Source organism: Marinobacter sp. Arc7-DN-1 (assembly GCF_003441595.1).
GTDB lineage: Bacteria > Pseudomonadota > Gammaproteobacteria > Pseudomonadales > Oleiphilaceae > Marinobacter > Marinobacter metalliresistant.
Window position 1 is genome coordinate 1,035,999 of record NZ_CP031848.1, and the last position, 57,671, is coordinate 1,093,669.

51 protein-coding genes and 4 tRNA genes (2 of these 55 cut by a window edge) are annotated in these 57,671 nt (G+C 59.5%); 13 read left to right on the forward strand and 42 right to left on the reverse strand.

Features of this window, described 5'->3' with window-relative positions; translation table 11 throughout:
- From flhB to D0851_RS04915, 23 genes are all read right to left on the reverse strand, one after another.
- Positions 1-266, reverse strand: the start of a protein-coding gene (gene flhB / locus D0851_RS04805; RefSeq protein WP_117617603.1) for a flagellar biosynthesis protein FlhB. 871 nt of this gene lie to the left of the window's left edge; only the first 266 of its 1,137 coding nucleotides appear in the window; the start codon lies at positions 264-266; its stop codon lies beyond the left edge, outside the window.
- 65 nt (positions 267-331) lie between these two features.
- Positions 332-1,117, reverse strand: a complete 786-nt coding sequence (gene fliR / locus D0851_RS04810; protein WP_117617604.1) for a flagellar biosynthetic protein FliR — start codon at positions 1,115-1,117, stop codon at positions 332-334.
- Between the two features lie 3 nt (positions 1,118-1,120).
- Positions 1,121-1,390 (reverse strand): flagellar biosynthesis protein FliQ, encoded by a 270-nt coding sequence (gene fliQ, locus D0851_RS04815; protein ID WP_053112477.1) that lies wholly within the window; start codon positions 1,388-1,390, stop codon positions 1,121-1,123.
- Between the two features lie 8 nt (positions 1,391-1,398).
- Positions 1,399-2,175, reverse strand: a complete 777-nt coding sequence (fliP, locus tag D0851_RS04820; protein ID WP_117617605.1) for a flagellar type III secretion system pore protein FliP — start codon at positions 2,173-2,175, stop codon at positions 1,399-1,401.
- 4 nt (positions 2,176-2,179) lie between these two features.
- Positions 2,180-2,629 (reverse strand): flagellar biosynthetic protein FliO, encoded by a 450-nt coding sequence (gene fliO, locus D0851_RS04825; RefSeq protein WP_117617606.1) that lies wholly within the window; start codon positions 2,627-2,629, stop codon positions 2,180-2,182.
- Between the two features lies 1 nt (position 2,630).
- On the reverse strand, positions 2,631-3,122 hold the full coding sequence (fliN, locus tag D0851_RS04830; protein WP_117617607.1) for a flagellar motor switch protein FliN: 492 nt from the start codon (positions 3,120-3,122) through the stop codon (positions 2,631-2,633).
- Positions 3,115-4,113 (reverse strand): flagellar motor switch protein FliM, encoded by a 999-nt coding sequence (gene fliM, locus D0851_RS04835; RefSeq protein ID WP_117617608.1) that lies wholly within the window; start codon positions 4,111-4,113, stop codon positions 3,115-3,117. The genes fliN and fliM overlap by 8 nt, the downstream gene beginning before the upstream one ends.
- Before the next feature lie 35 nt (positions 4,114-4,148).
- Entirely contained in the window at positions 4,149-4,658 is a 510-nt protein-coding gene (gene fliL / locus D0851_RS04840) for a flagellar basal body-associated protein FliL (protein ID WP_117617609.1), read from the reverse strand.
- Between the two features lie 165 nt (positions 4,659-4,823).
- Entirely contained in the window at positions 4,824-5,879 is a 1,056-nt protein-coding gene (locus tag D0851_RS04845) for a flagellar hook-length control protein FliK (RefSeq protein WP_227539445.1), read from the reverse strand.
- Positions 5,880-6,155: 276 nt separating this feature from the next.
- Positions 6,156-6,503 carry an Hpt domain-containing protein gene (locus D0851_RS04850; protein WP_117617611.1) on the reverse strand — a complete coding sequence of 116 codons (348 nt, stop codon included), beginning with the start codon at positions 6,501-6,503 and terminating at the stop codon, positions 6,156-6,158.
- Between the two features lie 29 nt (positions 6,504-6,532).
- Positions 6,533-8,296 (reverse strand): PP2C family protein-serine/threonine phosphatase, encoded by a 1,764-nt coding sequence (locus D0851_RS04855; RefSeq protein WP_117617612.1) that lies wholly within the window; start codon positions 8,294-8,296, stop codon positions 6,533-6,535.
- A 24-nt stretch (positions 8,297-8,320) separates the two neighbouring features.
- The gene (locus D0851_RS04860) at positions 8,321-8,626 is read right to left on the reverse strand and encodes an STAS domain-containing protein (RefSeq protein ID WP_117617613.1); all 306 of its coding nucleotides are present in this window, start codon (positions 8,624-8,626) and stop codon (positions 8,321-8,323) included.
- Between the two features lie 122 nt (positions 8,627-8,748).
- The gene (gene fliJ, locus D0851_RS04865; protein ID WP_117617614.1) at positions 8,749-9,192 is read right to left on the reverse strand and encodes a flagellar export protein FliJ; all 444 of its coding nucleotides are present in this window, start codon (positions 9,190-9,192) and stop codon (positions 8,749-8,751) included.
- A complete protein-coding gene (gene fliI, locus D0851_RS04870; RefSeq protein WP_117617615.1) occupies positions 9,192-10,583 on the reverse strand; it encodes a flagellar protein export ATPase FliI in 1,392 nt (463 codons plus the stop codon). The genes fliJ and fliI overlap by 1 nt, the downstream gene beginning before the upstream one ends.
- Positions 10,564-11,457, reverse strand: coding sequence for a flagellar assembly protein FliH (locus D0851_RS04875; protein WP_117617616.1), 894 nt, complete (start codon positions 11,455-11,457; stop codon positions 10,564-10,566). The genes fliI and D0851_RS04875 overlap by 20 nt, the downstream gene beginning before the upstream one ends.
- The gene (gene fliG, locus D0851_RS04880; protein WP_117617617.1) at positions 11,457-12,500 is read right to left on the reverse strand and encodes a flagellar motor switch protein FliG; all 1,044 of its coding nucleotides are present in this window, start codon (positions 12,498-12,500) and stop codon (positions 11,457-11,459) included. The genes D0851_RS04875 and fliG overlap by 1 nt, the downstream gene beginning before the upstream one ends.
- Positions 12,493-14,193 carry a flagellar basal-body MS-ring/collar protein FliF gene (gene fliF / locus D0851_RS04885; RefSeq protein ID WP_117617618.1) on the reverse strand — a complete coding sequence of 567 codons (1,701 nt, stop codon included), beginning with the start codon at positions 14,191-14,193 and terminating at the stop codon, positions 12,493-12,495. Before fliF ends, fliG begins: the two co-directional genes overlap by 8 nt.
- A gap of 15 nt (positions 14,194-14,208) precedes the next feature.
- The gene (gene fliE / locus D0851_RS04890; RefSeq protein WP_117617619.1) at positions 14,209-14,577 is read right to left on the reverse strand and encodes a flagellar hook-basal body complex protein FliE; all 369 of its coding nucleotides are present in this window, start codon (positions 14,575-14,577) and stop codon (positions 14,209-14,211) included.
- 268 nt (positions 14,578-14,845) lie between these two features.
- A complete protein-coding gene (gene ltrA / locus D0851_RS04895) occupies positions 14,846-16,234 on the reverse strand; it encodes a group II intron reverse transcriptase/maturase (protein ID WP_117620284.1) in 1,389 nt (462 codons plus the stop codon).
- A 520-nt stretch (positions 16,235-16,754) separates the two neighbouring features.
- Positions 16,755-18,206: a sigma-54-dependent transcriptional regulator gene (locus D0851_RS04900; RefSeq protein WP_117617620.1), complete on the reverse strand. Its 1,452-nt coding sequence runs from the start codon at positions 18,204-18,206 to the stop codon at positions 16,755-16,757.
- 12 nt (positions 18,207-18,218) lie between these two features.
- Entirely contained in the window at positions 18,219-19,457 is a 1,239-nt protein-coding gene (locus D0851_RS04905) for a sensor histidine kinase (protein WP_117617621.1), read from the reverse strand.
- 231 nt (positions 19,458-19,688) lie between these two features.
- Entirely contained in the window at positions 19,689-21,140 is a 1,452-nt protein-coding gene (locus D0851_RS04910) for a sigma-54 dependent transcriptional regulator (RefSeq protein ID WP_117617622.1), read from the reverse strand.
- A gap of 70 nt (positions 21,141-21,210) precedes the next feature.
- Positions 21,211-21,540 (reverse strand): SOS cell division inhibitor, encoded by a 330-nt coding sequence (locus tag D0851_RS04915; RefSeq protein WP_117617623.1) that lies wholly within the window; start codon positions 21,538-21,540, stop codon positions 21,211-21,213.
- 243 nt (positions 21,541-21,783) lie between these two features.
- Between D0851_RS04915 and D0851_RS04920 the strand changes: the two genes are divergently transcribed.
- Both D0851_RS04920 and D0851_RS04925 read left to right on the forward strand, forming a co-directional pair.
- Positions 21,784-22,302 carry a DUF6586 family protein gene (locus D0851_RS04920; protein ID WP_117617624.1) on the forward strand — a complete coding sequence of 173 codons (519 nt, stop codon included), beginning with the start codon at positions 21,784-21,786 and terminating at the stop codon, positions 22,300-22,302.
- A 51-nt stretch (positions 22,303-22,353) separates the two neighbouring features.
- Positions 22,354-22,614, forward strand: coding sequence for a hypothetical protein (locus D0851_RS04925; protein ID WP_117617625.1), 261 nt, complete (start codon positions 22,354-22,356; stop codon positions 22,612-22,614).
- A gap of 4 nt (positions 22,615-22,618) precedes the next feature.
- Here the strand turns inward: D0851_RS04925 and D0851_RS04930 are convergent, their stop codons facing one another.
- Positions 22,619-23,110, reverse strand: a complete 492-nt coding sequence (locus D0851_RS04930; RefSeq protein ID WP_117617626.1) for a cell division inhibitor SulA — start codon at positions 23,108-23,110, stop codon at positions 22,619-22,621.
- A gap of 42 nt (positions 23,111-23,152) precedes the next feature.
- Positions 23,153-23,761, reverse strand: a complete 609-nt coding sequence (gene lexA / locus D0851_RS04935) for a transcriptional repressor LexA (protein WP_117617627.1) — start codon at positions 23,759-23,761, stop codon at positions 23,153-23,155.
- Positions 23,762-23,980: 219 nt separating this feature from the next.
- Here lexA and D0851_RS04940 point away from each other — a divergent pair, with 219 nt between their 5' ends.
- The 3 genes from D0851_RS04940 to D0851_RS04950 are packed head-to-tail and all read left to right on the forward strand — an operon-like array spanning position 23,981 to position 26,433.
- Positions 23,981-24,982 carry an amidoligase family protein gene (locus tag D0851_RS04940; protein WP_117617628.1) on the forward strand — a complete coding sequence of 334 codons (1,002 nt, stop codon included), beginning with the start codon at positions 23,981-23,983 and terminating at the stop codon, positions 24,980-24,982.
- On the forward strand, positions 24,975-25,715 hold the full coding sequence (locus tag D0851_RS04945) for a gamma-glutamyl-gamma-aminobutyrate hydrolase family protein (protein ID WP_117617629.1): 741 nt from the start codon (positions 24,975-24,977) through the stop codon (positions 25,713-25,715). The genes D0851_RS04940 and D0851_RS04945 overlap by 8 nt, the downstream gene beginning before the upstream one ends.
- A gap of 31 nt (positions 25,716-25,746) precedes the next feature.
- Positions 25,747-26,433 (forward strand): SIMPL domain-containing protein, encoded by a 687-nt coding sequence (locus D0851_RS04950; RefSeq protein ID WP_117617630.1) that lies wholly within the window; start codon positions 25,747-25,749, stop codon positions 26,431-26,433.
- A 2-nt stretch (positions 26,434-26,435) separates the two neighbouring features.
- On the opposite strand, the gene D0851_RS04955 is transcribed toward D0851_RS04950, so the two are convergent.
- Positions 26,436-30,197, reverse strand: a complete 3,762-nt coding sequence (locus tag D0851_RS04955) for a translocation/assembly module TamB domain-containing protein (protein ID WP_227539447.1) — start codon at positions 30,195-30,197, stop codon at positions 26,436-26,438.
- The gene (locus D0851_RS04960) at positions 30,194-31,843 is read right to left on the reverse strand and encodes an autotransporter assembly complex protein TamA (protein ID WP_117617631.1); all 1,650 of its coding nucleotides are present in this window, start codon (positions 31,841-31,843) and stop codon (positions 30,194-30,196) included. Before D0851_RS04960 ends, D0851_RS04955 begins: the two co-directional genes overlap by 4 nt.
- A 291-nt stretch (positions 31,844-32,134) precedes the next feature.
- Between D0851_RS04960 and D0851_RS04965 the strand changes: the two genes are divergently transcribed.
- From D0851_RS04965 to D0851_RS04975, 3 genes are all read left to right on the forward strand, one after another.
- Positions 32,135-33,142: a hypothetical protein gene (locus D0851_RS04965; protein ID WP_117617632.1), complete on the forward strand. Its 1,008-nt coding sequence runs from the start codon at positions 32,135-32,137 to the stop codon at positions 33,140-33,142.
- 44 nt (positions 33,143-33,186) lie between these two features.
- Positions 33,187-34,674 carry an amidase family protein gene (locus tag D0851_RS04970; RefSeq protein ID WP_117617633.1) on the forward strand — a complete coding sequence of 496 codons (1,488 nt, stop codon included), beginning with the start codon at positions 33,187-33,189 and terminating at the stop codon, positions 34,672-34,674.
- A gap of 232 nt (positions 34,675-34,906) precedes the next feature.
- Positions 34,907-36,145, forward strand: a complete 1,239-nt coding sequence (locus D0851_RS04975; RefSeq protein ID WP_117617634.1) for an SAM-dependent methyltransferase — start codon at positions 34,907-34,909, stop codon at positions 36,143-36,145.
- 66 nt (positions 36,146-36,211) lie between these two features.
- Here D0851_RS04975 and D0851_RS04980 read toward each other — a convergent pair whose 3' ends face one another.
- From D0851_RS04980 to D0851_RS05025, 9 genes are all read right to left on the reverse strand, one after another.
- On the reverse strand, positions 36,212-38,638 hold the full coding sequence (locus tag D0851_RS04980; protein WP_117620286.1) for a phosphoketolase: 2,427 nt from the start codon (positions 38,636-38,638) through the stop codon (positions 36,212-36,214).
- 42 nt (positions 38,639-38,680) lie between these two features.
- Positions 38,681-39,346 (reverse strand): DUF998 domain-containing protein, encoded by a 666-nt coding sequence (locus tag D0851_RS04985; protein ID WP_117617635.1) that lies wholly within the window; start codon positions 39,344-39,346, stop codon positions 38,681-38,683.
- Between the two features lie 73 nt (positions 39,347-39,419).
- Positions 39,420-41,966: an alpha-glucan family phosphorylase gene (gene glgP / locus D0851_RS04990; protein WP_117617636.1), complete on the reverse strand. Its 2,547-nt coding sequence runs from the start codon at positions 41,964-41,966 to the stop codon at positions 39,420-39,422.
- Between the two features lie 106 nt (positions 41,967-42,072).
- The gene (gene nhaA / locus D0851_RS04995) at positions 42,073-43,254 is read right to left on the reverse strand and encodes a Na+/H+ antiporter NhaA (protein WP_227539449.1); all 1,182 of its coding nucleotides are present in this window, start codon (positions 43,252-43,254) and stop codon (positions 42,073-42,075) included.
- A gap of 42 nt (positions 43,255-43,296) precedes the next feature.
- Positions 43,297-43,569, reverse strand: a complete 273-nt coding sequence (locus D0851_RS05000) for a DUF5676 family membrane protein (protein ID WP_117617637.1) — start codon at positions 43,567-43,569, stop codon at positions 43,297-43,299.
- Between the two features lie 12 nt (positions 43,570-43,581).
- The gene (locus D0851_RS05005; RefSeq protein ID WP_117617638.1) at positions 43,582-43,788 is read right to left on the reverse strand and encodes a DUF2933 domain-containing protein; all 207 of its coding nucleotides are present in this window, start codon (positions 43,786-43,788) and stop codon (positions 43,582-43,584) included.
- Positions 43,789-44,034: 246 nt separating this feature from the next.
- Positions 44,035-45,423 carry a group II intron reverse transcriptase/maturase gene (gene ltrA / locus D0851_RS05010; protein ID WP_117620288.1) on the reverse strand — a complete coding sequence of 463 codons (1,389 nt, stop codon included), beginning with the start codon at positions 45,421-45,423 and terminating at the stop codon, positions 44,035-44,037.
- Positions 45,424-45,935: 512 nt separating this feature from the next.
- A tRNA-Met gene (locus tag D0851_RS05015) sits at positions 45,936-46,012 on the reverse strand.
- 357 nt (positions 46,013-46,369) lie between these two features.
- Positions 46,370-47,707: an acetyl-CoA C-acetyltransferase gene (locus D0851_RS05025; protein ID WP_227539450.1), complete on the reverse strand. Its 1,338-nt coding sequence runs from the start codon at positions 47,705-47,707 to the stop codon at positions 46,370-46,372.
- Between the two features lie 310 nt (positions 47,708-48,017).
- Here D0851_RS05025 and D0851_RS05030 point away from each other — a divergent pair, with 310 nt between their 5' ends.
- The gene (locus tag D0851_RS05030) at positions 48,018-49,424 is read left to right on the forward strand and encodes a 3-oxoacyl-ACP reductase (RefSeq protein WP_117617640.1); all 1,407 of its coding nucleotides are present in this window, start codon (positions 48,018-48,020) and stop codon (positions 49,422-49,424) included.
- 157 nt (positions 49,425-49,581) lie between these two features.
- Here D0851_RS05030 and D0851_RS05035 read toward each other — a convergent pair.
- The 6 genes from D0851_RS05035 to D0851_RS05060 form a co-directional block, all read right to left on the reverse strand.
- Positions 49,582-49,657, reverse strand: a tRNA-Val gene (locus tag D0851_RS05035).
- A 7-nt stretch (positions 49,658-49,664) separates the two neighbouring features.
- Positions 49,665-49,741, reverse strand: a tRNA-Asp gene (locus D0851_RS05040).
- A 67-nt stretch (positions 49,742-49,808) separates the two neighbouring features.
- Positions 49,809-49,884: transfer RNA gene (locus tag D0851_RS05045), tRNA-Val, on the reverse strand.
- Positions 49,885-50,099: 215 nt separating this feature from the next.
- Positions 50,100-50,357 (reverse strand): hypothetical protein, encoded by a 258-nt coding sequence (locus D0851_RS05050; RefSeq protein ID WP_117617641.1) that lies wholly within the window; start codon positions 50,355-50,357, stop codon positions 50,100-50,102.
- Between the two features lie 47 nt (positions 50,358-50,404).
- A complete protein-coding gene (locus D0851_RS05055) occupies positions 50,405-51,277 on the reverse strand; it encodes a DUF2846 domain-containing protein (protein ID WP_117617642.1) in 873 nt (290 codons plus the stop codon).
- 141 nt (positions 51,278-51,418) lie between these two features.
- Positions 51,419-52,399, reverse strand: a complete 981-nt coding sequence (locus tag D0851_RS05060) for a hypothetical protein (protein WP_117617643.1) — start codon at positions 52,397-52,399, stop codon at positions 51,419-51,421.
- Positions 52,400-52,711: 312 nt separating this feature from the next.
- Here D0851_RS05060 and purE point away from each other — a divergent pair, with 312 nt between their 5' ends.
- From purE to D0851_RS05080, 4 genes are all read left to right on the forward strand, one after another.
- Complete coding sequence (purE, locus tag D0851_RS05065) at positions 52,712-53,203, forward strand: 5-(carboxyamino)imidazole ribonucleotide mutase (RefSeq protein ID WP_117617644.1); 492 nt, start codon at positions 52,712-52,714, stop codon at positions 53,201-53,203.
- Positions 53,204-53,598: 395 nt separating this feature from the next.
- Complete coding sequence (locus tag D0851_RS05070; protein ID WP_117617645.1) at positions 53,599-54,717, forward strand: 5-(carboxyamino)imidazole ribonucleotide synthase; 1,119 nt, start codon at positions 53,599-53,601, stop codon at positions 54,715-54,717.
- A gap of 71 nt (positions 54,718-54,788) precedes the next feature.
- On the forward strand, positions 54,789-55,367 hold the full coding sequence (gene sodB, locus D0851_RS05075; RefSeq protein WP_117617646.1) for a superoxide dismutase [Fe]: 579 nt from the start codon (positions 54,789-54,791) through the stop codon (positions 55,365-55,367).
- 265 nt (positions 55,368-55,632) lie between these two features.
- On the forward strand, positions 55,633-57,671 hold the 5' portion of the coding sequence (locus D0851_RS05080) for a putative bifunctional diguanylate cyclase/phosphodiesterase (RefSeq protein WP_117617647.1). Its footprint extends 22 nt past the window's final position; only the first 2,039 of its 2,061 coding nucleotides appear in the window; its start codon is at positions 55,633-55,635; its stop codon lies off the right edge, out of view.

Here is a 57,671-nt window from a genome sequence, read left to right on the forward strand (position 1 = left end):
TTGACGGAAGCCAGCAGCTGGACGCTCATGTGCCGGGTGTCGAAAATGGCGGAGCGTTCAATAACGAAGCTGTCGTGCATGATGGCTTCCAGTGAGGCGCCGAGGCTGGTGCCGAACATGAGCAGGCCGCCGGCGCCGGCCAGGAGAACGGCCATGGTGGCCAGTTCCTTGGAGCGGGGGGTCTGGCCCTCCTCCTTGGCTTTTTCCAGCCTTCGGGGGGTGGCCTCTTCCGTTTTTTCCTGACTGTTGTCGTTTTCTTCGGCCATTCTCTGGATCCAACTTTCTGAGTTGCGGTCGGGGGTGATAAATTCCCGTAACAAGTTGAACTTGGTCAGGGCTGCCCTTGCAACCCCCGCATGAAGTCAAAGGTCTCCCTCGTGTACTGATCAAAGTGTGGCAGAAAATTGGCGTGCAGCACCCATATGGCAAACAACCCAAAAATCAGGCCAATCGGAAAACCGAGGGCGAAGATGTTCATCTGGGGCGCGGCACGGGTCATGACGCCGAAGGAGATGTTGACAATGAGCACGGCGGTCACGGCTGGCAGCGCCAGGAGCAAGGCGGAGGCGAACATCCAGCTGATCCGGTGGGCAAGTTCCCATACGCCGGTCTGACCCAGGCCCTCCATGCCAACGGGCAGGGTCCGGAAGCTTTCGATGAAGACTTCGAAGGCCACCAGGTGTCCGTTCATGGCCAGGAACAGCAGGGTGATTGTGATGGTGTAGATCTGGGACAGTACCGGCACGTTGACGCCGTTGGCCGGGTCGACCATGGAGGCGAAGCCGAGGCCCATTTGCATGGCGATCATCTGGCCGGCAACGACAAAGAGCTGCCACAGGGCGGTCAGCGCGAAGCCCATGCCGACGCCAATCAGGATCTGTTGCAGGGTGATTACCACGGCGTCGGCACTGAGGGCTTCAACCCGGGGTGCGGCCGGGATCATGGGCACGATAAGCACGGTCATCAGCAGGGCGAGACCCAGGCGCACCCGGGCCGGCACCAGTTGGCTGCCGAAGATGGGAATGACCATAAGAAAGCTGGCCATGCGGAACAGGGGCCAGAGGTGTTGGCCTACCCACTGGCCTATGATGTCCGCGCTGATGTCTGCCGGTATCATCCGTCAGCCGATCAGGTAAGGGATGCTGGAGATCAGGCGGTTGGCATGGTCCAGCAGTTGGGTCAGCATCCAGGGTCCCCAGACGATGATAACGACAAGCGTGACCAGCAGGCGTGGCAGGAAGCTCAGGGTCTGCTCGTTTATCTGGGTCGCCGCCTGGAAGGTACTGACAACCAGACCGATAATCAGACCCGGTCCGATGATTACGGACGCCAGCAGGACTATCAACCAGAGTGCTTCGCGCAGGATGTCGATAACCGTTTCCGGAGTCATAAGGCCTCCTATATTCCGTAACTGGCAGCCAGGGTGCCCATGACTAGGGCCCAGCCGTCCACCAGCACAAACAGCATGATCTTGAAAGGCAGGGAGATGATGATGGGCGACAGCATCAGCATACCCATCGCCATGAGAACACTGGCCACTACCATGTCGATAATCAGGAACGGGATGAACAGGATAAATCCGATCTGGAAGGCGGTCTTGAGCTCACTGGTGACAAACGCCGGCATCAGGATCCAGAAGGAAACGTCCTGCGGGGTGTCGTACTGCACGTCGGAAATTCGCATGAACAGGGCCAGATCGCTTTCCCGGGTCTGTTCCAGCATGAACTTTTTGAATGGCTGGCTGGCCTGCTCAACCGCCTCAAGAGACGTGACTTCTTCCTGCAGATAGGGCTGCAAACCTACCCGGTTGGCCTCTTCCAGTACCGGTTTCATGATGAAGATACTGAGAAACAGGGCCAGCCCCAGCAAAATCTGGTTTGACGGTGTGGACTGCAGGCCGATGGCCTGGCGGAGGATCGCAAACACCACGATGATACGGGTAAATGAGGTCATCATCATGAGCATCGCCGGCAGGAAGGTGAGCGCGGTCATCAGCGCCAGTATCTGCAGGGTCACCGAATATTCCTGTACGCCCTCGCCTTCCCCCGGCGTGACCGTAAACGCGGGAATACCGGGAATACCGGTAGATTCCTGAGCCAGAGCCAGTGGCGCCCAGGCCAGGCCGGCGAGCACAACCAGGGTCGGAATCAGTCGCTTGAGAGTCGCGGCAAGCATGGGCCTAGTCGTTCCTCGTCGGGGCGGTCCAGGATTTGCCGATCATGGTTTGCAGACGGCGGGCAAAATCACCGGAATTGGCATTGCCGGCGTCGACGACAGGCTCGTCAAACACGTGCAGGGTTCTTATGGCCGAGGGCGTAATCCCCAACAGGATCTGCTGACTACCCACCTCAATCAGGGCGATGCGTTCCCGTGTTCCGATGGCCATGACCGAAACCACCTTGATGGCGTTGTTGTTCATGCCGGTCATGCCGTTCATGCGGCGGATGATCCAGGCGCAGCCATAGATCACCGCAATCACGGCGACAAGGCCCAGACCAAGGCTGACAATGGTGCCAAGGGTATCCGGCGACCGGATCGGGGAAGCCGGAGCCGCAGTGCTGGCCGTTTCCTGAGCCAGGGCCGGAGTCACCAGCACCAACAATGAGATGCCCGGGAACTTTGACCACATATTATTTCTGCAACCGTTTGATTCGTTCGCCCGGGCTGATCACATCGGTCAGGCGAATGCCGAACTTTTCGTTCACCATAACAACCTCCCCGTGAGCAATCAGCGTACCGTTTACCAGGACATCCAGCGGTTCACCCGCCAGCCGGTCCAGCTCGATCACCGAGCCCTGGTTCAGCTGAAGCAGGTTGCGTATCGGAATCTGGGTGTTGCCTACTTCCATTGATATGGTGACCGGAATATCCAGGATAACGTCGATATCCGGTGACAGGCCATTGCCCTGGGCGGGCTCGGTTCCCGTATCGAATTCCTCCATGGGGGCCGTCTGAACGCCATTGTCGGCCTCCCCGGATTCACCGGCCTCGGCCATGGCGGCAGACCACTCGTCCTCACGGCTGCCCTCATCGCCGGATTCTTCCATGGCTGCTTCCCACTCGGCAGCCAGCTTTTCGTCTTCGCTGAGTTCCTGCTCGTCGTTCTTGTTGTCGTCAGCCATTGCGTCCCACCTTCAGTTGTTTCTTTACTTTGGGCAGCGTTGCCCGTTCGTGAATTCTCAGTGCCAGTTTTCCGTCACGGGTCCCCATCGTGGCTTTGTAGATGGGAATGCCGTTAGCGGTAACGGTCAGGTGATCCGGCATCTCCACGGGGATGATGTCTCCGGCCTTCATTCTTGCGATGTCCCGCAAGGAAATCCGCCGGCGACAGACCGTGGTGTTGATCGGCACGTTCACCTCCTTGATGTCTTCCTGCAGCGCGTTAACCCAACGCTCATCAACATCATCGATATCACTCTGTACCCCGGCGTCCAGTACGTCGCGGATAGGTTCTATCATGGAATAGGGCAAGGCGAAGTGGAGTTCTCCGCCGCCACCGTCCAGTTCGATATGGAAGGTGCTGACCACCACCACTTCGCTGGGGCTGACGATGTTGGCCATAGCCGGATTTACTTCCGAACTGAGGTACTCGAAATCGACCTTGAGCACCGCATGCCAGGCTTCTTTCATATCCTGAAATACCTGGTTCAGAACCATCTGGACGATGCGGGTCTCGGTCGGGGTGAATTCCCGGCCTTCGATCTTGGCATGGCGCCCTTCCCCGCCGAAGAAATTGTCCACCAGCTTGAACACCAGCTTGGCGTCCAGCACGAACAGGGAGGTGCCCCGCAACGGGCGTACCTTGCACAGGTTAAGGCTGGTGGGCACATACAGCGTGTGAATGTACTCACCAAATTTCATGATCTTGACGCCGCCGGTGGAAACGTCGGCGTTGCGGCGCATGAGGTTGAACAGACTGATTCGGGTATAGCGGGCAAACCGCTCATTGATCATTTCCAGGGTCGGCATGCGACCACGGACGATGCGGTCCTGGCTGGAGAGGTCGTAGGGCTTGATGCCGGAATCATCGGCCTCTTCGTAGGTATCTATGTCACCATCATCCACCCCGTGGAGGAGGGCATCGATTTCATCCTGTGACAACAAGTCCTGCATACTTAATCCTGCCCCTGATAGGCTTCGCCCATGCCCTATTGCACAACAAAATTTCTGAATAGCACCCGTTTGACCGCGGGCTCACCTTCCTGTTCCAGCACCTGGTTCACGGTCGTCAGCATTCGCTCGGCCAGGCCCCGGCGCCCCTCGGGTGTCTGCAACTCATTGAACTCACTGTTACCAAGAACCATGACCAACTGGCTGCGAATCAGTGGCAAGTGCAGTTGCGCCGCTGCCAGAGCCTGCGGATCAGTCGCTTCCAGCGCCAGGTAGACCTGGGCATAACGCTGGCGCCCCTGGGCTTGCACCGTCGTAACCAGAGCCTTGTCAATCAGTACGTAGGTGCTGGGAACAAAGCTTTCTTCTGCTGCCTCGCCCGCTTCCCCATCGTCTTCGCCCATTCCTGGCAAACCACCACCGAGAAACCACAGGGTGCCCACAACAGACAGTACAATCGCCAGAATCACGACCACCACCAGCATGATGATCAGCTTCAGTTTGCCTTTTTTGGCGGGAGCCGTTTCAGACGCGTTATTTTCAGCCATAGTGTTCGCTTTGCCAGAAATCCGTCAGAGGGAGCGTTTTTCCGTGACTTTTTCAGATTGGATGCAAAGGATGGGCCAGAAACCCCAACCTTCCCGTTCAGGACAGCAGTTTAGCGTTGCCGGGAAGGATGGGCAAAAGAGATTGGAAGAGCATGTCGGGAGCCGTCAGGCGAAGATGTCCACTTCGCCTTTCCAGCTGAGATCAAGGTTAACCGAGTTCAGGCTGTCGTCATCCTGCCCGGTATCGGCAAGTGGCGATGCCGTGGCTGTACCGGAGGCATGGCTGTCGCCGGCTCCCTGGTCACCGGTCTGCTGCCGGGGCGAATCAGAAACATCAAATCCTGCCAGCGACAGGCCCTGCTCTCCCAGCATGTCCCGCAACCGGTGGGAATGCAGTTCCAGCTGGTCCCGCACCACAGGGTTGGCAGAGTAAACGGTGATGTTCGCCTGTTCATTCTGAACCCGGACCTTAACCTCCATCGGCCCCATGTCGGGCGGAGTCAGGTGAATTTCCGCCACCGACATATTCCGGGCGGTCAGCCAACTGAGCTTACCGACCAGTTTGTCACCCCACTCGGCGTGGCCAACCGGTACATCAATGGAGGTGGCGTAACTCCTCAGCGGGCCCGCCGTCTCGGCAGTCAGCTTTGCAGCGGCATTGGTGCCGCTTGCCCCTTGCTGCGACACCAGGTCAAGGGCCGACTGGAAACGACCGGAGGTAAGCACTGTGCCCGAATCCGCGTTCCGGCCAAGGTCCGTGAGCGCCGCAGCTTTCACGGCTTCCGTCACCGTTGCATCCGATGTGACACCGGCAGGGGTTTTGGCGTTCTGGCCAGGAACGTTCGACAGGAGCCCGTTGAACAGTCCATTGCCCGGGGTCAACTGACCGGCTACTCCGGCCGGCATCCCGGACCCGGTTTTGGGTGCGGCTGCAAACAGGCTGGCCTCGCCCGGGCTAGCGGATTGCGGACTTAGCCAGGCCTGCAATTCGGCAAAGGTAAGCGGGAGCACAGTAGCGTCCGGGTCTGTTCCATCCTCGGCGACCTCAGTCTCAGCGGAGGTTGAGCTCGCCGCGTCAAAGGACCCGACGGCTTCTTCATCACCTTTCGTGACGGTGCCTGTGGCGCCGGAAGCCTCACTCTGGCCGGTGTCAGATTGGGCAGGCTGTTGCTCATCGGTGGAACTTGCCTTGTCGTTTCGCTCCGCCTTCTGGCGATCCATACGTTTTTGCTCCGCCTCTGAGACCGACTCAAAATCGCGTTTTCTTTCAGCCGTATCGCCACTGCTGGCGGATCTGGAAGGGCCGGATTCCTTCTGAATCCCGGGCGCAGGAGTTTGGGGAAGAACCATTTGGGCCATGGCAACCTCTTGCCGCTTTTGTCACGTTGGCGCCCTTACCTTGCCGGACTCTGGCCGATGCACGGGCGATTGTTCCACTATTGCAAAAGGCTAAGCAAATGCGGTGCCAGGCACTCTGGTTTGATAAAGCGGCGCCAATTAACGCACCAGCAGACCCTCCAGCCTTTGGGTTACCTGATGAAATTCCGCCTCAATGGCATCCAGCAATGCCGGAGCCTCTTCCAGACGAGATTCTTTTCCGGCCATTTCGGCATTCAGGCTCAGTTCACCGAGCCGGGGAGCGCCGATATTGATACAGCTGCCCTTGAAACTATGGGCTGTTTTGATGAAGGCATCGCTGTCATTTGCCTCCAGCGCTTCCCGCAAACTCCGGATCCTGTCCCGGGAATCCGCAAGATAGGTCTGTATCAAAACGTCGAATTCGTCTTCCATGACGTCCTGAAGCTCAGCCAGCGCTTCCTCGTCAAGGTGTGGTTTATCACTCATGACCGACCCCCTGGTACGTTTGATGACATTTAACGGGCCATATCGCCCTGGTTTGCCGCGGCGCCACTGAAGTGCCAATCATAGACAATTTCAACATGATTACCCTGCTCATGAAACCTGACGGATTCAGAAAGGCGTTTCAACAGCAGCAGGCCCCGCCCGGCATATCGCTTACTACCTTCGGGGTAAGCGCTGGATGTGACACCCGGATGGCTTTGGAAATCAAACCCCCGTCCGCTGTCCTCACACACCACACGCAGCCGGCCGCCATCCGGTTTCAGGGAATGATGAAGGGTAAAGCGAATATAATGGCCCTCGACATTGCCCAGACGCCGCTTACGCTCCAGATAGTAACGGCCAAACCCTTCCGGGGAATGTTTCCACTCCGACGGCAGTTCCAGCACGCCGTGTTCGAGGGCATTGTTGTAGAGCTCCGCCAGCAGCGTATAGATCTCGCCGCTTCGCCGGCGAAGGCCCGGGACCTCCATGCAGATATGCAGAAGCAGCGGCAGCGGACTGAACTCCCCGAGGGTCTGCTCCCGGATCTCATAGCTGCAACGCCACTCCGCAGGGCCGGCAAGCGAGGAAGGCACCGTCCGGTCCGGCAAAGCGGAAAAACTTGCCTGGTCGCTCATTTCCAGACAACAGAGCGTCAGATCGTCGCCATCTTTGAGGTCCCCGGTAAACCGGTGTACCGCCGACATCATGGTATCAAACGGGTGCTCGCTGTTATCGGAATGTGCCAGGGCATCAGCCACACCCCGCTCGCCAAACACGTTTCCGGCGCTGTCCGCGGCTTCCAGAAACCCGTCGGTCATCATCATCAGACGGTCGCCGGGGCCGGTGCCAAGCCTTTCGAACTCCGCACTGAACTGGTCCGGCGCGAGGATACCGAGGGGCAGGTGCCGCGAAGGCAGCGCCTGCCGGTCATCCGAAGAGCGAATCAGCCAGCCGTCCGGCAAACCACCATTCCAGACCTGAACCTGATTGAGCTTGAAATCCGCCTCAATCATGGCGCCGCAACAGAACATGTCGGTGGGAAGAATGCGCTTGAGTTTCTGGTTGATCTCCCGCAACACATCCTGGCCGTTAAAGCCTTTGCTGGCCATGCCGTAAAAGATTTCTGCAACCGGCATGGCGCCAATGGCTGCCGGCAATCCATGACCGGTAAAGTCACCCATGAAAATGAGCATGCCGCCGGCCGGTCTCGGAGACGCAAACAACACGTCGCCATTAAAAATGGATTGCGGCGACGCATGGTAGCGAATGTTGCTCGCGTCCAGGCAACCAGAGTGAGCAACGTTGTCGAATACCCGCTTGGCAACTTCCTGCTCTTCGGTCAATTGCCGGTTCCGCTCCCGGATCAGATCCCGCTGGTCAGACAGGGCCTGGTGCATCAGCCGCATCCGGTTGAAGGCGTTGATCTTCGCTTCGATGATGATCCGGTTGTAGGGTTTTCCCAGAAAGTCATCGCCGCCGGCTTCCAGGCACCGGGCCAGCGCCCCGGCTTCGGACAGGGACGTCAGGAAAATCAGCGGAACCAGCCGTTCGCCGGCCAGGGATTTGATCTGCCGGGCAGCCTCCATACCATCCATCAGCGGCATCAAGGCATCCAGCAGAACGAGATCCGGCGCTTCCTGCCGGAACAGGGAGACGGCATCGAGGCCATTCGAGGCATCCAGGACTTCGTGGCCCAGGCGCTTTAAAAGGGTTTTAAGGATGAGGCGATCACTGTCCGAATCATCGGCAATAAGAATTCTGAGTGGTCGGTGTTCTGCAACGGCATCATCCATGAGAGCTCCGGCAGTTCGTACGCATCAGCGAATGTTGAACAGTTGCTCGAAATTGGAGATGGAGAGGATTCGCCGGACGTCGTTATTGCAATTCTCAATCGCAATGCGGGCGCTGTCGCCGCCGGCATAATCCCTGAGCAACAACAGCATGCCCAGCGCCGAGCTATCCAGGTAGGTTGTATCCGACAGGTCTACGACATACCCCCGGATGTCCGGATCGCCATGCTCGTAGGCATCCCGGAACGCCTGGTGGGTGCTGAAGTCAAAGCGCCCCTCAATTCTTATAACAAGGGTCCGACCGCTATTATCGCGGCGCGTCTGAATCGGCATTCCCAAACCTCCAAAGGCGTCAAGAGCAGCATTCAACCGGCCCTACCCACCGGCGCTTCTTCGGTTAAGGATAGCTGAGTGACCTGAAATTGCATCCGCATTTGCTTGATGCAGGACAAAATTCAGCGCTGCCGCCGGCTAAAGGCCCGGCCTGCCGCCTCATCCGAAAGCTTCTGGTCACGAAGGTCCTGCTCTGTGCGTTCCTGTTGTCGGCAGGTGTCGATGTATTTTTCCATGCCACGGCGCCGCTCCCAGGCTTGCTGCCATTCCTGCTTGCGCACCTCGAACACTTTCTCCGCTTGATCCAGCTGCGTCTGCTGCTGCCGGATCACCTGGTCGAGTTGCGCAATGAAGGCCTGCCAGGCCTGCAGGCGAGACACCTGCACCACCCCTTGCTGGCTGTTCCGGATCTGCTGGCGATACTCCTGCTGGTAGCGGTTCAGGTTTTCCACCTGTTCACGCTGCTGGTCAACCAGTTTGCGGGCTTCGCCCATCCGCTCCAGGGCCTCCTGCTCTTTGCGTACCTCAAGGGAGAGAACCACTGCCAGCCGCTGTGACCTCAGCATCAGCCGTCACCTGCGCCACTGGCGGGATTCGGTACGGCAGATTTGCGCCGCTCAGGAGATCGGCGCTCAGGCACAACCGCCAGCAACTGTTCGATACTGTCCTTCAGCGGTGCACTCTCGTTCAGCCCCTGCTGCAAAAACTGTCGCATATTGCCGATGTGGGTAATGGCAAAATCGGTTTCCGGATCGGAACCTTTCACGTAGGCACCAACCGATATAAGGTCCCTGGCCTGCTGATAGCGGGAATACACCTGCTTGAACCGCTGGGCCCGGGCGAAATGCTCGGTGTCGGTGACCTGGGGCATTACCCGGCTGATCGAGGCTTCCACATCGATTGCCGGGTAATGGCCCTCTTCCGCCAGCCGGCGGGACAACACAATATGGCCATCGAGAATTGCACGGGCGGCATCGGCGATCGGATCCTGCTGGTCGTCGCCTTCGGTCAGTACGGTATAGAACGCAGTGATGGACCCACCGCCGGGGCGGCCATTACCGGTTCGTTCCACGAGCTGCGGTAATTTGGCAAACACCGATGGCGGGTAACCCTTGGTCGCTGGGGGCTCACCAACGGCCAGGGCGATTTCCCGCTGCGCCTGGGCGTACCGGGTCAGGGAATCCATCAAAAGGAGCACTCGCTTGCCCTGATCCCGGTAATACTCGGCAATCCGGGTGGTCAGCATGGCAGCGCGCAGGCGCATCAGCGGTGAATCATCCGCCGGTGAGGCCACCACCACCGAGCGTAAAAGTCCTTCCTCGCCAAGGATGTCCTCAATGAACTCCTTGACCTCACGGCCCCGCTCGCCAATCAGGCCAACCACGGTGATGTCGGCATCGGTAAACCGGGTCATCATGCCCAGCAGCATACTCTTGCCCACGCCACTGCCGGCAAACAGGCCCAGGCGCTGACCCTGGCCAACGGTCAGCAAGGCATTGACGGCGCGAATGCCGACGTCCATGGACTGGCGCACCGGCGCACGGTTCAGGGGGTTGATAATATCGCCGGCCAGGGGCACCCGGGCTTCCGCCTGTAAGGGCCCCTTGCCATCAAGGGGCTCACCGCTGCCATCGACCACCCGGCCCAGCAGTTGCGGGCCCACCGGTACGCGGCTTGCCGCCGACAGGGGCACCACCCTTGCCCCCGGCTTGAGGCCCTCAATCGCGGTGAGGGGCATCAGGTAAACCCGGTCATCCTCAAACCCCACGACTTCGGCTTCAACATTGCCGGCACCCTGGCCAAAGATCACACATCGGTCACCCACCACCATGGGACAGCCAACGCATTCGAGGGTCAGACCGACCATCCGGGTCAGCCGGCCGGATAGCTCCGGTTCGGGCTCATTGCCAAGAAAGCCCTTGAAGCGGCTCAGGCGGTCAGCGAGGTTCGAGGCCATCAACGTCACCTTCGTTCCGCACCGGCTTCGGGCCTTCCCGGGAGTCCTCCGGCTCCTGCGAACCCAGGACATCGCGATGGAAACCGGTCAGATCCTCCATCAGCGAATCCAGTTCTTCGGTTTCTCCGCTTTCGCTCTCGCTCATCTGTTGGTCCAGCATGCTCTGAACGGCTCGCTGGAAACGCTTCTCCACGGTGAAATCAACCAGGCTATGGCGAGTCTCCACCCTGCAGCCACCGGGCAGGATGTTGTCGTCTTCAATCACCGAAGCGGATGTTTCGAGGCGTGCAGTAACTTCCCGGACCATTTCACAATCTTCCGGATGAATATGGATGCGGATGTTTTCTGCCGTGGAGGGAAGGGCATCCAGTGCCCGGCGAACCACATGCCGAATCTGGGAGGAATCGATGGTAAGTTCCCGGTAGACCACCGCCCGGGCCAGAACGGTGGTGAGATTAACCAGGGCGGTTTCCAGCTCGTCTTCGTGGCGCCGGATGGGCAGCAGCAGCTCGCCCAGCAGATGCTCGAGCCGGTCAAGTTTGGTATCAGTTTCCTTGCGGGTATCCTCGTAGCCCTGGCTCTTGCCCTGCTCCCGACCTTCCGCCAGCCCGGTTTCCAGGCCTTCCTGATGGCCCTGTTTACGTCCTTCCGTGAGCCCGGCCTGATAGCCCTGCTCCCGGCCTTCGTTATAGCCATCTTCCCGCGCGGCCTGGCGGATCCCGTCAATGTCCGCCGCCGTCAGGGGTTTGACGTCCCTCTCCTCTTCCCTGGCCACTTCGTTGCCACGCGCATCCAGCAAGGGCAGCTCCCAGCGCTCATAGGCTGTCAGTTGCTCTTTCGGAATCCGGTTGAGGTCGCGGGTGGAATCTTTCATCACATCATTTCTTCGCCAGCGCCGCCGAGGGAGATTTCACCGGCCTCCGCCATGCGACGTGCGATGGTAATGATGTCTTTCTGTGCGGATTCAACTTCGCTGACCTTGACCGGCCCCTTGGCCTCCAGATCATCCTGAAGCAGTTCCGCCGCACGCTTGGACATGTTCTTGAAGATCTTTTCCTGCACCTGGTCGTCGGCACCCTTGAGCGCCACCACCAGAACCTCCGAGGACACCTCCCGCAGCAGCGCCTGGATACCGCGATCGTCGACCTCCTTGAGGTTGTCGAACACGAACATGAGATCTTCGATGGTGCTGGCAAGATCCGGATCCATGTCCTTGATGGAATCCATCAGGTTGCCTTCAATGCTCCGGTCCATGAAGTTCATGATGTCCGCCGCCCGCTTCACGCCGCCAATCCGGCTGGTCTGGGAGGCGGCGCCACCGGAGAACTGTTTCTCCAGAATATCGTTCAGTTCCTGCAGGGCCTGGGGCTGGATGCTCTCCAGCGATGCCACCCGCATCATCACATCAAGGCGGACTTTTTCATCGAGTGTGCCAAGAATCTCCGCGGCCTGGTCCGGATCCAGGTAGGAGATAACAATGGCCTGGATCTGGGGATGCTCATAACGAATGATGTCACCCACGGCCCGGGGTTCCATCCATTTGAGGGTATCCAGCCCCGTGGTGTTGCCGCCGATCAGGATGCGGTCAATCAGGCTGGCGGCCTTATCGTCGCCCAGAGCCTGGGTTAGCATCGCCCGGATGTAATCGTCATTGCCCACGCCCAGACCGGTCTGGCCACCCACGGCATCGACAAACTGATTCAGTACAAAGGTCACGTCGTCCTTGCTGACATCTTTCATCTGGGCCATGGCAACGCCCACACGCTGAACCTCTTTAGGCCCCATGTGTTTCAGAACCTCGGCAGCATCGGCCTCGCCCAGGGACATCAGCAGAATGGCTGCCTGCTCAACCCTCGGAATCTTCCGCTGGGGTTTCTGCGGTGCGCTGGTGCCCTGCTGGTTGGCTTGTTCAGTCATCGACGTTCACCCACTGGCGCATCACCTGTGCGACCCTCGCCGGGTCCTCCGCGATCAGGCCTTTCAGTGCATTCAGCTGCCTATCATAACTGTCTGTCGCGCCCGGCAAAAGCAGGTCATCCTGTGAGGACATGGCCTTGCGCAGTTCATCACCGCCTTCAATCTGGCCAAGACCACCATAACCGCCATCACCGGAATCCATGCCCCGTTCCCGCCGGCCACCGCCAGAAAGGCTCTTGAGGGTCGGGCGCAGCAGGCCAAGTACCAGAACCAGAACAACCAGCCCGGCCAGCACCTGCTTCATCAGATCCCAGAACCAGGGCTGCTCCCAGAATCCCGGGGCCTCGAATTCAACGGTTTCTTCCGGTGCGAATGCGGTGTTCATTACGGTAACGCTGTCGCCCCTTGCCGCTGAATAACCCACTGCATCCCGCACCAGCATACTCAGGCGTTGCAATTCCTGCTCAGGCCAGGGCTCATAGCTGACCTCACCGGTCTGGGGATCGACCACTCTCATGTCGTCCACGGCCAGTGCTACGGTAATTCGTTTGATCCGGCCGAGCTCCTGGCGCACGTAACTGACCGTGCGGTCCATTTCATAATTCCGTGTCGACTCGCGACGAACATTCACCGGCGGGGGCGCAGCGCCTTCGCCATTTCCTCCGACGGCCTGCTCTGGCACCGTCGCATCTGCCGGAGGCTGGTTGGCCAGCGCACCTGGAATCCCGCCCGAGGCCCCGGCCGCGCGCTGTTCGGTAAGCTCCCGCTCACTTCGTACGGCTTGCTGCTCCGGATTGAAAAGCTCTTCCGCCTGCTCAACAGAAGAGAAATCAAGATCCGCGGAGACCTCTGCCCGATACCGGCCATCGCCTACAATCGGTGAGATCAGGGACGCGACACTGCGCGTCAGCCGTTCTTCAATCCTGGAGGTGTAGTCATACTGATCTGCCATCCTGTCAGCATCACCCTGGCTTTTCTTGCCGGTGAGCAGGTTGCCGTTCTGGTCCACGACAGTCACGTGTTCCTTGCTCATCATCGGAATGCTGCCAGCAACCAGATTCACAATCGCGCTGATCTGCTCGTGCTCCGGCCGGCGGCCTGCGAACACTTCAAGAAACACAGAGGCAGAGGGCTCCCGGGCATCACGGACGAAAACCGAACGCTCGGGAATGGCCAGGTGAACCCGGGCATTGCGCACACCTCGCATGCTGGCAATGGTGCGGGCCAGCTCACCCTCAAGGCCTCTGCGGTAGCTGATGGTTTCCATGAACTGGGAGGTGCCCAGTCCGCGCTCCTGGTCGAGCAACTCGTAGCCCATGGTTTTTCGGTCGGTCACACCCTCGGCCGCCAGCTTCAGCCGCGCGTTATAGACCTGGTCCGACGGAACCAGCAAAGCGCCGGTGCGCGGGTCCATCTTGTATTCGATGCCATTGCTTTCAAGGATGGAGGTAACGTCCTGCGGGTTGTAGGAGGACAGATCCCCCACCACAGGCTGGTAATTCGGCTCCTGAGCCCAGAGCACCACGGCCAGCCCCAGTGCCACGCTGGCAGCAAGACCAACCATCAGGCCAATCTGGCGCAGCAGGTTCAGTCGGTTGAACCCGAGGAACAAATCGCTCCGGCTCTCCGGCGCGTCGCCATCCCGGGCTGCCGGAACATTGGAGGCGTTGGTTTCTGCGGGTACGCTGGCCATGACTCTGCTCCGTTATCAGATCGGCATGTTCATAATGTCTTCGTAGGCCCGGACCACCCGATTGCGAACCTGGGTCAGTGCTTCGAAGGAGACAGAGGATTTCTGGGCGGCAATCATAACACGGGTTATGTCCACATTCGGGTCGCCCATATCGTAAGCAGTGCGAAGTCCACCCGCGGTTTGCTGGAGGTCATTCACGTTGTTCACAGCCTTGCCCAGCATGTCGCTGAAGCTGGGGGTTTCCTGGGTTTCCTGAACCTGGCGGGGGCCGTCGACGCGGCCACGAACCGATTGATCCTGCTCGACTCGCTGGTTCTGCATCATTTGTGAACGCAGGGACCGGATATCGGACAAAACACTGTTGATGTCGGCGCGCTGAACCATAACTCTCTCCTGGCTCCGTCCTGCCACGGACGGAATTGCTCCTGGGACTCTGTTACTCCGAATTAAGCAATCAGCAGGCCAACTGAAATTTATTATTATACATCAGATGGTTACGATATATTCTCTGGGAGGCCGGGAGATCAATGACGGACTTTTGACGACGCGCCGGGTGTTACTTGAGCCCATGGCAGAAAGGAATCGAGTAGGAGGGGGAGTTACCTCCCCCGTCCTCTCACACCACCGTACGTACGGTTCCGTATACGGCGGTTCATGGCTGGCTCTGAAGCCGAGTCATCGTATCCAACAAGCTTACCAGAGACAGGCGGTTAAAGACCTTCTTGGGGAGTGCGGCATTCATATGCGATGCCCCGCTATTCCACCAAGGCCCGCGCCCGTTTGTCGCGCTTTTCCAAGCCCGTTCCTCCACCAGTCCAAGCCGCATCAGGTTGCGAGCTCGAGTGTGAACTCGCTTCCATTGTCGCCACAGGATCAGGCGGAGTCGTCGCCGTACCCACCCGTCCATCGCCTCTACCGAGCGCTTTGAGTCGGTCAGGCGGTAGTAGTTCGCCCACCCTCGCAGCACTGGATTCAGGTGTTGGATGGTGGTCAGCAGCGATCGCCCCCGTGATCGTCGGAGCAACTGACGCAGGTTGGCCTGATGAGCTTTCAGGCTCTTGGGCGCAATCCTCAGCCGAACCTGTTTGTGCCAGCTTACGCTGTAACCCAGATAGCTCCGGCGCCAAGGCCGATCCACGGCGCTTTTCTCCGTGTTGATCTTCAGGCGCAAGTGCGTTTCCAGATAGTGGGTGAGGCTGGCCATGATCCGGTGCCCGGCTCGCTTGCTACGAACGTAGATATTGCAGTCGTCCGCGTAGCGGCAGAACCGATGGCCCCGGCGCTCCAGCTCCCTGTCCAGTTCGGTCAAAAGAACATTGGAGAGCAGAGGCGAGAGCGGGCCGCCTTGTGGCGTCCCTTCCCGTCTCGGGCTGACCACCCCACCGTCCAGCATGCCGGCTTCCAGATAACGTCGGATCAGGGTCAGTATCCGGCGGTCGGTGATGCGACGAGCCAGCAGGCTCATCAGCACATCGTGGTTGACCCGGTCAAAGAACTGGGCCAGATCCAGATCGACCACCCAACGGTGGCCCTCATTGATGTGCTGCTGCATCGCCTTGACCGCCTGATGGGCACTTCTCCCAGGCCGGAAGCCGTAACTGTGATCCGAGAAGGTCGGTTCCAGCATCGGGCTCAGCACTTGGTGAAGGGCTTGTTGAATCAGGCGATCTTGTACCGTCGGAATACCCAGTACCCGTTCGCCGCCTTGCGGCTTGAGGATACTGACCCGGCGTATGGGCTGAGGATGGTAGCGTCCGGCCAATAAGCGCTCACGCACCGTTGGCCAATGCTGTTGCAGGTGGCCTTTCAGGGCCGTTGTGGGCATCTGATCGACGCCAGCTGCGCCCTTGTTGGACACCACCCGCTGATACGCACGCATCAGGTTCGGGCGCTCAAGCACCTGTTCCATCCGCGCGTTCGGCTCCGCGTTCGTCCACGAATGAGCCTCCGCGTCTGCCTCGACACGGGCACCAGTCTCTGCCGGATTCCGTCCGGCGCCTCCCTGATTGCCCTGACCCATCCGGGCCGCTTCTGTCTTCATAAGCACACCACGAGCACTCATCGCCTACTTGCGGTCAACCATGTTCAGCCCTTCAGTGTGCGGTGACACACCTACTATGGCCTCTGCTGAGTTCTGGCTTCCCATCCCCACCCCTCACGAGGTGAGTAGCACGGTGGCAGAAAACCAGACTTCCCAGGGTAAGACGCGTGACCTTCACACTTATACCCGCCGCATCTACGTTCACACCTTCTGTGCAAGTATCGGGCTTTGACGATATTGGCCGCCTTACCCGGTGTGACCGCCTCGTATGCGATTTCTGTTCGTCAGGTCAGTGTTTTGCCTGCGGCTTCCTTCAGATTCCACCTCGCGATGGACACCCTTGCCGTCCGGCTAGTGGTTCCCCTTACCGGGCCCACAGGGGACTTGCACCCCCAAGTCATCCGGCCAGCACCACCTGTACCGGAACAGCGCCCGTCAAGGCGCTACGCGCCATGCCTGGCGCACCAAAGAAAAACGGCACCCAAAAGGGTGCCAGTGAAGGAGTTCGTCTTGCAGTGGGTCAGGCCATGGCCATCTCGGCATCCAGATCGATTCCGGCATCACGCATCTGGGCCAATTTGTACCGGAGCGTTCTGGGGCTGATCCCAAGTTGCTCCGCGGCCCGGTTGCGACGCCCACGCTCTTTCCGGAGTGTCTGGATAATAATACGGAATTCCTGCTGCCTCAGATCATCGCCCAAAGATCCCGCCGCCTCAGAGTCTTCATCGTGCCGCGGCTGCGCCTGTTCCACTGCAGCCACGTAATGGCTGGAAACATCCTCCACCGGCCGGAATTGGGAAACCTCAGCCGGCGCAGCGCTGTGCATATCCGGCCGGCCGGTAATACCAAGCTCCAGGCACAGATCGCCGGCGTGAATCACGTTGCCCTGATGCAACACCAGGGCGCGCTGAATGGCATTATCCAGCTCCCGGACATTCCCGGGCCACCGATGGTTCATCAGAGCGTTCCTTGCATCCGGTGCAAAGGTGATCCCGGTAAGCTTCATTTTCCCACAATGCTTTTTCAGCAGCGACGTGGCCAGCGGCATGATGTCCAACGGCCGCTCCCGCAGGGGCTGCCAATGCATGGGGAAGACAGTCAGCCGGTAGTAAAGATCTTCCCGGAACTTGCCTTCGCGAACGTAATCCGCCAGATCCCGGTTGGTCGTAGCCACCACCCGCACATCCAGGCTGATGGTCTTTCGACCGCCCACACGTTCCACTTCCCGTTCCTGCAACACCCGCAGCAACTTGGACTGAAGCCCCAGATCCATTTCTGAGATTTCATCCAGAAGAATAGTGCCGCCGTTGGCCTGCTCGAACTTACCCGGCGAAGAAGCCACGGCTCCGGTAAAGGCGCCCTTCTCGTGGCCAAACAGAATCGCTTCCAGCATATTCTCGGGAATCGCCGCGCAATTAATGGCCACAAATGGCTGACCGGCCCTGGGGGACTGTTGGTGGATGAAACGGGCAAGCACTTCCTTACCGGTTCCGCTTTCGCCGGAGATCATCACCGTGGAATCACTGCTGGCCACTTTCGTGGCGAGCTGGAACATGCGCTTGCTGATCGGATCTTCAGCCACCGGTTCATCACCGGATTTCTGGCGTCCGCCGCCTACAACCTTGCTGACCGCATCCACCAGGAACTGCGGCTCGAACGGTTTGACCAGATAATCGGTGGCGCCCGCCTGCATGGCAGACACCGCATCGCTGATCTGGCCATAGGCGGTGATCAGCATCATCGGCAAACCGGGATAAAGACGCTGCACCTCAGCCAGCAGCTGATGCCCGGACAGACCCGGCATGTTGACGTCACTGACCACCATATCGACCGGGGACTCCGCCAGCCGCTCCAGCGCCTCACTGGCGCTCGACGCTTCCCGGACACGGAACTTCGCCAGCTCCAGCGTAGTGACCAGCGCTTCCCGCAGGTCATGGTCATCCTCAACAATCAGAATCTGGGCCTTGGCCATGGTTGCCTCCGATCAGTATTTGTTACGCAGTTGCGGTAAACGCAAAGTGGCGACAGCACCGCCCTGCTCCGGCGATTCAATGGCAAAGCGCCCCTGATGCGCCTTGACGACTGCCTGCACCACCGCAAGCCCGAGACCCGTGCCATGGGATTTGGTGGTGTAGAAGGCCTCTGCCAGCCGGCTTGCTTCAGCGGGCTGAAACCCCGGGCCGTTATCCCGGACCCGGATCACCAGCTCTCCGGCCTCCTCCGCCACCTGCACAGCAACGCGACTGGCGCCGGCTTCGAGACTGTTATTGACAAGATTGGTGCAGGCGCCAACAAGAGCGTCGCGGTTACACATCAGGCGGCACTCGTCGGAAACGTCATCCTGGAGGGTCACCTCCGCACCGGGTACCGGCCTTAACCCTTCGACCGCTGAGGCCAATGCGGAAACCAGTTTGCCGGCAGAGAGCTCCTCGGCGAGCCGGGTTTCACCGCGGGCGAAAATCAGCATATCCCGCACCTGTTGCTCGAGATGGGTCAGGCGGGACATTAAACGGGATGCGCAACGCTGGCGCATCTCTTCATCCAGGTCTTCCTGGCTGAGGTGGCCACCGTAAAGGATGGCGGCTGACAACGGCGTGCGAATCTGGTGAGCGAGAGACGCCACCATCCTGCCCATGGCGGTCAGTCGCTGGGCGTGGGCCAGCTGTGCCTGCAGATGGCGGGTTTCAGTCAGGTCGGTGAGCAGAATCAGCTGCCCGGGCTGGTTTTCCATGGTCCGGATTTCAATGCTGACCCGGCGGCCATCACTCAGAGATACCTCGTGGCCGTCATCCCGGCGCGGCGCGAAGCAGCGCCGGATCACATCAACCCAGCGGGCGCCGTCCAGGGGTTCCCCCAGCAAGGCGATGGCAGCGGGATTGGTCTGGGTCACCACGCCCTGGCTGTCGAGCACAACCACACCGGCGGGCAGCGCATTGAGCAGGGTAGATAACCGGTCTGCAAGCTGCTCCTTTTCCTCCAGCTCCTGCTGGCGCTGCAGCGATTCCTGGGTCAGCTCACCGGACAACTGGTTAACCCGGGATTCCAGAGTGCGGTAAGAGTCGGTGATCTGGCGCGACATCCGGTTAAACAGTTCCAGGGCGGAATCCACCGCCTCATCGTCCTGTTGCGGAAACAACGCGGTAACCTTGTCGTTAACGTCCGCCGCCGCGTTGGCCTTTGCGCCGCCCGCTTCGGACTGAATCACAAACTGTGCCTGACTCATAACCTGACTCCCCGATCGGCCCATCGGCCTGGGCTGTATTGTTCGGATGCTTTGTTTGCAGGTTGTTAAGCCAGCACCGTGCCAACTTGAATTTTTCTATATATTTCAGACAGAAAGGGAATTACCTGGAAGGGGGATGACAATTTTACGTCGGCCAGAAACGAGAACGGCGCCTCAGGTTACGAACCTTTGACGCCATTGCTGGAAACGCTGTCACCCCTAAAAAAGGTTTCAGGACTCTTCGGACTCCTCCTCCCGAAGCCCGTACTTGCGCACCTTCTCCACCAGGGTTGTGCGCCGGATTCGCAGCTTTTCGGCGGCCCGAGCGACCACGCCGCCCGCCTCGTCCAGAGCCTGCTGGATCAGCTGCTTCTCAAGGTTCGAGAGGTAGTCCTTCAGATCAATCCCGTTCACTGGCAGCAGCGCTGGTGCATCCAGCCCCACCAGCCCGGGTATACCCGAAGGCATTCCGGTGTCCTCAACCGGCCGGTTCTCATCGTAATCGTCAACATACCGAAATTTCTTGGGCAACTCCTGCACACCGATGACGCCGTAAGGATGCATGATGGCCAGTCGCTCCACCAGATTGGCCAGCTCACGCACGTTGCCCGGCCATTCATGGCGACAGAGACTCATGATCGCCGCCGAATTCATCCGCAGGGAGCCGCGCTTCTCCTTTTCCATCCGGGAGATCAGCTCGTTAATCAACAGGGGAATGTCTTCCACCCGCTCACGCAACGACGGCATTTCGATCGGAAACACGTTCAGCCGGTAATAAAGATCTTCCCGGAAATCCCCGGCCTCAATCATGTCCTCGAGGTGCTTGTGGGTTGCTGCAATGACCCGGACATCCGCCGACTGGGTGCGATTGCTACCCACCCGTTCGAACGTGCGCTCCTGCAGAACCCGCAGAATTTTAACCTGCATATTGAGCGGCATATCCCCGATTTCATCCAGAAACAGGGTGCCTCCCTCTGCCAACTCAAAACGCCCCACCCGGGCGGTAATCGCCCCGGTAAAGGCGCCTTTCTCATGGCCGAATAATTCACTTTCCAGCAACTCGGCCGGAATGGCGCCACAGTTCACGGGTACAAATGGTTTGTCACGGCGGGAAGAATGATAATGAAGGTTGCGGGCCACTACTTCCTTGCCGGTACCGGATTCACCGGTAATCAGGACACTCACGTCCTTGTCGGCCACCTGCTCCATCAACTGCCGTACATGCTGAACCTTGCGACTGGTGCCCACAAGGCTCCGGAAAAGCTGAAGGCCTCGCTGCTGGCCGCGCTCCCGGGAACGGCTGAACTGATCCCGGTAGACCTGCGCACGGTAAAGCGAATCCACGAACTTGGTATAGTTCAGCGGCCATTCTATGCGGGCAATAATACGGGCGCTGTCATCATCGGACACGCCTCTGAGCTCCGGATGGCCCAGCAAAAGCAGAGGAACCCCCTTAACCGCCTTGCACAGAGCTGTAATGTTGTCGGCGGCACCGGCATCTTCGCCGTTCACCACCGCCGTGGAAATATCCGAAAGGCTCTCCTCGTCGCCACTGCTCAAAAGCGCCTTCGCTTCGTCGCCGGCAAGGACCTGCTCCTCACCAATGAATTCAAGAATGGTGACCATGTCCCGCAATCTTGAATCATCCTCGCTCAGCACCAGCACTTTGTTATTTTTAGACATTCAACAGAATCTCTTGAGGGATTTGTGCGGTATTTAAGACTGTAAGGACGACTGAGTCAATTTTATGACGCTATTTTCGCGGATTTGAAGATATGTTTTGATAGGCCCTGGCCGCGCTGCGGTTCCGGTTGACACCTTTGAGGCCGGCTTCCGCTTCCTTGCGGGCAATGCGGGCAGATTCATCCGCAGCGTCAATAAACTGCTGCAGTTGCTCCAGCCGGTGCCGCACCGGCTCCGGTTCCAGCTCTCCAGTCTCCAGGGCAGCCATCAGAGGCTCAACTGCAGGCTGAACCTTGTTGTTCAGCTGTGCCAGTGCGTCCCAGTCCCTGTCCGCCAGCGCGCGACCGAGATCTGCCATCAGCCGGTCCAGGTGTTCCAGTTGAGCCTGAGAATCTGCCATTTAATTCTCCTTTAAAATCAACGTTAAACCAGAACCAAGCCGTCGGTGCAGTACCGCTCCGCCTTGAGGTCGTAAGTCGTTTCCATGGTAGTCCAGAATACCGGCTCACGGTAATAACTGATATTGTAAATCCTCTCTGCCGCCCTTTGCGAAAGACAGCTGCAGAAATTTTCTGTCAGAAATGGTACAGTGGCGGATTAATTTTCCGGGGTTAAGCCCACGTTCCGGGATCGCAGGTGTTTCATGGCCTCACAATGGCATTCACTGGTTTCGCAGAAACTGTTCCTTGCCCGGACGTTGCTCGGTCAACTTGACTGTGCAACGGACCGGAATCGGAATGAGGAACACGCACCTAACGAAGCAGAGCAGGCGTTACGTCGCGAAGCGGCGATACAGGGGGCCACGGAGTTACTCTTGAGGTCCAGGCGTCTGCTGCTGGTAATGATTGCCCGGCTATACCAGAAAAAGTCTGAAGAGCCTTCAACACTGGGCGAGCTGGCCAAGGCAATCGGAGAGGAGTCCAACGAAGTAAACCGGCTGCGGGAGATTGAGCACAGAGCCGGAAGCTGGTGGAACCATCTGGATCAGCTGGAAATGGCCCAGAGCCGGCCGCCGGCAACCCGAAAAACAGTCAGTACGGAAAATATCATCGCAGTATCCGCCGACTCAGGCCCGGACCGGTCTGCTCCGGCGTTGCTGAACACACTCAATGCCGTCAAACACTTTGCCGACGATCTGGAAGAACAGCATAGCGAATGGTAAGCGCATAAGGCTGCCCATTATCCGGATCTCAACAACTGAAAGGTTTACTGAATGTCACCATCGTTTTTTGAAATTGTACAACTGACCAATGGCGACTATGCCCTGCGCCGCATCGACGATGACAGTGCGCCGCTGGTAAAGATCTCGTTCTCGGAAGAAGCGCGGGAAATGATGGAAGACCGCGACCTGTCCGTTGCCAAGGCGATGATCGCCGCGGGTATTGAAGCTGTCGGCAACGTTGCACACGATATCGACTGGGAAGATGACGAACTGGACGCCCCGGACGCCCAGCCCTCCTACACCCTGCACTAAGCGATTAACGCTGCCTTAACACTACACCGTGGCTGTTACCCTGTGCAGACGCCTTTTGCAGGGAATCGAAGGCGGCACGGCCCAGTTTCCGGGTCCACATGACAACCGCATGGCAAGTACCTGCGCTCAGGGCACGCTCAGCCAGTTCCTGCGCAGGGTATTCCGTGGTTGAGCGGAGCACCAGCAACTCGCCGGCAATAATCCCGTGCATCTTCTGCCATTTGCTGACCAGCGCTTGAGGTGGGTCAATCCACGCCAGCCAGCGGTTCTCCTGGTTCAGCTGAGTCAGCATAGGCAGCAGCAACTGGAAGTTTTCCACCTGCCCCTGCGGCAGAATAATTTCAGTCACGTTTCCGGTAACAGGCGCTTCCGTGGCGTCCTGAGTGCGTCGGGCGCGAATAACGGAACGTTGCTCGCAGCCGGCAGCTGCCGGCACTGAACAGGACAGAGCGCTGTGTTGGTATGCCAGATTCTGGTTAAAGCTCAGTTGTTCCATAATTCACCCGTTCGTCAATAAATCCGTGGTTATCCGGCCTGATCAGTGAAGATCAGAGCGGCGGATAACACCCACACCCAGTCCTTCAATGAACAGTTCCTGTTCTTTCAGGTCTACCTCGATGGGCGCGAACTCGTCATTCTCAGCGATCAGGTAGACTTTCGGACCTTCCTTGCGAAAACGTTTAACCGTGACTTCATCACCTACCCGGGCAACGACCACCTGGCCGTTATGGACATCCTGGGTGCTGTGAACCGCCAGCAGATCGCCGTCCAGAATACCAATGTCCTTCATGCTCATACCCCGTACCCGGAGCAGGTAATCAGCCGGTGGTGAAAAGAACTCCGGCCGAAGGGTGCAGTGATCCTCAATGTGCTCCTGCGCCAGTATCGGACTGCCGGCGGCCACCTGACCAATCACCGGCAAACCCAGATCCTCTTCTGCCTCGGGCAGACGGATGCCCCGGCTTGCCCCGGGCACCATTTCAATGGCGCCCTTGCGGGCCAGCGCCCGCAGGTGCTCTTCGGCGGCATTGGCTGAACGAAAACCCAGCTCGGCCGCAATTTCTGCCCGGGTGGGCGGATAGCCGGTCTCGTCAACGTATCGGCGGATGATGTCCAGTACCTGGGACTGCCTTGCTGTAAGCTTCATTGAGCGACTCCGCTTGATCAGGGCCGGTATGTCCGTTTTCAAAGAGGGGTGCCCCGAGGGGCGCCGGCCAACCTGTTTTTATATACAGTCATTTGACTATATACAGTGTTTTATCCAGTGTAAAGTCGACACCCTGATTTTCTTGCCAGTGCTTAAGGATGACGATCAATGCCGGTGTGATATGGTGGGGCCATGACTCACTACCTACCAGGGAGCACCATGACACGGACCAAGGCCTGCAGGATGCCCGATGTTCTGAAAACCGCGGATGGAAAGGAGCGCAGGGTTGGCGTTGAAATTGAAATGTCCGGTCTGGGCTACGACGAACTGGTGGCTCTTGCCGCAAAGCTTCTGGGAGGAACACCGGTCCTCCGGTCGCGGTACGTGACAACACTGAAGACAGAGCTGGGTGAATTCACGATTGAACTGGATTCCGCCCCCATCAAGGAGCTTGATCTGGCCGATGAGCGGCTTCCCCGTTCGATTCGGGAACTGGGCGGCCAGGCCATGGATGTGATCGATGCCGCCGCGGAACGGATCGTGCCACTGGAAATCATCAGCCCGCCGCTGCCATTTACCAGTCTGGAAACGGTCGAATCTCTGGTCGATAATCTCCGCGAGGCCGGCGCCCTTGGCAGCCGTGAGGCGATCTACTTCGCCTTCGGCCTCCAGCTCAATCCCGAGCTGCCGGACCTCAGGCCGGCAACGCTGGTGCGTTATTTCCAGGCCTTCACCCTGCTGTACGACTGGCTCAAGGCCAGGCACCAGCTTGATGTCAGCCGCAAGTTCACGACCTATATCGAACCCTGGCACAGCCGATATACCGAACTGCTCATGGAAGACGACTACCAGCCGGAACTGCCGCAGTTGATGGACGATTACCTGGAGTTCAATCCAACCCGGAACAGGGCCCTGGACCTTCTGCCCCTGTTTGCCCATCTCGATCATGAACGGCTGGATCGCCACGTTCGGGACCCGAGAATCAAAAGCCGGCCAACCCTGCATTACCGGCTTCCGGATTGCGATATCAACAACCCGGGCTGGCATTTCTCATCCGTTTGGAATGACTGGGTGGTGCTCGAACAATTAGCCAGCAATCCGGACGATCTGTCGGAGATGCGCGCTCTGTTCCGTGAAGGCGGTAAACTCAACCTGCATAATCTGACCCACAGCTGGCAGGAAACCACCGAAGACTGGCTGGCCAGGAAGGGCTATGTCTGAGCCGCCTGAAACCCCCGGCCGGGAACCGGAAATACCGGGACTGACCATCGGCATCAGCGGCCCCGCACGAAAGAGCCTGGCACATCGGCTGATCGGCCTCGGCCTGAGACTGCATGGTGCCCGGACCTACTACATTCGTCCGGGCTCCCGGGTGGACGTCTCACTACTGGACGGACTGGTGCTCTCCGGCGGCACCCATGTTCATCCGGAGCGCTATGGCCAGGAGTCGCAGGTAACCGCGCGCTATGATCGCAAACGGGATGCCACCGACCAGGCGCTGCTGGAGCAGGCGGAAAGAATTGGCATACCTGTGCTCGGCATCTGCCGCGGCGCCCAGTTCATCAACGTTTTCCACAACGGATCCCTGTGCCAGAACGTGACACCTCTGCGAGTGAACACACGGCATCGCCCTCTGTTGTTACCACTACAGACGGTTCGTCTGGTTGAACCCAGCCGGCTACGGCAGGTGATGGATTCCCCGGTGATCGGTGCCAACCGGATTCACAGCCAGACCATCAAGCGCCTGGGCCGAAACCTGCGCGTTACCGCCGTCGACAACGATCTGTTTGTTCAGGCCATTGAAAACACTCGGGGCCAGTGGCTGATGGGCATTCAGTGGCATCCGGAGTATTTGCTTTACCACAGTGGGCACAGACGCATCTTCCGCAATTTTGTGGACGCCGCCCGCCGATTCAAACTGGCACGCCTGGAACCGGATACCGGCGAGGCCTGATATCAATGCTGTATGCACAGGAGGAACTTCCATGGCCGGACGGAACCAAGAGTCCCGTTGTCTTCTTACCCTGGCACTGATGGTGCCGGCTCTGACCCTGGCGGGGGAAGTCACCCTTACCGGCGAGGGCAGTGTTCGCTATGAGCCGGACAGTGCACGGCTTCAGTTTACCGCCAGCGCCGAACATGCACTCCCGCGGAAGGCGACGGAACAGGTGGCGGCTCTGGTGGCCCAATGGCGAGACGGCATCCGCCGCTATCGGGACCAGCTCGGGGAATATTCCGACTCCACCGTCCACCTTTATACCCGCACCCTGCCCCCCGAAGCACGGGGCGAAGATCCGCAAAAGCAGGCCGTGGCCTCCCAGACCATCAGCTTCAGCATCAATGACCTGACGCTGCTTAACCCCTTGTTGCAGCAGGCTCAGGCCCTGGGACTGGACTATAGCCTGGGGCCACACCAGTTTTTCCACTCCGATGAAACGGGCCTGGAACAGGAGGCATTGGCCAGGGCCATTGCCGACGCCAAAGCCCGCTGCAGTTTCGTGGCAGGCCAGTTGGACCAGACCTGCGGGGATGTCGTAACCATCAACGTCAATGGCGGCCATCGTCCCGTGCCAATGATGATGGCGGAAGCCAAAGCAATGTCGGATACTGTATCCAGCGTGGGTGAACGGGAAATCCGGGCTTCGGTCAGTGCCACCTTTGAGCTGGACTGAGCTCAGAAATCCCGGGTATAGAAGATATCCAGAGAAGCCGCCAGACCACTGGCGGCTTCCAGGTAAATATTCTTGCCAAGGTCATACCGCAGCGCGACGGTAGTAATCGGCTCGAAAATCCCCACGCCATACCGGACACTCAGTTCATCGGTCAGATAGCCACTGGCCACCACCGATGTCTGCTCACCCGAACCCTCTGCCTCGAGCGTCAGTTGTCGAATGCCAAACTCCTCACCAATCTGCCCTGTAACCTTGTTCGCCTGGGTCAGCCCCAGCGACAGCGCCGCCCGGCTCATCTGCCCCTCATCGCCCCGGCTCTGGGGTGCCCTGCCCAGAATGACATAGGACAGCGCGTCTGTCTGCGGCATATCGGGATTGGAGAAGACCTCCGTCTCGGGCGACTGCACGGGTCCGCTCAGGCGAATGCCGGCAACAACCGTATCAACGGTCCGCACTGCTTCAATGTCCAGATAAGGCTGGGTCAGATTACCGACAAACAGCAGTCGGGCCCGCCTCAGCTCAAGCTCCTGACCATAAGCCTCGTACTGGCCATTAACCAACTGAAGTGTGCCGCGCGTGTCCATGTCATTACCGATCCGCAGAGTTCCCTCAAGATCACCGGTTACCCCGAATGCCGCGAACGTGACCTTGTCTTCGCCCACCACAACCTTGACATCCATGTTCAGGGAGCGAACAACGGGCGCCTCCCGTTCAACCCCCACGATGACTTCATCCTCCGACACCGAAACCGCCTGCGCCGGCAATCCCTTGATCTCAATAGTGCCTCTCGGAACCCCAATGGCTCCGGACACCTGAAGGGAGCCCTCCCGGAACGCAATAGTGAGATCAGGCTCCACCTCCAGTTGGGCATAGGGCTCCAGGTTAAACGGCAAACGGCTGCCGGAAATGGTGATTTCACCCCGGGGTGCCTGCTGCCAGTCAAACTCACCATCGATGATCGTCCGGCTTCTGGAATTACTTTGAATCCGGCCGCTGAGCTTGGCGGAATAGCCCGCAAAATCAAGGCTGGCAACCACCTCTTCCATTGGCACTGGTAGCCGGGGATCCGACACCCTGCCGTTGGTCAGGTGCAGCACCCCGTTTACAGCGGGTCCCATCAGGGGGCCTGAGATACGGCCTCTCCCATCCACCCGGCCGGCAACTTCCTGGAGTCCCGAGAGCAGACCGGCGAGGGCAATATCGAGCCCGTCGAGCTGGAAGGTTCCGTCGACAATACGATCTTCCGAGTTTGGATCCATCGCCATATCGAGGGCAACGTCACCCAGCTTCGGGCCGGAGAGACGGGCCGCCAGACTGGCCTGCCCGGGCTTGAGACCAACCTCAGTTGTCAGCGCATCATAGGAGAGGGACTCCCATTCACCATCCACCAGCAACTGAAACTCGCCGTCTCCGGCATCAAGGAAGATCCGCCCATCAGGTCCGGCATCGGTCGTCGTAAAATTGACTTCTCCGTTTATCCGGGCATTCCAGCGCAGGGTCTCCGGCAGCAGCGGCGCCAGGGCCTGCGCCGGGAACCGGTCTATACGATAGGCAAGACGGGGCACGGGAAGCAGTGTCTGATCGTCAGCACAGACCGCGCTCTGCTGCCAGCGCCAGCAGTGATTGCCAAAGGTAAGCTCGCCTCCTGCGCTGTAGTCCAGAGCCGCCGGCGATTCCAGTTGCCAGCGCTGGGATTGCCCGGGAAGGGCGATAACACCCGTGGACAGCGCCCCCTGCCAGGTCCTCCAATCCGCCCCGGCGCCACCCTCAAATCCGAGCTCCAGATTTGCCTCGGTGTGGCTGGCGCTGATGGTCAGCCTGTGCTGTTCCTGTTTGCCACTCGCTTCCAGGACAAGCGTTTCCAGTTCCTGCCCGAATGCGCGGAGGTTACCCGCCTCCACCTGGCTCATGAGCCGAAGGCCAGATTCGAGGCGCGCCTCCAGATTCAGGTTTTCTAAAGAGAATTCGTCCCGCCAGCGCAGGTCACGGGCATTTGCCGTCAGCTCTCCGGTCGGGTCTTCCAGCGTACCTCCTGCCTTCAGCTTCGCCTCCAGACGCCCCGCCAGGCCGGACAGTAATGCTTCGGGCTCTGGCATGCTCAGGGCCAGGTCACCGCGAATGGCGTTGCCCCAGGTCCCACTACCCTCTAACCGGTTGTCGCCTATTAACATTTCCAGGCCCGACAGCTCCCAGCTTCCTGAGGAGGTATCAAGGCGGCCTGCCAGGACAGCCGGATGGGTGCGCCAGTCACCCTCCAGGCTCCAGCTCGCATTCATGGCGGGGATCGAACCGTCCCGGAACTGCCCTTCGGTAGTTACATCACCGCTGAGACTGGCTTCGAGAACCGGCATCCAGTACCCCGGATTGAATCCCTCAAGCTGAAGCGCCGCCTGCCAGGCAAGGGGCCCGGAAAAATTCACCGAGCCATTGCCGGTCAGGGAACCGGCGCCGGTGCTGACCATCAGATCGGTCAGTGTGGTTTGTTGCGTGTCGCCGTCTACGGTAGTCGATATTTCGGCGCTGCCCTGAGGGCCATCAACACCTGCGGTCAGTTCCGCGTGGTAGCTTCCCTCGCGCCAGGACGCCGAGCCATCCAGCGAGCGAAGCAAAACCGCTGGTGGTTCAAGGCCGGGAACCAGGGTATACCAGGGAAACCCGCGCAATCGTAAATCCGCATTGGCAGCCAGGCCCTGGCGCCAGTCCATAGTACCTGTCGCCACTACGGTATCCTGATCTGTCCCGGCTTCCCTGTCAGTGGCCAGCTCAATACGGATATTCTTTGCACTCCGAGCAGTCACCAGGCCCTCCAGAGAAAGCTGCACCGGTCCGGTTGTACCTGGCAGTCTGGCCTGCCCCAGGGTACGGAAGCCTTTCCGCAGACTGCCATTGGCTTCGACAAACCAGTCCTTGAGCGTGAGGGTCGCGGGCAGCGCCTCAACCGCCAGGAACTGCTTCGAAGTCACCCTGATCCGCGCTGGCAGCGCCGGATCAAGCGGCTCGACTTTGCCCGACAGTTCGGCATCCAGATAACCACGACTGCTGCCCGTGACCATCAAATCCCGGACGCTGCCCGAAAGCGTGGCATCCAGGGTCCAGTCGTCACCGTAGGGTGGCGGCAGATCTGCCGTAACCTGCAGACTGACGGGCCACTCCCTGCGGGTTTCGATCCGTCCCGACACAGCAACGGTGGTGTCATCGAGCTGATACCAGGCATGATCAATGTTCCAGTCGGCCCCGGAACCACCGGCATCCAGTTCAAACCGGTCCCATATCCTGGTGCCATTAAAGTTGAACGGCCCCATTCTTACGTTGCTGATTTTCAGGCCCAGGGGCAGATCAACTCCAGGCAGGGATATTACCCCACCAGCCCCGGATTTTTCGGCCGGAGGCAGCTGGGTAACCTCGAGCTTTTCCGCCTGCAGCATTTCCAGGCACAACTGCTTACTGAACAGGCACGAGGGCGACCAGTCCACCAGCGGCGCCTCGACAATCAACTCAACCCCATAACCCCGCCATTCCAGGTGATCGGCCTGCCATTGGCCAAACAGCGAGCCGCGGTCATTTTCGGCCTGCAAGCCCGGAATCTGGTCAATCACCCAGGCAGTACCCGTCTCCGATCGCAGGGCAAGCAGAACAGCCGCCAGCAGTAACACGGGCACCAGCAGCAAGATGCCCAGACCCAGAAGCAGCCAGAACCGGAAGCGACGGGGTCTGGTCTGCGGCGCCTGATTGTTGTCTGCCGATGTTTCCGGTGTCTGCGTCACAGCTCGGGCCCCATGGAAAAGTGAATGCGCCAGTCCCCGCCAAACTCGGGGTTCAGCCCCTTGGCAATATCCAGCCGCAGCGGCCCGACCGGGCTGATCCAGCGAATGCCAACACCGGCGCCGGTCGCCAGTGGGTCGCTCAAATCGTTGATCGCGTTACCGTGATCCACAAACAGGGCTGCACGCCACTTGTCGGCAAACTGGTACTGGTACTCGCCACTGCCAACCATCAGGTAACGCCCGCCCACCGGCACACCATTATCGTTCTCCGGCGACAGGGTTTCATAGCCATACCCGCGGACACTCTGGTCCCCCCCCGCGAAGAACCGCAACGACGGCGGCACATCCTCGAACCGGTTGGTAGCCACCAAGCCCGCCTGAAACCGGGCGAGGAATCTGTGTTTGTCCGCCAGGGTAAACAACCCCTTTGCCAGAGCATTCACGTGCAGGATATCCACATCGGACAACGCTGCCCGGTGGGAACCCGTGACATCGAACTGCAACCGGTATCCCCGGGACGGATCCAGCGGCGAGTCGGTATGAATTCTGGAGTACCCGGCCCCCGGCAGAAGAAGCGTACTCGTGCCTTTCTCATCGTTTCCGATGTTGAAACGCTCACCCTCCCAGCGCAAAGACAACACCTGCAACCAGCCGTTATCAAGCTGATGCTGCCACTGCTGGCCCAGGGTCAGCAGTTCCGATTCGACATTCTCGATATCTTCTCGCTGATAGCCAGCGGTGAGTCGGATCAGATCTGTCATCGGCGGATCCAGCGGCAATTCATACCAGGTGCTCAGGTTCTGTCTCGGCACCGAAAGTTCCGTCTCGGCACCGCGCTTGTGGCCCATGGGATTGATCCAGTGTTCCCTCCAGGTGCCCCGGAAACGGGGACCCACATCGGTCGAAAAGCCGACACCCGCCGCCACCGAGCGAGCCTCCCGCCTGGTGAGCGCAACGCGCACCGGAATTGTCCCGTTTTCGGCACGGGCCGGAGAGGCGTCAATATCCACACCACTGAAGTAGCCGCTGTTCTGCAGGTTGCTGTTGAGTCTGGCAATTTCGTCGGAATGGTAGGGAATACCCGGCTCGAAGGTGACGAACTGCCTCAGAAGACCGGTTTCGAACCAGTGGTCTTCCTCAAACGTGACCTCGCCGAGACGGTACCGCTCGCCGCTGTCATAAATCAGGGTGACAGTAGCACTCCGGGTTGCCGGGTCCACCTCCAGGGTGCGGGTGACAAACCTGCCATCAAAATACCCCCGGCGGCGGGCCCGTGTCTGGATGGTGTCCCGGAGGTTTGCATACTGGCCGTGATTGAGAATATCGCCTTCCGCGGGGGTAACCGGGAGATCGGCGCCAAACCGCTCATCGGACGCCGCCGCGCCCCTGATTTCAACCGTCCGGGAGGTGACCCTCACGGGCTCTCCGGGACTGATGGTCAATACAAGCTTTGCGGCTGTGTCCGCGTCACCTTCCTTAAGCTGCCAATCAATCGTCGGGCTGTAATAGCCGAGAGCCCGCAACGCTTGCCGCGCCTGACTGACCGCCGTGGGCGCATACCGGCGAAGATTTCCGGCACTGCGGCCTTCCACTTCACCGATAAAAGCCTCCGCATTTTTCCTGAGGTCCGGGTAATCCCCCTCCATCCGCACGTCCACCTGTTGCGCGGAAGCCCACGCAGGTATGCAGAAAAGCAGAGCCACACAAAGCCGGATCCGGCCCGAATTCACAGCTTGGTAGATTGATAGCATCCGGCTATTTCAGTGTTGGTGGTAACAAGAAGGATTTCCGTTCAAGCGTGGGAGTTTAATGGCGCACGGTCAAGTTAATCCGCCGTTGGCCGAACGGCCTCCGGGCACTGGCGTCAGGGCGAGTCGTTTGTGGCGCTGAAATAAGCTAACCTGTCAGATACTTAGCTACAAACCGGACCCTGGCGAATGCTGAAGATAAATCGGGACAACCTCAAATCCAGCCACCAGCTCATCTGGTTCATCATCGATTTCCTGATGCTGGGCCTGCTGATTATCAACCTGGCGTTTATCATCTGGGACTCGATCTACAGCTTTGTCGCCATTCAGAATCTGCTGAAAGAGCAGGCACCGGCGATCCAGTCCCTCTACCAGCCGATCCACGAACGATTCATTTTTTACGATCTGATCTTCGTTGCCATCTTCCTGACCGAATTTTTCGTCCGCTGGGGCTACGCCATCAAGGCCAGGATCTATGACCGCTGGTATTTTTACCCCTTTATCCACTGGTACGACCTGGTGGGCTGTATCCCCGTTGGCAGCCTGCGGTTCCTTCGTATTCTGCGGGTGATCTCCATCATCTACCGCCTGCATCAGTACAAGATCATTGATGTTACCAACACCAAAATCTACCGGTTCGTTAACTTCTACTACGAAGCCTTTATGGAAGAACTGTCGGACCGGATCGTACTCAAGGTGCTCAGCGGTGTGCAGCAGGAGGTCAAACGCGGGTCCCCGCTGTTCGAGAAGATACAACTGGACATTCTCTACCCCCGGCGCGACATGCTGTCCGACTGGATTTCCAGGCGGGTTGCCGAGGCGGCCCAGGAGGGGTATGTGCCCAACCGCGGCGCCCTCAGAAGCTATCTGGAGGACAGGGTCGATAATGCCCTTAAACAGAATCTGGAGCTGTCACGGCTGAAATTTCTGCCGGTGGTTGGCCCCACCATCCAGGAAACCCTTGAAGAGGCCGTGGGAGACATCGTTGCCCATGTCATCCACCAGATTCTGGAAGACCTCGCCTCGGCCTCCAATCACGCCTTCATTGAGGACATTGTCAATGTTTTCCTGCCAAACCCCGGTGAGGCACGGGAAGATGAGGCTCAGAACGAAGCTCTGATCAACCTGATTATTGAAGTCATCGATGCCATCAAGGGACAGGTGAAAGTAAAACACTGGCGTGATGAATTGCCCTGAGCAACCGGTATTTGTCCGTTAAATCCACAATAAAGAGAGCACTCATGGATGCACTGCACCTTCAATTGCACTATCAGCCGGCCCATGAACTCCTGGGACAACTGGAGGCCGGGACCCTGACCAGCGAAGCACTGGTTACCGCCTTACTGGACAGAATCCGGGACCAGAACCCTGCCATCAACGCGATTGTGGCGCTGGATGAACACAGCGCACTGGCCAGCGCCCGCGAAGCGGATAAGCAACGCGCGGCAAATACTGTTAAGGGCCCACTGCATGGCTTACCACTTACCCTGAAAGATACCTGGGAAGTGGCAGGCATGGCCTGTACCGCAGGTGCGCCGGCGCTCAGCAACCACAGGCCGGAAACCCACGCTGATGTAGTGCAACGCCTGGAGGACGCCGGGGCGATCATACTGGGCAAGACCAATGTGCCGATCTATGCCACCGACCTGCAGAGCTACAACAAGCTGTTTGGGGTAACCAACAACCCCCACAACCCCGCCCACACACCCGGCGGGTCCTCCGGTGGTGCCGCTGCGGCACTGGCGGCCGGCATGACGCCCCTGGAAGTGGGCAGTGATCTGGCCGGCTCCATCCGCACACCTGCGCATTTCTGCGGAGTGTTCGGCCACAAGCCCACACGCTCGCTGGTTTCCTTCCGCGGCCACATTCCCGGCCCGCCCGGCACCCAGTCCCGACCGGATCTGGTCGAGGGCGGCCCCATGGCCCGCAATGCCCGGGATCTCGAGCTGCTGTTGAAGGTCATTGCCGGGCCCCGGCCCTCGGAGGAGCGCAGCTGGGCCCTGAACATGGCGCCGTCCGGACTGCAGACCCTCGATCAGGCCCGGGTCGGTTTATGGCTGGAGGATCCGCTGTGCCCAGTGGAGCATGAGCTCACCGGGGGTTATCGCACCCTGGGCAAGTCCCTGGCCGACAGGGGCGCCCTGGTGACCGAAGCCAGCCACCCCCTGCTCAGCCTGGAGCATATCCTGCCCGCCTACTTCAACCTGCTGGGCAGCCTGCTCAGCACCTCCCTGAAACCCGCCCAGCGCCGGCAGATGAGATGGATCGCCCGGCTCGAACCCTGGCTGAAGTTTCTCGGACCCATGACCCCGTTTATCGGTGAATACGGGCGAGGTGTGAATCAGCCCGTTTACCAGTGGGTGGCCTGGAGCGAAATGCGTGAGAAAATGCGGGCGGAAATCGAATCCCTGTTCCGGGAGGTGGATGTGTTGCTCACCCCGGTCACACCCACCACCGCCATCCGGCACGACCATAGCCACCCGGTATTCAAGCGGCGCATCACCGTCGCCGGCCAGCCACGGGCCTATATGGACCAGTTCTGCTGGATCGCCTTCGCCACCCTGCTGGGCCTGCCGGCCACTTCGGTACCCATCGGGCGTACCACGGATGGCTTGCCATTCAATGTGCAGGTCATCGGCGCACCGGGGACGGATCTGACCACGATCCGGTTTGCGCGGTTGCTGGAGGAGGCCGGGCTGGCAGGGTTTGTGAAGCCGGAGGGTTTGTGAGAGGGATTCCGGGAATTTCAGAGCTACCGACCCGGGCCGAAGTAAGCCAAGATCATCCGGAAATACAGGAGTAAGTCCGGATGGCCGGAAAAGACTTCCGTAGTTCCGGTAACTCCTGCAAGCGTCGCAGTTTCCGATAAGGTTTGACGAACAGCAGTTGCCTAATAAATGATAGTTTACCTACTTTTTAACCCACTGAAACTTGCTGGGAACAGCGTAAGGATGGAAAGGCATGAGTAGGGAATCCTTGCCGGAAGGCGGGCACCTGGTGTCCCGGGAAAAGTTAACGGAAAAGACGAGCGCAATTCACCGTAATCTTTTTCTGCAGGCGTTGAAATCTCTCCAGTTCGGTTCGTTATCGCTTACATGGCCAGATGGAAAGACGACGCGCCATGAAGGAAAACAAGACGGTGTGCATGCGGAAATGACATTGCTGCAGTGGGATGTCATTGATCGCCTGATCACCCACGGTGACGTGGGATTGGGAGAAGACTACATGGCAGGCAAATGGTCCACACCCGACTTGCTTGCCCTGATGCGCCTCGCCGCAGGCAATATCGTTGTTTTTGAGCGGGTTTTGCATACCAGCGTATGGCTCAGGTTGTGGCATTGGTGCAAGTACCGGTTGTCTTCCAATACACTGAAACGCAGCCGTAAGAACGTTCAGGAGCACTATGATTTAGGCAACGACTTTTATCAGCTCTGGCTGGACAGGAGCATGACTTACTCCTGCGCCCTGTTTGACGGCAATACGTCCCTCCCGCTTTACGAGGCCCAGAAAGCGAAATATGAACGCATCCTTCAGCGACTGGCACCGGAACCGGGAAGCCGCATTCTGGAAATAGGCTGTGGCTGGGGTGGTTTCATGGAAATCGCAGCCACACACGGATGTTATGTGACCGGTGCTACCCTGTCCGGCGAACAGGCGGATTATGCCCGCCAGCGACTCGAATCCGCCGGACTGGCGGAAAATGCCGAGGTTCGTTTACAGGACTACCGGGACCTGTCCGGCCCCTTTGATTACCTGGTATCAATCGGGATGTTTGAGCACGTTGGCGAGTCGTATTGGCCCGCTTACATGAGGGATGTGCACGACTACCTGAGACCGGGCGGCAAGGCAATGATACAGACCATTACCATCGCCGAGGAGCGATTTGAGCGATATCGCTCCGGCAACGACTTTTTGAGGGAACATATTTTCCCCGGTGGTATGCTGCCTTCCAGAGAGCGTTTTGAAGCTGTTGCCGCCAATAGCGGCCTGGTGGTGAACGATGTGTTCGAATTCGGGCAGGATTACGCCATTACGCTGGAAAAATGGCTGGCGAACGTCGACGAACAGATACCGGCGATACGGGCGCTGGGGTACAGCGAGATGTTCGTGCGAAAGTGGCGGTTCTACCTGGCCAGTTGTGCCGGCATGTTTCGCGCCGGAGGTATCAATGTGATGCAGGTGGAGTTAAGCCGGGAGTAGCGACCCGGCTTTTCCGCAGCGACGAGCGTTATTGGCTGCAGGCATGGGAGCCTGCAGCCATGGGAATTATTCTTGACTTCGGGTGCGATCCGCGGTTGCCCCCCAGCGCCATTGGGTAACCTCCGGCATATCCACGCCGTACTCGATAATGTAATGCTGGTGCTCGATCAGCCGGTCGCGCAGCCACTGCTTGAGATAGGCGGCCCGTGACCCCAGTTGCGGAACCCGATCGATGACATCGGCCACCAGGTGGAAACGGTCCATGTCGTTGCGCACCACCATGTCGAACGGCGTGGTGGTGGTGCCTTCCTCCTTGTAGCCACGCACGTGGAGGTTCTTGTGATTGGTGCGCCGGTAGGTCAGGCGATGGACCAGCCACGGATACCCGTGATAGGCGAAGATGATCGGTTTATCGGTCGTGAACAGGGTGTCGAAGTCCTTGTGTGACAGCCCGCTCGGGTGTTCCGCCTGGTCCTGCAGGGTCATGAGATCCACCACGTTGATCACCCGCACCCTGAGCTCGGGCAGGTGGCGGCGCAGGATATCCACCGCCGCCAGGATCTCCAGGGTCGGCACGTCACCGGCACAGGCCATCACCACATCCGGATCGCTGCCCTGGTCGTTACCCGCCCAGCCCCAGATGCCGATACCGGCACTGCAGTGCTTGATGGCTGCGTCCATGTCGAGCCACTGGGGCTGCGGCTGCTTGCCGGCCACGATCACATTAACGAAATTGCGCGAGCGCAGGCAGCTGTCGGTCACCCACAGCAAGGTGTTGGCATCAGGCGGCAGATAGACGCGGATAACGTCGGCCTTCTTGTTCACCACGTGATCGATAAAGCCGGGGTCCTGGTGCGAGAAGCCGTTGTGGTCCTGGCGCCAGACATGCGAGGTCAGCAGATAATTAAGCGAGGCGATGGGACGGCGCCAGGGGATCTCCTTACTGGTAACCTTGAGCCACTTGGCGTGCTGGTTGAACATCGAGTCGATGATGTGGATGAATGCCTCGTAGCAGGAAAACAGCCCGTGCCTGCCGGTCAGCAGATACCCTTCCAGCCAGCCCTGGCAGGTGTGCTCGGAGAGGATCTCCATGACCCGGCCGTCCGGCGCCAGGTGATCGTCTCCCGGCAGCGTCTCGCCCATCCAGGCACGGTTGGTCACCTCGAACAGCGAACCAAGCCGGTTGGAGTTGGTCTCGTCCGGGCCCATAACGCGGAAGTTCCGCGTCTCCGTGTTCAGTTGCATGACATCGCGCAGGTAACCGCCCATGATCCGGGTCGATTCCGCCTGTTCCGTGCCGGGGCCGCTCACCGCGACGGCATATTCACGGAAGTCGGGCAGTTGCAAGTCCCTGAGCAGCAGACCGCCGTTGGCATGCGGGTTGGCGCCCATACGCCGTTCGCCCTGCGGTGCCAGTGCCGCCAACTCCGGTTTCAGGGCCCCGGTCCGGTCGAACAACTCTTCGGGACGGTAACTCTTCATCCAGTGCTCAAGCAGCTCCAGGTGCTCCGGCTTGCTAGCCAGTTCCGCGAAGGGCACCTGGTGCGAACGCCAGGTACCTTCGGTCTTCCGGCCATCGACTTCTTTCGGGCCGGTCCAGCCCTTTGGGGTGCGCAGGATAATCATTGGCCAGCGCGGGCGCACGGCCGTTCCCTTGGTGCGGGCTTCGTTTTGGATCGCCCGGATCTCGCCGATCACCGTGTCCAGGGTCGCCGCCATACGCTGGTGCATCAGTGCGGGCTCGTCGCCCTCGACGAAGTAAGGCCGGTAGCCGTAGCCGATAAACAGGCTCTCCAGCTCCTCGTGGGGAATGCGCGCCAGCACGCTGGGATTGGCGATCTTGTAGCCGTTCAGGTGCAGGATCGGCAGCACCGCGCCGTCCTGCGCGGGGTTGAGAAATTTGTTTGAATGCCAGGCGGTGGCGAGCGGCCCGGTTTCGGCCTCGCCGTCACCGACCACGCAGGCGGCGATGAGATCCGGGTTGTCGAACACCGCACCGAAGGCATGGGACAGGGCGTAACCGAGTTCGCCGCCTTCGTGGATGGAGCCCGGGGTTTCCGGCGCCACGTGGCTCGGCACGCCGCCGGGAAACGAGAACTGCTTAAACAACCGCTGCATGCCGACGGCGTTCTGCGGAATGTTCGGATAAGCCTCACTGTAACTGCCTTCCAGCCAGGTGTTGGCAACCAGACCCGGCCCGCCGTGTCCGGGGCCGGTGATGTAAATGACGCTCAGATCCTGCGCCCTGATCATCCGGTTCAGGTGCACATAAATGAAGTTCAACCCAGGCGTGGTCCCCCAGTGCCCCAGCAAGCGCGCCTTGACGTGCGCCAGGGTCAGCGGCTCGGTGAGCAGGGGGTTGTCGCGCAGGTAGATCTGCCCCACCGAGAGGTAGTTGGCCGCGCGCCAGTAGGCATCCATCCGGCGGAGTTCGTCCGCCGCCAGCGGAGTCGGCCCGGCACTGGCTTGTTCGGTTTGTATGGATTGTTTCAAGATCAGTTCCTCCACAAAGGTCAGGGATAGGAGTGCGTCAGGTCAGGGCCCTACCCGGGCAGGCTCAGGTTTCTGTTGCGGCCGGATGATTTGCAGGCAAGCCCAAACTTCCCAGACCAGGAAAACCGCCAGCGCGATACGCTCCGCCAGCCCCGGCGCGATATCCAGCTGAATGGCGATCACGAACGCCGTCACCGCCGTCGCCGCGATCACCGAGAGCGTCAGCGAGACAGGGCGCTGGCGGCGCCAGACGCGCTGACGGCGAAAGGCCGCCGAAAACACGAACAGCGCGGCGAGTTCCAGTGCAAACGCTAGGCTGGCTGCCCCCCGATGTATTTGCCCGGGCAGGTTCGGTGCCTGACCGGGTGCCTCGATGGGAAACAGCGCCGCCAGCAGAATACCGACCGAAGCCAGTCCGAACAGCAGTACTGCCCAGGTCCGCGGCGGCCCCGGGCGCAGCGCGCCGCGCAGGGCCAGGGTCAGCGCCAGGTTGCCCCAGCCATGCACGAAGGCGCCAACCATGAACAGCCAGCCGAACGGCTGGTTAGCCAGGTCGCTGACATAATCGTACGTCCAGTCGACCCCGCTGCCGGTCAGGTGCAGGGCAATAATTGACGCCCCGAATACCGCAACCCCCGCCAACCCAAGCAGCGCAAGCCGGCGCACCGGCCATGAAAATGTGTATTCCCTGATCATATTCGATTTCATCTCTCCTGCGTGCCTCTTGTGTGCCCGGACGCTGCCCCGGCTCCCCGTCTTCCGGGGCAGCCACACCCGCCCCTCACCGCTGCCACAGGATGTGATCCGCTTCCAGGGGAGTCACCACGCCATCGTGATGCGGTATGAGTCGCGCCGTATAGTCCGTCGCCGGGCGGGCCGCGGGCGCCCCTGCGCGATAGGTGTAGCCACCTTTTCCCTCCGTCAGTTGCCCTACGCGCTGCATCTCCACCCGTTCGGGTGCTCTGCCGTCCGTGCCGTCGGCATACAGCTCAACCCGCACGGCCTCTGGATCAAGCTCATCGAGATACACCTGAACCTCAAAGACGTGTTGCTCGCCCTCAGGCTCGACCTTCGCGTCGCCGAAGCGTATCGCAGCCCATTTGTGGTCCAGCGCGTGCCGCCATTCAACCAGTTCCACGCCGATTCCGCCTTTGCCGGCAGCGCGCTCACGGTACGCAGCGGCGGCCGGGAGGTAGTGTTGCTCGGTGTATTCGCGCACCGTACGGTTGGTGGAAAAGCGCGGCGTCAACCGCGCCATGCTCTCGCGCATCCGGTTCACCCAGGCGGCGGGAATGCCTTGTTCATCACGAGTATAGAACTCGGGGATCACTTCGTGTTCGAGCAGGTCGTAGAGCGCGTCGGCTGCGGCCGCATCCCGGGACGGATCGTCGCCATGTTCCTGGCCGTCCCCCAGTGCCCACCCCACATCCGGAGTGTAGGCTTCCGCCCACCAGCCGTCCAATTCCGACAGATTGATGCCACCATTGACGAGCACCTTCATGCCGCTGGTGCCGCTCGCCTCCCAGGGCCGGCGCGGCGTGTTGAGCCAGACATCCACGCCCTGCACCAGGCGCTCACCCAAGTGCATGTCATAGTCACTGAGGAAGATCACACGGGAGCGTACCTCGGGCCGCCGGATGAAATGCATCCATTGCTGGATCAGGGCCTGGCCTGCCCGGTCCTGCGGATGAGCCTTGCCGGCCATAATGAGCTGTACCGGGCGCTGCGGATCAGTCAGCAGGCGCAGCAGGCGCTCCGGGTCGTGCAGCAGCAGGTTCGGCCGCTTATAGGTGGCGAAGCGGCGGGCAAACCCCAGCGTCAATACACTGGGATCAAACAGCTGTTTCGCTGTATCAGCGGCCTCGGGCGCCTCGCCGGAAGCGGCCAGTTGCCGGGACAGCCGATCATGGACGTATTCAACCAACGCCTTGCTGGCCGCCGTGCGAAATTGCCAGAGACGGGCGTCGGAGAGCGCGCGAATGTGCTGTTCATGGACGTCCGTCGTCCCCAGCCAGCGATCCTTGCCACAGGCCTCCGTCCAAAGATCATCCGCCGCCGCCGAATCCCAGGTCGGCATGTGAACGCCGTTAGTCACGTGTGCGACCGGCACCTCGTCCACCGGCCAGCGCGGAAACAGCGGTGCAAACAGGTGCCGGCTCACCTTGCCATGCAGGCGACTCACGCCATTCACCGCCCCGCTGCCGCGGATCGCCAGATACGCCATATTGAAATCCTCGGCCGGATCGTCCGGATTCCGGCGGCCCAGCGCCAGCAAATCGTGGAGCCTGATGCCGAGCTGGTTGCTCGCGTATCCACCCAGACAGTGTTCGATGAGGCCTGGTGCAAAACGGTCGAAGCCGGCGGCCACCGCCGTGTGGGTGGTGAAGAGATTGCCCGCGCGCGTGGCGGCCAGTGCAACGTCGAAGGGCTGCCCGGTCTGCTGCATGAAATGGCGCGCGCGCTCCAGCACGGCGAGAGCCGCATGCCCTTCGTTCAGGTGACAGACTTCCGGTTCGATGCCGAGCGCGGCGAGCAACCGCCAGCCGCCGATCCCGAGGATCACCTCCTGCATCAGGCGCTGATCCGGCGCGCCCCCGTATAGCTCACTGGTTATTCCCCGGTACGGCGGATAGTTCGCCGCATCATTGCTGTCCAGGAGGTAAAGCTTCACCCGGCCAACCTGGACCTGCCAGGCGCGCAGCCAGATCGGGTGGCCGGGCAGGTCGAGCTGTATCCGCAACCACTCCCCGTTGGAATGGCGTAAGGGCGTGACCGGCAACTGGCCGGGATCGTTATACGGGTAAAGAGCCTGTTGCGCGCCGTCCCGGTCGATCAGCTGGCGAAAATAACCTTGCTGGTAGAGGAGCCCCACGCCGATCACCGGAACCCCCAGATCGCTGGCGGCCTTGAGCTGATCGCCCGCCACGTTACCCAGCCCGCCGGAATAAATGGGCAGCGCCTCGCTCAGCATGAACTCCATGCTGAAATAAGCGGCACAGGTTAAAGGCGGCCGCGGGTAGGCTTGCTGAAACCACGCCGGTGCGCTGGCGGCATCCCGCCTGGTTTGCACCAGGTCCCCGACGTCTTTACGGAACACGGGATCGGCCAGAACGCCCTGGAGCTTCTCCCGCGAAACCGTCTGCAGAACGACCCAGGGGTTATGCGTGGACGCCCAGAGCCCGGGATCCAACTGCCGCCACACCTGATCGGTCGCGTGATTCCACGACGAACGCATATCCAGAGCCAGCTCAGCCAGGGCATCAAATCCCTCGACATCCGTATGCAACAGGCCGTATAGCGGTTGACTGACAGGGGTTTCATTGTTCATGGGGTCTCCTTCCTTATTAAGACCGGGGCCTGCGCCCGTTGGCAGCGCTTGCGCCGCCGCTCACCTGCGCTGCCGCTCAACCAGAGTAACGCTGTCTCTGCCGGGATCAGCTGTGCTCCGGGGGATTAAACCGTGGTTGCGTGGTCTTCATCAGGACCACCACGCCGACGGCTGCCGACAGCAGCGAGCCTGCAATCACACTGAGACGGGCATTGCGAAACGCCTCCGGATCGGGAAAGGCGAGGCCGGCGATGAACAGGCTCATGGTGAAGCCAATGCCGGCGACCAGGGCGACCCCGGCGAGCTGACGCCAGCTCACCGCCTCTGGAAGCCGTGCCACCCCAAGCCGGACCGCGAGCCAGGTGAAGCCCAGGATGCCGAGCGGTTTGCCGGCGAACAGTCCGAGCGCTATCCCCAGCGAGGTCGGAGAGCCCAGCGTGGCTGCGCTCGCCAGCGACAGCACAATACCCGAGTTAAAGAACGCGAATACCGGCACCACGCCAAGCGCCACCCAGGGATTGAGCGCCTGCTCCGTGTCCCGCAGCGGCGAGAAGGAGCGGCCTCCCTGCGTGGCCCGCATGGGAATCGCCAGGCCAATGGCCACCCCAGCGAGCGTCGCATTCACACCGGACTTGAGCACCGTGACCCAGAGAAACACGCCGACAACGACGTAAGCTGCGGTGCGAGTGACCTTGAAGACATTGAGCGCCACCAGGGCCGTAATTCCAAAACCCGCCATCACCAGCGACGGTGTGGAGAGTTGCTCCGTGTAGAACAGCGCGATAACCAAAATCGCGCCCAGGTCGTCGAAGATCGCCACCGCGACCAGGAAAACCTTGAGCGAAGACGGCACGCGCGGACCAAGCAGCACCAGCACGGTCAGCGCCAGCACGGCGTCAGTGGCGGCGGGGATCGCCCAGCCACGCATGGCCTCCGGATCGCCGGCGTTGAACGCAGTGTAGATCAGCGCGGGGACTGCCATGCCGCCCAGGGCGGCGAAACCGGGTGTGGCGATCGCCTTGGGTGTCGCCAGTTGCCCTTCCACCACCTCGCGCTTCAGCTCCAGGGCAATGAGCAGGAAAAAGAACACCATCAGCCCCTCATTGATCCAGAGGATGAGCGGCTTGTCGATGGCAAACTCACCTACGCGCAGGGACACCGGCACGTGGTGGACGATGTCATACCAGGCTCGCACGGGCGAGTTGTCGAGCAATAGCGCCAGCAACATCGCCCCGAGCGTGGTCAGGCCGGCGACAAGCTGCGAGCGCGACAAGGCACCGGAACTCACCGGGGATTCTCCGCGACGCTCGCTGCGTGGACGGGTGCGGACTCAGTCCCCACTTCGCCCGGCACCGAAGTGGCGGTGAAGTCGATTGTAGATCGGGCAGAACACCAGCCCGGCATAGGCGCCATACAGAAAACTCTCAATCAAGCCGAGCAGAAATCCCCACCAGGTCAGCCACTTGAACCCTGGCAGCACCTGCTCAAGAAACGTGTGCATATGCAGGCTTTGGGGCGTCACCAGTCCGTAGATAACGCAGACAATGAAGGTGACCGCTGTGAACAGCCCCAGCGCCCAGGTAACCAGTCTTGTGTTAAGCATGTTCCACCCCCGTCAATGCTGATGGCCCGAGGGCCTGTCCGGCTTGTCCGGTTTGTCTGGCTTATCCGGTTTGTCTGGATTGTCCGGTTTGTCTGGCGCGCCATGTCCGCCGTGCCCGCCCCCACCGTGACCACCATGCCCTCCGTGGCCGAACATGTGCATGCCCACGAACAGGATGCCGATAACCACCCAGAACCAGTTTTCCGCTAACCATTCCATATAACCCTCCTCCGTCTGCGGTTGCACCCGACTGCCATTGTGTGATCTCCGGTGCGGGCACGCATCTCCACCGGTACAAGCAAACCACAGCTACCTGAGTCCAACCTGAATTATTGGAGCGAACCGGATCGGACTTGATATCGATCAAGTCAGGAATGGGGAATTTTCTGCCGGAATCGAGTAGGAGGGGGAGTTACCTCCCCCGTCCTCTCACACCACCGTACGTACGGTTCCGTATACGGCGGTTCATGGCTGGCTCTGAAGCCGAGTCATCGTATCCAACAAGCTTACCAGAGACAGGCGGTTAAAGACCTTCTTGGGGAGTGCGGCATTCATATGCGATGCCCCGCTATTCCACCAAGGCCCGCGCCCGTTTGTCGCGCTTTTCCAAGCCCGTTCCTCCACCAGTCCAAGCCGCATCAGGTTGCGAGCTCGAGTGTGAACTCGCTTCCATTGTCGCCACAGGATCAGGCGGAGTCGTCGCCGTACCCACCCGTCCATCGCCTCTACCGAGCGCTTTGAGTCGGTCAGGCGGTAGTAGTTCGCCCACCCTCGCAGCACTGGATTCAGGTGTTGGATGGTGGTCAGCAGCGATCGCCCCCGTGATCGTCGGAGCAACTGACGCAGGTTGGCCTGATGAGCTTTCAGGCTCTTGGGCGCAATCCTCAGCCGAACCTGTTTGTGCCAGCTTACGCTGTAACCCAGATAGCTCCGGCGCCAAGGCCGATCCACGGCGCTTTTCTCCGTGTTGATCTTCAGGCGCAAGTGCGTTTCCAGATAGTGGGTGAGGCTGGCCATGATCCGGTGCCCGGCTCGCTTGCTACGAACGTAGATATTGCAGTCGTCCGCGTAGCGGCAGAACCGATGGCCCCGGCGCTCCAGCTCCCTGTCCAGTTCGGTCAAAAGAACATTGGAGAGCAGAGGCGAGAGCGGGCCGCCTTGTGGCGTCCCTTCCCGTCTCGGGCTGACCACCCCACCGTCCAGCATGCCGGCTTCCAGATAACGTCGGATCAGGGTCAGTATCCGGCGGTCGGTGATGCGACGAGCCAGCAGGCTCATCAGCACATCGTGGTTGACCCGGTCAAAGAACTGGGCCAGATCCAGATCGACCACCCAACGGTGGCCCTCATTGATGTGCTGCTGCATCGCCTTGACCGCCTGATGGGCACTTCTCCCAGGCCGGAAGCCGTAACTGTGATCCGAGAAGGTCGGTTCCAGCATCGGGCTCAGCACTTGGTGAAGGGCTTGTTGAATCAGGCGATCTTGTACCGTCGGAATACCCAGTACCCGTTCGCCGCCTTGCGGCTTGGGGATACTGACCCGGCGTATGGGCTGAGGATGGTAGCGTCCGGCCAATAAGCGCTCACGCACCGTTGGCCAATGCTGTTGCAGGTGGCCTTTCAGGGCCGTTGTGGGCATCTGATCGACGCCAGCTGCGCCCTTGTTGGACACCACCCGCTGATACGCACGCATCAGGTTCGGGCGCTCAAGCACCTGTTCCATCCGCGCGTTCGGCTCCGCGTTCGTCCACGAATGAGCCTCCGCGTCTGCCTCGACACGGGCACCAGTCTCTGCCGGATTCCGTCCGGCGCCTCCCTGATTGCCCTGACCCATCCGGGCCGCTTCTGTCTTCATAAGCACACCACGAGCACTCATCGCCTACTTGCGGTCAACCATGTTCAGCCCTTCAGTGTGCGGTGACACACCTACTATGGCCTCTGCTGAGTTCTGGCTTCCCATCCCCACCCCTCACGAGGTGAGTAGCACGGTGGCAGAAAACCAGACTTCCCAGGGTAAGACGCGTGACCTTCACACTTATACCCGCCGCATCTACGTTCACACCTTCTGTGCAAGTATCGGGCTTTGACGATATTGGCCGCCTTACCCGGTGTGACCGCCTCGTATGCGATTTCTGTTCGTCAGGTCAGTGTTTTGCCTGCGGCTTCCTTCAGATTCCACCTCGCGATGGACACCCTTGCCGTCCGGCTAGTGGTTCCCCTTACCGGGCCCACAGGGGACTTGCACCCCCAAGTCATCCGGCCAGCACCACCTGTACCGGAACAGCGCCCGTCAAGGCGCTACGCGCCATGCCTGGCGCACCAAAAAAAAGGCAGACCAGTAGCTTACTGATCTGCCTTTCTTCTATATGGTAGCGGGGGCTGGATTCGAACCAACGACCTTCGGGTTATGAGCCCGACGAGCTACCAGACTGCTCCACCCCGCATCAAACTTTTCATCAATTTTTTCTTCAGAGTCCACCTCTCGGTCGGGCTCATAAGCCGAAGGTCGATGACTCCCTTCGGCTTTCTCGGGATTGGGAGCCCGACGAGCTACCAGACTGCTCCACCCCGCATCAAACTTTTCATCAATTTTTTCTTCAGAGTCCGCCTCTTGGTCGGGCTCATAAGCCGAAGGTCGATGACTCCCTTCGGCTTTCTCGGGATTGGGAGCCCGACGAGCTACCAGACTGCTCCACCCCGCATCAAACTGGTTGTTTCTCAGAGAACCCCTGATCAACGTGGCGCGCATGATAAGGGGTGAGCCTGGCACTGTCAAAGGAAAGTTCCGGTTTTTCGGAAACTTACCGCTCCAGAATCGCCGTTACCCCCTGCCCGCCTGCCGTGCAGATGGAGATCAGGCCGCGGCCACTGCCCTTTTCCTCCAGCAACTTGGCCAGGGTCGCAATGATGCGCCCGCCGGTGGCGGCGAACGGATGGCCGGTGGCCAGGCTGCTGCCTTTCACATTGAGTTTGTCCCGGTCGATGCCGCCCACCGGCTTGTCCAGCCCCAGACGGTCCTTGCAGAAGGCGGGATCCTGCCAGGCTTTCAGAGTACACAGCACCTGCGAGGCGAAGGCTTCGTGGATCTCGTAGAAATCGAAATCCTGAAGTGTCAGCCCCGCTTTTTCCAGCATCCGGGGCACGGCGTAAGCTGGCGCCATCAGCAGCCCCTCTTTCTTGTCCACAAAATCCACCGCTGCCACCTCGGAGAACGTCAACCAGGCCTTCACCTCATGGTTATTCTCTTTCGCCCACTCCTCACTGGCCAGCAGCACGCAGGAGGCGCCATCAGTCAGCGCCGTGCTGTTGGCCGCCGTCATGGTGCCGTTGTCCCGGTCAAACACCGGCTTGAGCGTCGCCAGCTTCTCAAGGGTCGTATCCGGCCGCAGAATATTATCCTTCTCCAGCCCCGCCAACGGCGTCAGCAAATCTGTAAAGAACCCCTCTTCATAGGCCTTGGCAAGCTTCTGATGACTCTCCCAGGCCAGCCTGTCCTGATCTTCCCGGGGAATGTCCCACTCCCTGGCCATCACCTGGGCATGCTCCCCCATGGACATGCCGGTGCGAGGCTCGCGGTTCTCCGGAACCTCGGGCTTTAGGTGCGCGGGCCGGAACCGCGCCAGAATCTTCAACCGCTCGCCGGTGGTTTTGGCCCGGTTCAGATCCAGCAGAATCTCCCGAAGCCCCTCGCTTACACCAATCGGCGCATCGGACGTGGTATCGGTACCACCGGCAATACCACATTCGATCTGCCCCAGGGCAATCCTGTTGGCCACCAGAATGGCTGCCTCCAGCCCCGTCCCGCAGGCCAGCTGAATATCATAAGCCGGTGTCTCAGGCGCCAGACCACAGCTCATCGCCGACTCCCGGGTAAGGTTAAAATCCCGGGGATGCTTGATCACCGCCCCTGCCGCCACTTCCCCCAGCCGCTTGCCCTGAAGACTGTACCGATCCACCAGCCCCCGCAGCGCGGACGTCAGCAACTCCTGGTTACTGATCTTGCTATAGGCGGTATTGGACCGGGCAAACGGAACCCGGTTACCACCCAGCACCGCTACGCGGCGAATACCCGAAGGGGCTGTGCTGGACTTTTTTGAAGTAGCGGTTTTCTTGCGTGGAGTTTTCGATGCTTCTGCCATGATCAATCCAATCCTTTTGCGGAAAATTTCATTGCCGGATGGAGCATTGGGGGCTGGCCTCCCAAAACCGTGCGGAGCCATGGATGGCGGAGCCGAGCGTACAAGGACGTATTCACAGCGTGTTTTGGGAGGCCAGCCCCCAATGCTCCCTGCACCCAGGCTGGCAACAAGTGTAGCGACAACGCACAATGCCTCATTGGCACCCCTGACAACACCTTACAGGCATTGAGTCAATCCAAAAACTGTCCGATTCTTTACCCTGTAGACGATCCGCATCCAGAGAACCGATTGCAACCACAAGGAAGCCCCCATGTCCGACCTCTATCTTAGACTAGTAAACACCCCCGTCGGTAAAACCGCCGCACAATCCCTTGGTCTCCCCGCGCCCGCGCCACTGAAGCGCCTGAAGCGCACCGACCAGCCGTTTATCGAAGGCGAGGTGCTCATCGGCGCCGCCAACGGCGGAAAAGCCATTGCCACTTTAGGCAGTATTCTCGGCGCCAGCGCGGCCACCCTTCATCACGCCAGCGAAAGCAATCGCCTGGCGGACTCATCGAAAGCCGGCAACAAAGCCCGGCCGCTGGACCTGGGCTCCGACATCAACCAGCGGTTTTCGGCCCTGGTGTTTGACGCCACCGGCCTGAAAGGTCCGGCCGACCTACGGGCCCTGTACGACTTCTTCCACCCCACCATCAAAAAACTGGGCAGCAACGCCCGCGTTCTGGTAATCGGCCAGAATCCCGCCAATTGCCGCAAGGCGCCGCAGGCCGCCGCGCAACGGGCACTCGAAGGTTTTGTCCGCAGTGTCGGCAAGGAAATCGGAAACAAAGGCTCCACCGCCAACCTGCTATGGATAGCCCCGGGGGCCGAAAAGCAGCTGGATTCCAGTGTGCGCTTCTTCCTGTCTCCCCGCTCGGCTTACGTATCCGGACAGATCGTAAAAATCGGCAAGAGCGATGCCGCACCGGCAACCAACCCCGTTGCACCGCTGACCGGCAAAGTTGCGCTGGTCACCGGCGCATCCCGGGGTATTGGCGCCGCCATCGCCGAAACCCTGGCCCGGGACGGCGCCACCGTGATCGGGCTGGATATCCCTCCGGCCAGGGAGGAGCTGGAGACAGTTACCGGCGCCATCAACGGCAGGGCCCTGGCCTGTGACATTACCGACGGCAAAGCCCCGAAGCTGATCGCTGATTTTCTTGAAGAACATTTCGGGCGCATTGATCTGGTCATCCACAATGCAGGCATCACCCGCGACAAAACCCTCGGCAATATGCCCGAACATTTCTGGGACATGACCATCGCAGTGAACCTGACTGCGGAAGAGCTGATTGACGAGGAATTGATGCACCGGGAGCTACTGAAGGAGAACGGGCGCATTGTCTGCATCTCCTCCATCAGCGGCATTGCCGGTAATTTCGGGCAGACCAACTACGCCACCGCCAAGTGCGGGGTCATCGGTTACGTGGAAGCCATGGCCCGGCAGGTGAAAAATGGCATCACCATCAACGCCGTCGCCCCCGGGTTTATCGAAACCCGGATGACCGCCGCCATGCCCATCACCATCCGCGAGGCCGGGCGCCGCATGAACAGCCTGTCTCAGGGTGGTCAACCGGTCGATGTTGCCGAAACCATCGCCTGGTACTGCAGCCCTGCGTCGAACGGCGTGAATGGCAATGTGGTGCGGGTTTGCGGGCAGTCGCTGATCGGCAAGTGAACCTGGGTTCATGAACCGGGAGTCATGAACCTGGGGTCATTAACCTGGGGTCAGATGAAAGCTTTCATCTGACCCCGATTTCACCGATTCCACATCTGACCCCGGTTTCAGCACGAAAAAAGGGCCGGTCCTTGCGGACCGGCCCTTTTCGGAATTCTGGTGGGTGGTACTGGGATCGAACCAGTGACCCTCGCCTTGTAAGGGCGATGCTCTCCCAGCTGAGCTAACCACCCGGGAAAATGGCGGAGCGGACGGGACTCGAACCCGCGACCCCCGGCGTGACAGGCCGGTATTCTAACCAACTGAACTACCGCTCCGCATCAGTCCCGGCCCGTGGGCCTGAACCTGAAACCGGATGGGGGGATCCGGTGATGCATTTGAAAGTGGTGGGTGGTACTGGGATCGAACCAGTGACCCTCGCCTTGTAAGGGCGATGCTCTCCCAGCTGAGCTAACCACCCACTTTCAAGCCTTTCTCTCAAACCTGACAAAGGCGTACAAACAAACCTGACAAAGGCGTAAAACCTTCCAAAGGCGCTCACTTGCTGGCCAGCGACGCTGTCTCAATCAAGTGAGAGGCGCATTTTAAGCATTTGGCTGGCGGTGTCAAATATTTTCCGGAAATTTTCCGGGAAAACCTGCAAGCCTCTAAAAAAAGGACAGTTTTTGAGCAATCCTACTTTTTGCCGGAGGCCCTGCCGGCGGTCCGGACCAACCTCATTTCCGGACGATTCTGGCCCGCCTGCTTGGCCTTTTCCTGCAGAGACAACTCACTCACACGGCTGCGCCTGTCTTCCGGAACCGCGCGATTCGCCAGGGAGCAATTCAGATCGTCCAGACGTTTCCGCAGATCACCCCAAGTTTCCAGCAGTTGCGGAACAACATCATCCGTCAGTTTTTCCAAACGATGGCGTAGAGAATCCTTGAGCGACATTGTTTTCACTTCCCGAGCGTTTCAACTGCAGACAGTGTAGTCAGCCCTCAGAAAATCCACCAGCGACCACCGGATTCCGCTTCCTCACGGCGCTCGCGCTCCAGTTCCAGCTCCGCGTATTCGGCTTCCAGCTTCTCGATCTTGCGATCCGCTTCCAAAGGAACCGTGGGACCACCGCCAAAGGGCCAGAACCATGAGGCAGATTCGTACTTGCCCTCCTGCTTCAGACGCTCGGTTTCAAGCTCACGCTCTTCCTCGAGCAGCACCAGCCGACGCTCATAATCCATATCCTCATTAACTTCGACAATAGACGTAGCTGCGTGATTTGGCGCCAGCAGATCGCTGTTCAGAAAACGGGTTGAGACAATCTCCTCCGCCTGCATTGCATAATCCCGGGTCACCAGCTGCAGGTCGCCCCGAGCCAGCGGATGATCCGGATCCAGATCCGGATGCCGCTGACCTGGCTCCGTGAGCTCGTTGTACCGCAGGTAATAGATCTGGCCCGGCTCAACCTCCAGCGTGGCGTCCGCAATCAGGCTCAGACTGAAGGAGTTCATCCCCTCCAGCCCTAGCAACGGCCGGCGCATGGCAATGTGACGTTCCCCCGGGCTGACCTCCAGCCAGGTATAACTGTCGTTGCGGATATTGAAGTAGTGCGTGTCGTCGATGTAGACACTGGGGGCCTCAATCTCGTCCGCCGCCCACTGGGAATGGGTCCGGTAGAAGTACAGCACCGCATTCCGGCGGTCCCAGCGGTCGTTATCAATATGCACGAAGTCATGGCCGGAGACCGGATGCAGGAACGAGCCCACGCTCTTGCCGATGGACTGGTAAACCGTACAACCCGACATCACCAGCAACAGAGACAACACAGCCAGCGGCCGGAGAACAGACAAAGCAGAGGGCACCCGGGTTTTCATTGTTGTTAACTCTTCATCCTGATTGCGAGTTGCCTGATCATAACAACTGCAAAACAGCAGAAATGAGAGCTACCGCAAGGGATGACTACAAACCGTTACAAAACCCGAAATACCACCGTTTAATGAACCGAAAACCTCAGACTACTGCCGGCTCACCTGAGTCCGAAGCTGGTTCAACTCCTCGGAAAGCCTTACCAGACGGGAAGTCAGCTGCGAGCGGGAGGCATCAATGGACTCCACCGTCCTTTTCAGGCTTGCGAGCTCATTCCGAAGCGCCTGAACCCGGCCGCCATCGGAAAGCGCCTCGGTCTTCCGCTCGAGGGCCGCAACCCGCCCTTCCATACCGCTGATCCCCAGTTTCTGCTCCTGCTCAAACCGCCGGATACGGCTCTCAATCACCTGATCCACATCCGCCAGTTGCTGGCTGAGTTTGGTAAGCTGATTCGTCGCCTGCCGGTTTGCGTCCTGCAGGGCCGTTATCGACGTCTCCGTCTGTTGCTTCACGGCCGCAATATCTGCCGAAAGCGACGTCCGGACCTTCTCGGCTGAAGCCTCCAGCGCACCAACGGCCTTCTTGCTTTCAGCAAGGCCGGACTCAACTGCGGCAATCCGCTCCTGATGCTCGTCCAGGCGCTTCTTGTTGCGCTCATTGGCAATGGCCCAAAGTTTCCTGATCTCACTGTCCGCCGTATCCAGCCGCTTCTTCTGCGCAGCAATCTGATCCGCCAGCGACGCACCACGCTCCTGAAGAGTCTCCCCGGTCTCGGAAAGATCCCCCTCAAACCGCGCCAACGCCAGCTTGCTCTGCCGCGCCCAGTAGTCCGCCTCCTCCAACTGGCTCTCCAAAGCCTGAACCCTCTGGTTCTGCGAATACCAGCCAGCACCCGCTGCCACGGCCACCGCAATCACCAGCAACCAGAGCATCGCCACACTCCCACGGCCATTGCCGCCGCTACCGCCCTTGCCGCTTTTACCCCCGACAGCCGGCCTCTCACGCCGCGGCGGCTCCCCCTTTCCGGCGGAAAATGGCTTGGGCTTTTTCTCAGCCGCTGCCCTGGGCCCGGCACTACCAATCGGTCGTTCGGCTCTCAGCTCATCATCACCTGGACGGATGGGTTCCATTACAGCTCCTGACTATAGGCGGTTTAAACAAATGGACGGTTTAAACAATAAGGACCGATAATACCTGTACTTATAAGCAGGGTGAAATGAAGGCTTGTTACAGGAACACCGCACAGAGCCCTGGGGCGGGGTTGGGGTTCCTTTTCCAGAAATGTCGGAGGCCAAGGATGGCCGGAGTCAAGCGCACAGGGATGTGCTCGTAGCGGTTTCTGGAAAAGGAACCCCAACCCCGCCATGCTCCGGGCTTTGTTGCATGGCAGGTAGGCAAAACATACAATGGCCGGCTTTCCAATTATCACAGGACTGTTGCATATGCAGCCGCTTGTAGGACTCATCATGGGCTCCAAATCCGACTGGCCCACCATGGAACACGCCGCCAACATGCTCGAAAAACTTGGCGTACCCTATGAAACCAAAGTCGTCTCGGCCCACCGCACCCCGGATCTGCTGTTTGACTACGCCAAAACCGCCGCGGACCGCGGCCTGAAAGTCATCATTGCCGGTGCCGGCGGCGCAGCGCACCTGCCGGGCATGATTGCCTCGCAAACCGCCCTGCCGGTCCTGGGCGTGCCTGTTCAGTCCAAAACCCTGAATGGCCTCGATTCCCTGCTGTCCATCGTCCAGATGCCCGGCGGCATCGCCGTTGGCACACTGGCCATCGGCAAAGCCGGGGCCACCAACGCTGGCCTGCTGGCAGCACAGATTATCGGCACGTCCGACGACAATGTCCGCAAAGCCGTAGAAGAATTTCGCTCTACTCAAACACAGACGATACTGGACAATCCTGACCCTCAGGATCAGTAATCAGAACTGGGTGCCAGGCCCCGGAGCCAAACTCCGGAGAAAGGAGCCTTCGGGAGATGCCCTTCCAAAACACGCTACAAGCACGTCCATGTGCGCTTGTTTCGGGCCATCCATGGCCCTCTACAGTTTTGGAAGGGCATCTCCCGAAGGCTCCCCCAGCTTTGGGTGGTTCATCATAAATGGCACCATGGTCAAACAAACTAAGCCACGCGTTGACTCCCAAGCCTGCTGAGCGGGGTGGAAACCCTTTTCCAAAACTGTGCGGAGCCATGGATGGCGGAGCCCAAGCGTCACATGGACGTGCCGCAAGGAGCGTGTTTTGGAAAAGGGTTTCCACCCCGCTCACACTCCAAAAGTCAGACGCTAAACGCCGAACACAAGGCAGGAGAACACAAATGAGAATTGGTGTACTGGGCGCCGGCCAACTGGGAAGAATGCTGGCACTGGCCGGATACCCACTGGCCAAGACCTTTGTTTTCTATGACATGTCCGGCAGCCCCAGTGCCGGGCTCGGTGAAGTCATTATCGACCGCGACGGCGAATACCTGGATGACTTCCTCTCCCGGGTTGACCGGGTTACCTACGAATTTGAACACCTGCCGGTAGACGTGGCCGAGAAAATTGCCGCCCACAAACCCGTGCACCCCTGCCCCAGGGCCCTCCGGGTTTGCCAGAACCGCGAAGCGGAGAAAACCCTGTTTGGCCAGCTGGGCATTCCGACGCCGGAGTGGAAAATTGCCGACAGCGCCACCTCCCTGAAAGCCGCCGCGGAAGAACTTGGTTGCCCGGTAGTGGCAAAGTCCAATACCGAAGGCTATGACGGCAAGGGCCAGGCAGTCCTGAAAAGTCCGGAGGATGCCGATGCGGCCTGGGATTCCATCGGCCATCCGCGCCTGATCGTGGAAAAGTTTGTCGACTTCCACCGGGAAGTATCGATGATCGCGGTAAGAGCCGAAGACGGTGAACTGGCCTTCTACCCGATCACCGAGAATACCCACCACGAGGGCATCCTGCGCTACTCGATTGCGCCAGCCCCGAGGCTTGAGAAGCATATCCAGGAAGATGCCGAGCGTTACATCAGGGCGCTACTGAACGAATTGGATTATGTTGGCGTACTCACCCTTGAGCTGTTCGAGACTGCCAATGGCCTGGTAGCCAACGAGATGGCCCCGAGGGTCCACAACTCCGGGCACTGGACCATCGAAGGCGCAATGACCAGCCAGTTCGAGAACCACATCCGCGCGATAAGCGGCCACCCCCTTGGGAATGTCGCGCCCCGTGGCGTAAGCTGCATGATCAACATCATCGGCGAGCATGGCGACATTGAGCGCATCCTCGAACTGCCCTATGCCCACGTTCACCTCTATAATAAAGGCGAACGGCCGGGCCGGAAGCTGGGCCACGTGAACATTCTTGCAGACAGCTACGAAGAGCTGGTGTGGCGGGTAAAGAACTGCGCGCAGTTCCTGCCCGGCAGCCCGGAGTTTAAAAGTTCTTTAACGACAAAGGGTTGATCTGACTCAAATCGACCTTATATTTAATTTACGTACATCCACATAAACAGAGAGACAGGGAGAACGACCTCATGGCATTTGAACTTCCCGCACTGCCTTATGAAAAAAACGCACTGGAACCGCACATCTCTGAGGAAACCCTTGAGTACCATTACGGCAAGCACCACAACACTTACGTCACCAAGCTGAATGGCCTGGTAGAAGGTACCGACAACGCCAACAAGTCTCTTGAAGACATCATCAAGAGCGCCAGCGGCCCGCTGTTCAACAACGCGGCGCAGGTTTGGAACCACACTTTCTACTGGCACTGCCTGAGCCCGAACGGTGGCGGTGAGCCGACCGGCGCTGCCAGGGAAGCCATCGAAAAAGCCTTTGGTTCTTTCGAAGACTTCAAGAAAGAGTTCAACGACAAGGCCGCCAACAACTTCGGCTCCGGCTGGACCTGGCTGGTGAAGAAAGCTGACGGCAGCGTTGCGATTGCCAACACCAGCAACGCGGAAACCCCGCTGACCGGTGCCGACAAGCCGGTGCTGACTGTCGACGTGTGGGAGCATGCGTACTACATCGACTATCGCAACTCCCGCCCGAATTACCTGGAAGCTTTCTGGAACCTGGTCAACTGGGATTTCGTGAACGAAAACCTGGCCTGATCGAAGCCAGACTTCCAAGTGTAGCCGTAAAAAGCGGCAGCACACGAACGCCCGCCCTGCGCGGGCGTTCGTGTATCTGTCACCCAGAAACAATTACAAATTGACACAACCGCGCACTGAAATCTTTGGAAAAATCACCGATACTCTACGAAGTTACGCCAACTCTGAACCATACATACAAGTAACCATCAGGGTGAGACTCCGAGCGCATCGCCCCCTACGCGACGCTGTCGTCCTGAAAAAACCGGATTAAAGACAGGGCTGAATGCAAAACTCCTTCGAGGTTGAACATCGCCTGGGCTATCGAATCTTACGGTGGATCCTTGCCGTGGCCCTTGTCAGTGGTGTTATTGTCAGCACCGTTCAGGTGATCCTGGACGCCCGGCGCGTGTCCAGGGGTCTGGACCACGACGCCCGCCAGACCATTGCCATGGTGAAAGACGCAGCCGCCCAGGCCGTCTTCAGCATTGATGCTGAACTGGCCCAGCAGGTGGTCGACGGTCTTTTTGCCAAGGAAGCCATTCACAAGGCCCACATCGCCCATCCGGAAGGCGAGCCCCTGGGCAGTCGCAACCGCCCCCTACAGGAGACTGCCTTCAGACCCGTGACCGACCCGATTTTTGGCACCGAGCGGCTGTTTCGCGAGCCGCTGATCCGGGAAGGAAGCCCGGAGACGATTTACGGCTACCTGGATGTTCGCTACGACACCGCACCCGCGGCAGGCACCTGGCTGGACCGGGCTGCCGTCACCTTTGCCTCAGGCATAGCCACCGCTCTTATTCTGGGCTTGGTGCTGTTCTATGTGTTCCACCTGCTACTCACCCGGCCACTGCTGAGAATTGTCCGCTCCGTGAAGCAGGTTGATCCGGCCCACCCGGACGATCGTCTGGTAATCACCCCCTCCGGCCACCAGAGCGATGAGCTCGGCCTTTGGGTGAACGTTACCAACAATCTCCTTGTCGCCATTGGCGACAGCCAGACACGCCACCGGGAAGCCGAGGACAGGGTCAGCCGCCTGTCTCGCTATGACCAGCTAACCGGCCTGCCCAGCCGCGATACGTTTATGGAATTGCTGATTCGGGACATTGAAGAGGCCAACAAACGGAATACCTCGCTGTCCCTGATTGTCTGCGGCATTGACGATTTCAAATCCGTGAACGAGCAATGCGGTTTCCGCACCGGTGATCTCATTCTGCAAACGATGGCCGACCGGCTTACCAGCAAACTCGATAACGCCCGCTTTACCATTGCCCGCCTGGGCAGTGACCAGTTCGTGATTGTTGAAAAAGGCCTCCGGGACGGATTCCAGGCCGCCGACACCGCCGAACGCATCCTTGCCAGCATCAGTAGTCCGATGCTGGTTGACGACCAGAACGTCACCATGACCGCAACCATGGGCATTGCGCTGTTCCCCTCCGATACCGACCGGGCCGACCGGCTGCTCCAGAGTGCCGAACAGACCATGACCCTGGCCAAGCAAAACGGGCACAATCACTTCCAGTTCTACATAGCCAGTATTGACCAGGAAATCCGGGACAGGAAACAACTGGAAAAAGAGCTTTCCCAGGCCCAGTCCAATCACCAGTTCCATCTGGTCTACCAGCCCCAGATCAACCTGGAGAGCAAACGGGTGATCGGTGCCGAGGCACTGCTAAGATGGGAGCACCCGACCCGTGGTCTGGTACCACCCGACTTTTTCATTCCCGTGGCCGAATCCAACGGTTCCATCGTCGAGATCGGCCAATGGGTACTGAACCAGGCCTGCTGGCAGGCGGCCCGATGGGCGTCCGATGGCTCCCCGCTGCGCATTGCCGTTAATCTCTCGGCGGTTCAGTTACGCCAGGAAACCATCGTTGACGACATTCTCGATACTCTGAAGCGGCACAAAATCCCCGCCGGCAGGCTGGAGCTGGAAGTGACCGAAACCAGCTTCATGACCAACCTTTCGGATGCCGTGGCCAAACTGCACCGCTTGCACAAGGCAGGCATCAGCATTGCCGTGGACGATTTCGGCACCGGTTATTCGTCTCTCACTTACCTCAAGCAGATGCCGGTTCAGCACCTGAAAATCGACAAGCAGTTCATTCGCGATCTACTGGTGAACGAGGAAGATACCCGAATTGCCAACACCATCATTGATCTGGGCAGGAGCCTGAACCTGTCCGTGGTTGCGGAGGGCGTGGAAACCGCAGAGCAGGAGTACTATCTCAGCCAGCGCGGATGCCAGCTGGCGCAGGGTTACTACTTCAGCAAACCGCTTCTACCGAAAGATTTTGAGACTTTTGTAAAAGGTTTTCACAAGCA

Bases quoted from the DNA above. Each gene is read 5' to 3' on its own strand.
- fliR (WP_117617604.1), bottom strand. From the start codon at position 1,117: ATGATACCGGCAGACATCAGCGCGGACATCATAGGCCAGTGGGTAGGC.
- fliQ (WP_053112477.1), bottom strand. From the start codon at position 1,390: ATGACTCCGGAAACGGTTATCGACATCCTGCGCGAAGCACTCTGGTTG.
- fliP (WP_117617605.1), bottom strand. From the start codon at position 2,175: ATGCTTGCCGCGACTCTCAAGCGACTGATTCCGACCCTGGTTGTGCTC.
- fliO (WP_117617606.1), bottom strand. From the start codon at position 2,629: ATGTGGTCAAAGTTCCCGGGCATCTCATTGTTGGTGCTGGTGACTCCG.
- fliN (WP_117617607.1), bottom strand. From the start codon at position 3,122: ATGGCTGACGACAACAAGAACGACGAGCAGGAACTCAGCGAAGACGAA.
- fliM (WP_117617608.1), bottom strand. From the start codon at position 4,113: ATGCAGGACTTGTTGTCACAGGATGAAATCGATGCCCTCCTCCACGGG.
- fliL (WP_117617609.1), bottom strand. From the start codon at position 4,658: ATGGCTGAAAATAACGCGTCTGAAACGGCTCCCGCCAAAAAAGGCAAA.
- D0851_RS04845 (WP_227539445.1), bottom strand. From the start codon at position 5,879: ATGGATCGCCAGAAGGCGGAGCGAAACGACAAGGCAAGTTCCACCGAT.
- D0851_RS04850 (WP_117617611.1), bottom strand. From the start codon at position 6,503: ATGAGTGATAAACCACACCTTGACGAGGAAGCGCTGGCTGAGCTTCAG.
- D0851_RS04855 (WP_117617612.1), bottom strand. From the start codon at position 8,296: ATGGATGATGCCGTTGCAGAACACCGACCACTCAGAATTCTTATTGCC.
- D0851_RS04860 (WP_117617613.1), bottom strand. From the start codon at position 8,626: ATGCCGATTCAGACGCGCCGCGATAATAGCGGTCGGACCCTTGTTATA.
- fliJ (WP_117617614.1), bottom strand. From the start codon at position 9,192: ATGCTGAGGTCACAGCGGCTGGCAGTGGTTCTCTCCCTTGAGGTACGC.
- fliI (WP_117617615.1), bottom strand. From the start codon at position 10,583: ATGGCCTCGAACCTCGCTGACCGCCTGAGCCGCTTCAAGGGCTTTCTT.
- D0851_RS04875 (WP_117617616.1), bottom strand. From the start codon at position 11,457: ATGAAAGATTCCACCCGCGACCTCAACCGGATTCCGAAAGAGCAACTG.
- fliG (WP_117617617.1), bottom strand. From the start codon at position 12,500: ATGACTGAACAAGCCAACCAGCAGGGCACCAGCGCACCGCAGAAACCC.
- fliF (WP_117617618.1), bottom strand. From the start codon at position 14,193: ATGGCCAGCGTACCCGCAGAAACCAACGCCTCCAATGTTCCGGCAGCC.
- fliE (WP_117617619.1), bottom strand. From the start codon at position 14,577: ATGGTTCAGCGCGCCGACATCAACAGTGTTTTGTCCGATATCCGGTCC.
- ltrA (WP_117620284.1), bottom strand. From the start codon at position 16,234: ATGAAGACAGAAGCGGCCCGGATGGGTCAGGGCAATCAGGGAGGCGCC.
- D0851_RS04900 (WP_117617620.1), bottom strand. From the start codon at position 18,206: ATGGCCAAGGCCCAGATTCTGATTGTTGAGGATGACCATGACCTGCGG.
- D0851_RS04905 (WP_117617621.1), bottom strand. From the start codon at position 19,457: ATGAGTCAGGCACAGTTTGTGATTCAGTCCGAAGCGGGCGGCGCAAAG.
- D0851_RS04910 (WP_117617622.1), bottom strand. From the start codon at position 21,140: ATGTCTAAAAATAACAAAGTGCTGGTGCTGAGCGAGGATGATTCAAGA.
- D0851_RS04915 (WP_117617623.1), bottom strand. From the start codon at position 21,540: ATGGCAGATTCTCAGGCTCAACTGGAACACCTGGACCGGCTGATGGCA.
- D0851_RS04920 (WP_117617624.1), top strand. From the start codon at position 21,784: ATGGCCTCACAATGGCATTCACTGGTTTCGCAGAAACTGTTCCTTGCC.
- D0851_RS04925 (WP_117617625.1), top strand. From the start codon at position 22,354: ATGTCACCATCGTTTTTTGAAATTGTACAACTGACCAATGGCGACTAT.
- D0851_RS04930 (WP_117617626.1), bottom strand. From the start codon at position 23,110: ATGGAACAACTGAGCTTTAACCAGAATCTGGCATACCAACACAGCGCT.
- lexA (WP_117617627.1), bottom strand. From the start codon at position 23,761: ATGAAGCTTACAGCAAGGCAGTCCCAGGTACTGGACATCATCCGCCGA.
- D0851_RS04940 (WP_117617628.1), top strand. From the start codon at position 23,981: ATGACACGGACCAAGGCCTGCAGGATGCCCGATGTTCTGAAAACCGCG.
- D0851_RS04945 (WP_117617629.1), top strand. From the start codon at position 24,975: ATGTCTGAGCCGCCTGAAACCCCCGGCCGGGAACCGGAAATACCGGGA.
- D0851_RS04950 (WP_117617630.1), top strand. From the start codon at position 25,747: ATGGCCGGACGGAACCAAGAGTCCCGTTGTCTTCTTACCCTGGCACTG.
- D0851_RS04960 (WP_117617631.1), bottom strand. From the start codon at position 31,843: ATGGAGGGGGATTACCCGGACCTCAGGAAAAATGCGGAGGCTTTTATC.
- D0851_RS04965 (WP_117617632.1), top strand. From the start codon at position 32,135: ATGCTGAAGATAAATCGGGACAACCTCAAATCCAGCCACCAGCTCATC.
- D0851_RS04970 (WP_117617633.1), top strand. From the start codon at position 33,187: ATGGATGCACTGCACCTTCAATTGCACTATCAGCCGGCCCATGAACTC.
- D0851_RS04975 (WP_117617634.1), top strand. From the start codon at position 34,907: ATGAGTAGGGAATCCTTGCCGGAAGGCGGGCACCTGGTGTCCCGGGAA.
- D0851_RS04985 (WP_117617635.1), bottom strand. From the start codon at position 39,346: ATGAAATCGAATATGATCAGGGAATACACATTTTCATGGCCGGTGCGC.
- glgP (WP_117617636.1), bottom strand. From the start codon at position 41,966: ATGAACAATGAAACCCCTGTCAGTCAACCGCTATACGGCCTGTTGCAT.
- D0851_RS05000 (WP_117617637.1), bottom strand. From the start codon at position 43,569: ATGCTTAACACAAGACTGGTTACCTGGGCGCTGGGGCTGTTCACAGCG.
- D0851_RS05005 (WP_117617638.1), bottom strand. From the start codon at position 43,788: ATGGAATGGTTAGCGGAAAACTGGTTCTGGGTGGTTATCGGCATCCTG.
- ltrA (WP_117620288.1), bottom strand. From the start codon at position 45,423: ATGAAGACAGAAGCGGCCCGGATGGGTCAGGGCAATCAGGGAGGCGCC.
- D0851_RS05025 (WP_227539450.1), bottom strand. From the start codon at position 47,707: ATGGCAGAAGCATCGAAAACTCCACGCAAGAAAACCGCTACTTCAAAA.
- D0851_RS05030 (WP_117617640.1), top strand. From the start codon at position 48,018: ATGTCCGACCTCTATCTTAGACTAGTAAACACCCCCGTCGGTAAAACC.
- D0851_RS05050 (WP_117617641.1), bottom strand. From the start codon at position 50,357: ATGTCGCTCAAGGATTCTCTACGCCATCGTTTGGAAAAACTGACGGAT.
- D0851_RS05055 (WP_117617642.1), bottom strand. From the start codon at position 51,277: ATGAAAACCCGGGTGCCCTCTGCTTTGTCTGTTCTCCGGCCGCTGGCT.
- D0851_RS05060 (WP_117617643.1), bottom strand. From the start codon at position 52,399: ATGGAACCCATCCGTCCAGGTGATGATGAGCTGAGAGCCGAACGACCG.
- purE (WP_117617644.1), top strand. From the start codon at position 52,712: ATGCAGCCGCTTGTAGGACTCATCATGGGCTCCAAATCCGACTGGCCC.
- D0851_RS05070 (WP_117617645.1), top strand. From the start codon at position 53,599: ATGAGAATTGGTGTACTGGGCGCCGGCCAACTGGGAAGAATGCTGGCA.
- sodB (WP_117617646.1), top strand. From the start codon at position 54,789: ATGGCATTTGAACTTCCCGCACTGCCTTATGAAAAAAACGCACTGGAA.